A 54918-nucleotide genomic window follows, 5' to 3' on the forward strand; every position below is an offset into this window, starting at 1 on the left:
ACGAGGGCTTGCACCCGGCACCCCGAGAGCACGCACCGGACGCCGCGGGGCCCGCCCTCCGGGCGGACGACGGGACTTTCGCAACAGGCCCTAGACGCTCCGCCGGCGAAGCCCTGATGGGCCGGCGGTCGTCCGCGGGCCCGTCGTGGCTGGTCGCTCCCCCAAGTTCTCGGCTTCGCTCGAACCCGGGGGGACCCCCATCGCGGCGGAGTCGCACATGTACACAGCCCCGCGCCCCTTCGGGGCGCCTTTCGTCCAAAGGAGATCGAGAGATGCTGGACATCGCCGAGGAGCTGAACCGGTGGGTCGCGGACGGACGTGACTTCGCCGTGGCCACGGTGGTGGCGGTCGGCGGCAGCGCCCCGCGCCGGCCCGGTGCCGCACTCGCGGTGGACGCCGACGGCACCGCCATCGGCTCGGTCTCCGGCGGCTGTGTGGAGGGCGCCGTGTACGAGCTGTGCCGGCAGGCGCTGGAGGACGGCGAAACCGTCCTGGAGCGCTTCGGGTACAGCGACGAGGATGCCTTCGCCGTCGGCCTGACCTGTGGCGGCGTCATCGACATCCTCGTCACCCCGGTACGGGCGGACGACCCCGCCCGGCCGGTGGTCGCGGCCGCGCTGGCCGCCGCCGCGCGTGGGGAGGCGGCGGCGGTCGCGCGGATGGTCACCGGACCGGCCCAACTGCTCGGCCACGCCCTGCTGGTCGGCCCCGACGGCACCTACGAGGGCGGCTTCGGCGCCCACCCCGAGCTGGACCGCACGGTCGCCGCCGAGGCGGGCGCCTTCCTGGACGCGGGCCGCACCGGCACCCTGGAGATCGGAGAGCAGGGCTCTCGCTGCGGAGCACCGGTCACGGTGCTGGTCGAGTCCTCGGTCCCGGCACCCCGGATGATCGTCTTCGGCGCGATCGACTTCGCCTCCGCGCTGGTCCGCGTCGGCAAGTTCCTCAACTACCACGTGACCGTGTGCGATGCCCGCCCCGTCTTCGCCACCAGGACCCGCTTCCCGGAGGCCGACGAGATCGTCGTCGAGTGGCCGCACACCTACCTGGAGCGGACACAGGTGGACGGCCGTACCGTCCTGTGCGTCCTCACCCACGACGCCAAGTTCGACATACCCCTGCTGCGGCTCGCCCTGCGCCTCCCAGTGGCGTACGTCGGCGCGATGGGCTCCCGCCGCACCCACCTGGACCGCAACCAGCGGCTGCGCGACGTCGGCGTCACCGAGCTGGAGCTGGCCCGCCTCAGGTCCCCCATCGGCCTGGACCTCGGCGCCCGTACGCCCGAGGAGACCGCCCTGTCGATCGCGGCCGAGATCGTCGCCAACCGCCGCGGCGGCAGCGGGATCTCCCTGACCGGCGCCCACACCCCGATTCACCACGACGCGACATCGGCCCCTGGGCGGCGGATCGGGTCGGTGGCGTAGGGGGTGTCGTCTGGATCAGGCCGGCGTCGCGGGGTCTGGCACGCACTCCCCCAGAGGGGGTGCCCGCAGCGGCGTTGTCGTCAGTCCCCGACGTCCCCCAGCCTTCGGCCGGGGGTGCCCCCACCGCGTCGCCCGCCGCGGCAGCGGCTGATTGTCCACGCCTCCTCCGCCTTGCAGCTGCACGCACCAGACCCCGCTCGGCTCGGTCAAGAGGCACTGTTCCTCACTGCCGGCATGATCCAGACGGCACCCCCTAGCTCCCCCTCTACGGCCATACCTGTGCGGTCCGGAGGGCCCGGTCCGTTCCCCCGATCGGGGCGCCAGGGGACGACGGAAGCGCCTTCCCGGCCGCCGTACAGCGTCAAATGACGCATTCGGCGGGGCAGTTCCGTTCTGATGCGTTCGCGGTGCACGCCGTGCCCCCTCATGGCACGAGCGGGCCGGCTCACTCCTCCGCCCAGCGCCGTAACCCCGCCAGATCGAGTACGACGGTGCGCCCCCGCCCGGTGGCGACCAGGCCCTCCTGCTGCATCGCCCGCAGACAGTGCACCACCGACTCCCTGGACGCCCCGGTGGCGGCGGCCAGTTCACGCTGGCTGACCTGGACGGAGACGGCACCCGGCAGGGTTTCCGGCGTGGCCGAGCCGTACTGCACGGCGAGCTTCACCAGCAGCCCCGCGACCCGGGCCCGGGTGGTGCGGGCGCCGTGTTCGGCGCGCAGCCCGTGGGAGTCCCGTAACCGGCCCACGACACACTGCGCAGCACCGCCAGGGACAGCGCCGAGTCCCGCTCCAGGAGCCGCAGGAAGGTGTCCGCGGCGACCACCACGCCCTCCGAACGGCGCATCGCGGTGACCGTCGCGCCCGCGGGCCGCCGTCGGCGCAGGCGAGCTCGCCGAGGTTCGCCGGGGCCGCGCAGGGCGAGGAGGCTGGTGTAGCCGTTGGCCGAGTCGACCGTCGCCTTCACCAGGCCGGCCGTCAGCAGGACGACGAAGTCGGCCGCCTCGCCCTCCCGCATCAGCACCTCGCCGCGGACCCATCCGCGCGGGTGCCCGGCCTCCCGCAACAGCTTGACTTCCGCTGGCGAGAAGAACGCCACCTCCGAGCCTCCCGGCCGCATCGACCCACGGTGACCTCGGCGCCGGAGGACCACTGTCCATCGTGCGGCCGGGATCTGCCAAGGGAGACGGCCCGGGCGGCGACTAGGGTTTCCTGAGCAGCGCGTTGACCGTCCGCCCGAACACCGCCCGGGCCGCCTTGCCCAGCAGCGGGTCGAAGCCCGACGGCAGACCCCGTACGCGCAGTTCCTCGTGCCAGATCACCCGGGTACGGCCGCCGGGCCCGGGGTGTACCTCCAGTTCGGCCCAGCCGAGCACGACCCGGCCGTGCTTGACCAGGCGGCACCGGCCGGAGCCGCCGTCCTCCGGGGGCTCCCAGACGGTGACCTCCATGGGGTCCTCGAAGGACAGCGGTCCCAGCCCGGAACGGGCCACGAAGACCGTGCCCTGGTGGGTCGGCGGATCGGTGAGCACGGTGATGCGGGTCAGCGGGACCACATCGGCGTGCGCGGACCACTCCGTGAGCCGGCGCCACGCCTCGTCGATCGGCAGCGGAGCCGTGCGTTGGAGGAGGAAGGTGACCACGGAACGATCGTAGGGAATCGGCCAGGCCCCGCGGGTCGCACACCGTCTGTTCACAAAATCGACAGAAAGGTCCAAGACGGGCCGGAACCGGCCCGGGGCCCGTACGAGGAGCTGCACCTGGTCTGGTGACAGGCCTTAGGGCCGGTACACCTTTCCGGGTTCGGCCCTGCCGGGTGCCAGCAGTTGCGGGACGGTCACGAAGACGTACCCGCGCTCCTTGAGCGCGTCGATGATCCCGGGCACGGCGGGCACGGTGCCACGGTAGATGTCGTGCAGCAGGATGATCCCGTCCCGGGACGCCTGGTCCTGCACCCGCTTCTCGATCAGCGCCGAGTCGGTGGTCAGGTAGTCCTTGGCGGTCACGCTCCACAGCACCTCGGACAGGCCCAGCTCACGGCAGATCCGGTGCACGTTCGCGTCGGTACGGCCCTGGGGCGGGCGCATCAGCGTGGGCTTCCGGCCGATGATCCTCTCGATCGCGTCGTCGGTCCGGGTGAGCTCCTCGCGTATCCGCCGGTCGGATATCTCCGTGAGGATCTTGTGGTCCCAGGTGTGGCTGGCGACCTCATGGCCCTCCGCCGCCATCCGCCGGACCAGCTCCGGGTACTTCTCGATGTGCCGCTTGCCCAGCAGAAGAAGGTCGCCGGGACGTGCTTCTCCTTGAGGATGTCGAGCAGCGGGCCGAGTTCTCGCTGGGCCCCGCGTCGAAGGTGAGCGCGATGCACTTGGACTCGCGACAGTCGACGGTCCCGAAGCGGGCCTGGCTCGTCTTCGTGGCATGGCCGCGGGCGTCGGCGGGCGAGGTCGTGTCGACCTGCGCGCAGCCCGAGAGGGCGAGGGCGAGCGAGACGGCGGAGGCGGTGAGCGCCGGTACGCGGAACCTGGGGGCCCGTCTTTCCCTCTTCTTGGTCGGAAGGTTGCTCCAAAGTGGCATGCCGGGACTAAACACACAGTGTATAGAATGTGTGTACGAATTCTCCCGGGTGGACTCGGTCTTCGACGCCTTCGGGTGTGAGCATGGAAGTAGGGGACCGACCCCGGCCGGAGAGGACGAACCGTGCGCTACCGGGACCGCGGCCAGGCCGGTCGCGAACTCGCGGCCGTACTGGCGAAGTTGCGCGACGAGGGCGGACTGCCGGACCCGATCGTGCTGGCGCTGCCGCGGGGCGGTGCGACCGTCGCGGTGGAGGTGGCGCGGGAGCTGCCGGCCCCGCTCGACGTGCTGGTCGTACGCAAGGTCGGAGCCCCGTACCACGAGGAGTTCGGCGTCGGCGCGATCGCCGGGGACGACCCGCCGCTCCTCGACCACGCGACCCTGGCCCGCCTGAGCATGAGCGAGGACTCCCTGGCCCGCGTGGTGGAACGGGAGCGGCGGGAAGTGCGCCGCCGCGAGCGCCGCTACCGGCAGGGGCGGCCGGCGCCCGAGCTGCGCGGCCGTACCGTGATCGTCGTCGACGACGGCCTGGCCACCGGCTGCACCGCGCGCGCCGCCCTGCGCCATGTACGGGGCCGGGGCCCTGCCCGAACCGTGCTGGCCGTCCCGGTCGGCGCGCCCGACTCCCTGGACGCGCTCGCCGCCGAGGCCGACCTCGTCGTCTGCCCGTACCGGCCGGCCCTGTTCAGTGCGGTCGGCCAGTGGTACGACGACTTCGGGCAGCTCACGGACGCCGACGTGCTGGACGCGCTGCGCGGCGCCTGACGGAGAGGGAACTCGCGTGCGCGCGCAGCCCAGGCGGGACGCCGCACCGCTGGATACGATTTGGGCAGGTTCAAGACGCTGCGGGGTGGTCGGGTGATGGCGACGCGCATCGCGGGTTACGAGGTCGAGGGCGAGATCGGGCGGGGCGGAATGGCCGTCGTCTACCGTGCGACGGATCTGCGCCTGGACCGCACCGTCGCCCTGAAGCTGCTCGCCCCGGAGATGGCCCGCAACGACACCTTCCGCCGTCGTTTCACCTACGAGTCGCGCGTGGCGGCCGCCCTCGACCACCCCCATATCGTGCCGATCTTCGAGGCCGGTGAGACGGACGGCGTGCTCTACATCGCGATGCGCTATGTGTCTGGCCCGGACCTGCGCGCGCTGCTGGACAAGGAGGGCGTGCTGTCGGTGGACGCGGCGCTGCGGATCGCCGCCCAGGTCGCCTCGGCGCTCGACGCGGCCCATGAGCACGATCTGGTGCACCGGGATGTGAAGCCCGGGAACGTCCTGGTGGCGCGGGGCACGGACAGCGACCACCCGGAGCACGTCTATCTCACGGACTTCGGGCTCACCAAGAAGTCGCTGTCGCTGACGGGATTCACGACGGTCGGCGAGTTCGTCGGCACGCTGGACTATGTGGCGCCGGAGCAGATCTCGGGCCGTCCGGTGGACGGCCGGTGCGATCTCTACAGTCTCGCCTGCGTGGTCTTCGAGATGCTCGCCGGCGGTCCGCCGTTCGTCCGGGACGAGGACATCGCGCTGCTGTGGGCGCATCAGTACGACCAGCCGCCCGCGCTGAGCGAGGTGCGGTCCGGGCTGCCGCCGGGATTCGACGAGGTGTTCGCCAAGGCGCTGGCCAAGGTCCCCGAGGACCGTTACGGCTCCTGCCTGGAGTTCGTGGGCGCGCTGCGACTGGCTTCGTACGGCGCCGTGCCGGGGGAGCCGGCTTCGCCGGACCCGCCCGGAGACAGGACCCCCACGGTCCGCCGGGACACCGGACGCACCCCGCCCCCGCCCGACTGGGCCCGCCCGATGTTCCACTCCTAGCTCCCGCCGGAACCCTCAGCCCTCCGTGAGGAACTGCTCCGCCCAGACGGTCTTGCCGGTGTTGGCGTGGCGGGTGCCCCAGCGCTGGCTGAGCTGGCCGACGAGAAGCAGGCCGCGGCCGCCCTCGTCGTAGGTGTGGGCCCGTCGCATGTGCGGGGCCGTGCCGCTGGAGTCGAAGACCTCGCAGGTGAGTGTGTGGTCATGTCGGGCATGTGAAGGACCTCCCCATGAGCTTCGCCGTTGTCACCCGGCACACCGAGACCGCCGCCGTCGCGCTGGCCCCGCGTGAGCGCGAGACGCTGAAGCACATCGCCGCGGGCTGTACATACCTGCAGGCGGCCCGGCAGATGGGGCTCTCGCGGCACACCGTCGACGCCTACCTGCGCCGTATCCGCGCCAAGCTCGATCAACACCGCGGCCGAGCTGACCCGGCAGGCCATCTTCCTGGGCCTGTGAGATCCGCCCAGCCGTGACAGCGTGGGAACAACGGCTGAGCACGGTGTCCTGGAGGCGGAGATGTCGGTGAACGGGCTCGGACTTGTGGTGCACGAGGGGCGTGCGGAGGCGGTGGACGCCGCCCGGGCCGTGCGGGCGTGGGCAACGGAGCACGAGGTGCGGTGCACGGACATCGACGTGTGGCACGACGGCGGACGGCACCACTCCGGGGAGGAGGTCGCGGCCGCGGGCGATCCCGACCTGATCGTCACCCTGGGCGGCGACGGCACCTTCCTGCGCGGCGCCCGGCTCGCCGCCCGCAACGACGCCCTTGTCCTCGGCGTCGACCTGGGCCGGGTCGGCTTCCTGACCGAGGTGGCGGCCTCCTCGGTGCGGGAGGCACTGGACGCGGTGCGCGAGGACCGGTTCACCGTCGACAGCCGGATGCTGCTCACCATGCGCGCCTCCCGCCGGCTGGAGGTGCCGTCCGACATGGAGGAGCTGATGCGCTACGGCCGCGGGCCGCTGCTGCCACCGCCCCAGGTGCGCACGGACTGCGAGGAGGACGTCGAGTGGGGTGTGCCCCTGCACATCACCGCGGTCAACGACGTCGTGGTGGAGAAGCTGTCCCGGGACCGTCAGGTCTCCATCGGCGTGTATGTCTCCGGGCGGCTGCTCGCCTCCTACTCCGCCGACGCGCTGCTGGTGGCGACGCCCACCGGCTCGACCGCCTACAGTTTCGCCGCCGGCGGTCCCGTCGTCTCGCCCTGCGCGGACGCGCTCGTCTTCACACCGGTCGCCGCGCACATGGCGTTCAACCGCTCGGTCGTCACGGCCCCCAACGAGGCCGTCGGCCTGCGCATCCTGGAACGCTCGGGACAGGCCGCGGTCAGCGTCGACGGACAGGTGCGGGGCGTACTGGAGCCGGGGGACTGGATCGGTGTGTACGCCGCCCCGAGCCGGCTGCGGGTGGTCCGGCTCGCACCGATGGACTTCTACGGCCGACTGCGCGAGCGCATGAACCTCACCGACGCACCGGCCGCGGTGGCCGACGGGACCCCCGCGCCCCTGTGGTCGTTGCGGACACCCCCGCCCGGTGACCTCTCCCACCTCTCCCTGCTGCCCGTCGGCGCGCTCAGCGAGGAGGCGGAAGGGCCGTGCGACGAGGCGGAGGACGGTGTCGCCCCGGCAGTCGGGCGCGGTTGACCACTGCGCCGGCCGGGCGCGCCGATGCCTCAGGCAGTACCCCGCCGGGCCTCGCTCGGCGTCATACCGACCCCGCGGGCCGAACCGCCGGCATGGCGAGCGCGACCGGCCCGCTCTTGCAGGAGTCGTGGCAGTCCTTCTCCAGGCTGCAGCACAGGGAGCAGATCGCACCCGAGTGGAACGGGCAGCCCGCCACGTCCGGCCGCTCGAACTCGGTCGCGCACACCGTGCAGGTCAGCGTGGCCGCCGACGGCAGCCCGTCCGCGCCCAGCAACGGCTCCGCCAGGTCGTCGACGCGGGCGATGTAGTACTTCCCCTTGGTGAGTACCGCGAACAGCGGCGAGAGCACCATCGCCAGGAACAGCGCGATGAACGGCGAGTACGCCTTGCCGTAGTCCCCGAAGGCGTCGAAGTAGGCGGCGATCGAGACCGCCGACGCGATCAGCATCGAGCCGAAGCCCACCGGGTTGAAGTTGTGCAGGTGGGCCCGTTTGAACTCGATGTACGACGGGCTCAGCTTCAGCGGCTTGTTGATGACCAGGTCGGCGACGACCGCGCCGATCCAGGCGATCGCCACATTGGAGTAGAAGCCGAGGACGGTGTTCAGGAAGCCGAAGACACCGCCCTCCATCAGGGCGAGAGCGATGCCGACGTTGAGGAAGATGTAGACGACGCGCCCCGGGTGACGGTGGGTCAGCCGGGAGAAGAAGTTCGACCAGGACAGCGAACCGGAGTACGCGTTGGTCGAGTTGATCTTTATCTGGGAGAGGATCACGAAGAACGTGGCCAGGCCGAGGGCGACGGGCGCCGCGAAGGTCCTGAAGCCGTGCACATACTGCTGGATCGGCTCGTTGGCCTTGGCCAGGCCCACACTGCCGGCGATGTAGAAGGCGAGGAAGGCGCCGCCGATCTGCTTCGCCGCGCCGAGCACCACCCAGCCCGGACCGGCCGAGAGCACGGCGGCCCACCACCTCCTGCCGTTCTCCGGCGTCTTGTCCGGCATGAACCGCAGATAGTCCACCTGCTCACCGATCTGCGCGATCAGCGACAGTGCCACACCCGCACCCGCACCGACCCCGAGCATGCTGATGCTCGACCCGGTGGGCGAGTTGCCCGCGAAGTGCGTGAACTCCGAGAACTTGCCGGGCGCTTGAATCGCGATCGACACGAACGGCGCGACCATCAGCACCAGCCACACCGGCTGCGTCCACACCTGCATCTTCGACAGCGCGGTCATGCCGTAGACGACCAGCGGCAGGATGATCAGCGAGCAGATGAGATACCCCACGGCGAGCGGGATGTGCAGGCCCAGTTCCAGGGCCTGCGCCATGATCGAGCCTTCCAGGGCGAAGAAGATGAAGGTGAAGCTGGCGTAGATGACCGAGGTGAGCGTCGAGCCGAGGTAGCCGAAGCCCGCGCCCCGGGTCAACAGGTCCATGTCGATGGAGTACTTGGCCGAGTAGTAGGAGATCGGGATGCCGGTGAGGAAGATGACCAGCGCCGCGGTCAGGATCGCCACCATCGCGCTGGAGAACCCGTTGGAGATGGCGATCGAGCCTCCGATGGCGAAGTCCGCCAGATAGGCGATACCGCCGAGGGCCGTGGTGGCCACCACATAGGGGGACCAGCGGCGGAAGGACTTCGGCGCGTAGCGCAGCGAGTAGTCCTCCAGCGTGTCGTTCTTCGCCCAGTCGTGGTACGTCCGTTTCCCGTCCGTGTGGCCTTCCGCCACGGCCGGCGGCGCCTCTTTGCCGACGATCTCCGTCACGACTCTGCCCTCTCTCGTCCCCGGTCGTTTGCACGGAAGAGTCGCGGCGCGCTGTTTCCCGAACGTTTCACCTGCTTTAAAAGACAAAGCTTGATACTTCCTGGGGGAAGTACCCGGCGTGGGCTCAGAGTTGGGTGACGATGTGGAAGTCGAAGGCGTCCGCCCGCGCCAGATACAGCCGTTGCGCCAGATGGTTGCCGTGCAGTCGTACGCCACCGCGCGGGCCCTCGTACGACACCGAGTCCCCGACCGCGCACATCGTCCGCACGTCCAGCGACCGGGCCCGCTCGGCCAGTGCCGCCAGCAGCCGTACCCCTTCGAAGCACGACTCGCCCAGGCTTCCCATGACGGGCGCGTGCACCCCGAACCGGGCCGCGTAGCGGGCGCTGAAGTCGAGGCTCTCGGCGGTCGCGAGGGTCTCGAAGAACCCGGCCGTCGCCCACAGCCCGTCGGTGGCCTCGGCGCCGGTGGCCAGCAGGATGTTCTCGTCCATGTGGGTGCTCAGCCGGAGACACCGCTGGTGCAGGCCGTACCCGGCGAACTCCCGGTTGAAGCGGGCCGCGTCCGCCCCGACCAGCAGCATCAGCACCGCGTCCGCCTCGCACCGCTCGACCCTGCGCAGCGCCGGCCCGAACTCGTCCCGAGCGGCACGAACACCTCGTCCCGCACCCGGCCGCCGCAGTCCCGCGCATACGCCCGTGCGGTACGGGCGGTCACCCGCGGCCAGACATAGTCGTTGCCCACCGTGCACCAGCGCCGCACCCCGGCCGCCTCAGCCAACAGCCGCATCGCGGGCAGCAGTTGGGCGGCATCGGTCTCACCGGTCAGGAAGACGCCGGGAGTCCGCTCGCCACCCTCGTACTGGGCGGTGTAGACATACGGCACCCGGCCGGCGATCCGGGGCAGCAGCGCCTGCCGTACCGCCGAGGTGTGCCAGCCCACCACCCCGTCCACGGCGCCGAGCGACACCAGGGCCTCGACCTCGGCCGCCACCCGCCGCGGCGGCGCCCCGCCGTCCACCGTGACCAGCCGGACCTCCCGGCCCAACACGCCACCCGCGGCGTTGAGTTCCTCCACCGCCAGCCGCGCGGCCGACTCGCACGACGGCCCGAAGACCCCCGCCGGTCCCTGCAGCGGCACCACCAGGGCGACGACCAGGGGCGTGCCCGAGGAGTCGCTCGGTGGCGCCGGGCGCATCAGGCCACCTCCGGGCGGGCATGGGGAGCGTGGGTTCCGGTCCCGGGCCCCGGCACCCTCGCAAAGGCTCGTATTCTGCGCGCACAGTAGACCTACCGGAAGGACCCCGGCAATGCCGCCCGTACCCTCCTCGCCGGACCTCGCTCACCTCCTCAGCCACGCCGGGCGACGCGTCGTCCAACGGCTGGCCGCCGTGCTGGCCGAGGAGGACTGCACCGTCGAGGAGTGGCGCGTCCTGTCGATCGTCGGGGACGGCCAGGGGCATCCGATGTCCGAGATCGCCGAGCACGCGCTGATGCCGGCGCCCAGCGTGACCAAGCTCGTCGACCGTATGGTCGCCGGCAACCTGGTGTACCGCCGCCCCGATCCGCACGACCGCCGCCGCGTCCTCCTTCACCTCACCTCGCGCGGCGACGACCTGCACCGGCGCGCCGCCCGCCGCGTCCGCACCGACCAGGCCCGGCTGCTCGACGAGATAGCCGACGGGGGAGCGCTCGCCCGCCTGCTGCCCCGGCTCACGGCGGCGGCCGACGCCCGGCCGGCAGGCGTGCCGAGCGCGACCCGGTCCGCCTGACGCCCGCTGGCCGGTCCTCAGTCCCCGCGGACGGGTATCGCCGCGGCGGCGCAGAGCACCGAGACCGGAGGGGCGGTCACCAGCCGGTCACCAGCAGATGGTTCAGCAGCAGCGCGAGCAGCGCCTGTGCCGTGAGCCAGAGGCGCGGCCGGGGCAGGAACGCACAGGCCGGGAGCAGCCACATCGCGAACGGCAGCCAGATGCGCTCCGTCTCCGCCTTGCTCATCCCGGACACGTCGGCGACCAGCAACGCGAGCAGCGCGAGCGCCACCAGGAAGGCGAGCCGGGTCGGTGCGGCGCCTGCCGTACGGCGGTGCACCAGCGTGGCACCCGCCCGCCGCAGCCCCGCCGCCGTCGCCAGGCCGGTGACGAACACCGTGCAGGCCAGATTCGCCCACACCCAGTAGCCGTACGGGCGGATGCCGCCGATGCCCTGGTAGTAGCGGGTGACCAGCAGCCGGTATCCCTCCCACCAGTCGAACCCGGCGAGCGTGAACACGACCGGGACGACCGCCGTCCCCGCCGCCAGCAGGGCCAGGACCACCGGCCGCGCCCGGACCCGGCGCCGGCCGAGCACCAGCACCGCCGCCCCGATCACCGCGAAGAGCGTCAGGCCGTACGACAGATAGCAGGTCAGGCCGTACAGCAGCCCGGCACCCGCCGCCCACCATACGTTTCGCCCGGTCACCGCCAAGGCCAGCAGCGCCACCGCCCAGGCGGCGACCGCCGCGAAATACCCGTCGGCGGACGTGCCCACCCACACCGCGGCCGGGGCCAGCACGAGGAAGGGCGCGGCCCGCCGGGCGAGCCGTTCGTCGGTGAGCGCCCGCACCGCGATCAGCACGGCGACACAGGCCGTGGAGCCGACGGTGATGCACCAGGCGCCCGCCCAGCCGCCGCCGTGCAGCCCGATCCGGTCCAGGAGGACGAAGGTCAGCGTGGCCGCCGGCGGATGCCCGGCGATGTGCGCGGGCCAGGGGGCGGGGGTGCCGCTGACGATGTGGTGGGTGAAGTCGCGCAGGGTCGCCGGGATGTCGTGGAAGCGGCCGATGACCGTCAGGTACTCGTTGGGGGTGGTGAGCTTGCCGGCCACGCCCCGCTGCCAGCCGTCGACCAGCGCCAGCGACCACGTCCAGGCCAGACAGGCGCCCCAGGCAGCGCCGAGCAGCCCGCGCCAGGGCAGCCGTACGGCCAGGTTCGGCCCGTACGCCACCACGGCGGCCGCGACCAGGACGGCGGCCGGGGTGCCCGGGCCCACATGCGGGTCCCAGTCGGCGAACAGGGGCGGCCAGTGCACGAAAAGGGTGCGGTAGGTGTCCTGGATGTGCCGGCCGACCAGTACGGCGGCGAGCACCAGCAGGACGGCGGCGAGGACGGCGTACAGATCGGCGAGGCGATCACGGTGGGGAGCGCGGGTCACACCGGAACGCTAGGTCCGCGACCGCGCGAAAGCGGGGATCAGGGAGCTCACGTCAGACTTTCGTCATGGGTTGCGACCCCTTTCACGGGGTTCCCCCGGCCTACGGTCGGACCATGCGACACGACGACCCACGGCTTCCCTCCTCACCCGGCTTCTGGCGCAGCCCGCTGCGCGGCACCTGGTTCACCTCGGTGCTCGGCCTGGTGCTGCTCGCCGGCATCACCGTGCTGTTCGTGACGGGACTGGTGTCGTACGCCGCGTACAACCCGGACCTGGCCCCGGTGAACGACCAGACCCCGGACAAGGGCGTCCTCGGCTTCTACCTGTTCGCCTGGCCCACGAACCCGTACTGGCTGTACCGGTTCACCCAGGGCCTGCACGTCACACTCGGCGTCGTCCTGATCCCGGTGCTGCTCGCCAAGCTGTGGTCGGTGGTGCCGAAGCTGTTCACGCTGCCCCCGGCCCGCTCGCTCGCGCACGCGCTGGAGCGGATCTCCCTGCTGCTGCTGGTCGGCGGGGGCCTGTTCGAGTTCACGACCGGTCTCCTCAACGTCCAGCTCGACTATGTCTTCCCCGGCTCCTTCTACCCCCTGCACTTCTACGGGGCCTGGGTGTTCTTCGCCGCGTTCGTGGCGCACGCGGCGCTGAAGACGCCGACGGCGGTCCGGGCGGTCCGCCGACGGCGCCAGGACGAAGGCGAGTCGGCGTCCACCCGGCCGGACGTGCCGACCGTGTCCCGGCGCGGGGCGCTGTGGTTCGTCGGAGGCGCGTCCCTGCTGCTGCTCGTCACCACCGCGGGGCAGAGCATCGGCGGCGCGCTGCGCCGCACCGCCCTGCTCGCACCGCACGGCGGAGCCGACCCCGGCAGCGGCCCGAACGGCTTCCAGATCAACAAGACGGCCGCGTACGCCGGGATCGACGCCAAGGAGACCGGGGCCGGGGCATGGCGGCTCGTCGTCACCGGACGCGACGGCCGCACGGTCCGCCTCAGCCGGGCCGAACTGCTCCGACTTCCCCTGCACAGCTCGGAGTTGCCCATCGCCTGCGTCGAGGGCTGGTCGACCGCGGACCAGTGGTGGCGCGGGGTGCGACTGCGCGACCTCGCCGCGCTCGTCGGCTACGACGGCGACCCGCCGGACGTGCTCGTCGAGTCGATCCAGCTACACGGCGCCTTCCGCCGCGCGGCCCTGCGCGCCAATCAGGTCGCCGACCCGCGCTCCCTGCTCGCCCTGCAGGTGAACGGCGAGGACCTGTCCCCCGACCACGGTTACCCGGCGCGCGTGATCGTGCCCGCCGCGCCCGGTGTGCTCAACACCAAGTGGGTGGCCCGGATGACCTTCGGAGACCTGTGATGCGCTCGCCCCTGCCCGTCGGCGACCGGATGAGGCGGCTGCGCCTTCCGGTCGGCAGCCCCCTCCAACTCCTCCTGTTGGCCTGCTCGTTCGCGCTCGCCGCCTATGCCGGCGTACGGCTGCTGTCCGGCGACTGGCTCGGCGTGGCCCTGTGGGTGGTGGGGGCGGCCCTGCTGCACGACCTCGTACTGCTGCCGCTGTACGCGCTGGCCGACCGGGCGGTGGTACGCGGGCTGGGCGCCGCCGGGCGCGGGGAGTGGGCGCTGTACGTGCGCGTCCCGGCCGCGCTCTCCGCGCTGCTCCTGCTGGTGTGGTTCCCGCTGATCAGCGGGATGGTGGCCGGGCACTACCGGTCGGCCACCGGCCTGTCCGCGGACGGCTTCCTGGCCCGCTGGCTGCTGATCACCGCCGTGCTCTTCGGCGGCTCGGCACTCCTGCTGGCGGGCCGGCTGCGCAGGGCTACGAAGCGGCGCCCGCCGGCCGCCCACTGACCGGCCCGCTCCCAGCCCCACGCGTACCGCAGCAGGGCCGGGGTGCCCAGCCGCGCCCAGAGGAAGGGGGCGCCGACCGCCTCGTGGGCGTCGGTGAGGTGGACGTGGGCGCGTTCGTCGACGTCCACCGGAGCGGTCTCGGCGATCAACAGGCCGCCGGGAGCGAGGAGTTGGGCCACCCGCTCGAGCAGGTCACGCGGGTCGCCGCCGATGCCGACGTTGCCGTCCATGAGCAGGACGGTGCCCCAGCGGCCCTCGCCCGGCAGCGGCTCGAACACCGAGCGCCGCAGGGCCTGGCCGCCGAGGTGCACGGTGTGGTCGACGGCGGCCGCGCTGACGTCGATTCCGAGGACGGTACGGCCCCGGGCGGCGAGTTCGGCGACGAGCCGCCCCGGGCCGCAGCCGACGTCGAGGACGGCGCCCTCGCAGCGGTCCAGGACCGCCCGGTCGACCGGGTCGGCCCGTCCGCACCAGCGCTCGACCTCCAGAGGCAGCAGCCACCCGTCGGTGCGGCGCAGGAACAGCGGGCCGCGACCGGCGCGCAGGGCGGCGGCGTAGGGGTCGGCGCCGGTCCAGGCCACCGGCGGCGAGGTGGTCATCGGCGGCCCGTCCCACTGTGCGCCGTGCACCGGGCCAGGCGGGCCGCGAAGCGGCCGTGCGGGGCGAGGGCGGCGACAGCGGCCGCGTCCGCCGCGGTGTCCACGTCCCGCAGCCGCGGCAGGTCCCGCACCCGCAGTCCCGCGGCGACGAGCCGGCGCCGCTGGACGGCGCCGGTCTCCGGCGTGGACATCGGCACCCCGCGCAGCAGCTGGGGGTCGGGGTCGGCCAGCGCCAGCGCCCAGAACCCGCCGTCCTCGGCGGGGCCGAAGTACGCGTCGCAGTCCGCGAAGTCCACGGTGAGCAGGGCCGGGGTGACCTGGGGGGTATCCATGCCGATGAGCAGGGTGGGGCCGGCGCAGCCGGCGAACGCGTGTGCGAGACGTTCGTCCAGCCCGCCGGCGCACTGCGGTACGACGTCGAAGCCGGCCGGCAGCCAGGGGCCGGGGCTGCCGTCGAGGGCGAGGACACGGCGGGTGGCGGGGGTGTCGGCGACTGTCCGCAGGGTGTCGGCGAGGGAGGCCTCGGCGAGGGCGGCGGCCTGCTTGGGGGAGAAGGGCGGGGTGAGCCGCGTCTTGACCCGGCCGGGCCTGGGCTCCTTGGCGATGACGAGGAGGGTGGTCATGGGGGTTCCTTGGCTGGTGGCGCGGGGTGGAGGCAGTTGGGGGAGCGCCCGTCGGGGGCGCGGGCCGTATCGGTGTCCGGCTCCGTCGCGTGGGCGCGTTCAGCCCCCGCCGGCCCGCAGCCGAGGTGGCTCGTTCAGTACCCGGCTCATGTCCCGCACCGCATGCCAGGTGCCGCGCCAGGTGCCGGTCACCTTGGAGGATCCGGTGCGCGGTAGATAAGCCACATCGTGTTCGGCGATCCGCCAGCCCGCGTCAGCGGCGCGCACGACCATCTGCAGCGGGTATCCGCTGCGCCGGTCGTCCAGGTCCAGCGCGAGCAGCGCCTCGCGGCGCGCCGCGCGCAGCGGCCCCAGGTCGTGCAGCCGCAGCCCCGTCCGGCGCCGCAGCATCCGCGCCAGCGCCAGGTTCCCGGCACGGGCATGTGCCGGCCAGGCCCCCCGGCCCTGCGGCCGCCGCCGGCCCAGCACCAACTCCGCCTCGCCGTCGCGGACCTCCCGCACGAACGGCACGAGGAGCCCCGGATCCAGGGAGGCGTCGCAGTCGCAGAAGCAGACGATGTCGGCGGTCGCGGCGGTCAGCCCCGCATGGCACGCCGCGCCGAAGCCGCGCCGCGCCTCGTGGACGACGGTCGCACCGAGCGCCCGGGCGATGTCCGCCGAGCCGTCCGTGGAGCCGTTGTCCACCACGAGGGCCCGCCAGCCCGCCGGGATCCGGCCGAGCACCCAGGGCAGGGCCTCGGCCTCGTTCAGGCAAGGGAGGACGACGTCCACGTCCGTCGTCGGGGAGGATGGTGAGGTGGTCACGGTTGCCACCCTACGAACGCGAACCGGACATAACGGGCGTCGGCTCCTTACGAAACGCGGACGTCGGCGCCGGGCGCCCGCCTGGCCGGTTTCTTACGAAACACGGACGTCGCGCTCCGTGGCCACCTCGGGGGCGACACCCCCGACAGCCCGGTGCGAGGGTGGAGGCATGCATCAGCCGTACGAGCTCACCGAGGACCGGGCCACCTCAGCCGCGATCCGGGTCCTGGTCGTCGACGACGATCCGACCGTCGCCGAGGTCGTCACCGGGTATCTCGACCGCGCCGGGTACCTGGTCGACCACGCCGACGACGGCCCCACCGCCCTGACCCGCGCCGCCACCCACTGGCCGGACCTGGTGGTGCTCGACCTGATGCTGCCCGGCATGGACGGACTGGAGGTCTGCCGGCGGCTGCGCGGCCGCGCCCCGGTCCCGGTCATCATGCTCACCGCGCGCGGCGACGAGGACGACCGGATCCTGGGCCTGGAGGTCGGCGCCGACGACTACGTCACCAAGCCCTTCAGCCCCCGGGAACTGGTCCTGCGGGTGGAGTCGGTGCTGCGCCGCGCCCGCCCCGAGCCCGCCGCGCACTCCTTCTCCACCGCCGGACTCACCCTCGCCCCGGGCGCCCGCCGCGCCACCAAGAACGGCACCGAACTCGCCCTCACCCTGCGCGAGTTCGACCTCCTCGCCTTCTTCCTGCGGCACCCGGGGCGGGCGTTCAGCAGGGAGGACCTGATGCACGAGGTGTGGGGCTGGGACTTCGGTGACCTGTCCACCGTCACGGTCCATGTCCGCCGGCTGCGTGCCAAGGTCGAGGACGACCCGGCCCGGCCCCGTCTGATCCAGACGGTGTGGGGCGTCGGCTACCGCTTCGACCCCGAGGCCGAGGCCGCCGAGGAGGTGGGCTGACATGCGCGACAGCCTGCTGATCGCCCTGTACGCCCTGGCCGGCGCCGCCGGCACCGGGCTCGTCGGAGCGGCCGTGCTGCGCCTGCTGCGGCGCCGCTCGCTGACCGTGTCCATCGCCGTGGTCGCCGCCGTCGGCGTGGTCGCGATGCTCGCGGGCACCCTGGCCGTCGCCTGGGCGATGTTCCTGTCCTCGCACGACCTGTCGGTGGTGACGACGGTGGTCGCGATGGCGGCCGTGGTCTCGCTCGCGAGCGCGCTGATCCTGGGCCGCTGGGTCGGTGCCCGCAGCCGTGAACTCGTACTCGCCGCACGCTCGTTCGGCGAGCAGGGCGACTTCGCCGCGCCCGCGACCCCGGCCACCGCCGAACTGGCCGAGGTGAGCCGCGAGCTGGCGGCCACCAGCGCGAGGCTCGCCGAATCCCGGGAGCGGGAACGCGCCTTGGAGACCTCGCGCCGGGAACTGGTCGCCTGGATCTCGCACGACCTGCGTACCCCGCTCGCCGGTCTGCGCGCCATGTCGGAGGCGCTGGAGGACGGTGTCGCCACCGACCCGGACCGCTATCTGAAGCAGATCCGCACCGAGGTCGAGCGCCTCAACGACATGGTCGGCGACCTCTTCGAACTCTCCCGCATCCACGCCGGGACGCTCGCGCTGAGCCCGAGCCGGATGTCGCTGTACGACCTCGTCGGCGACGCCCTCGCGGGCGCCGACCCGCTGGCGCGTGAGCACGGCGTACGGCTGGTCGGCGACCGGGTGGAGCCGGTCCCCGTCGAGGTGGACGGCAAGGAGATGAGCCGGGTGCTGGGCAACCTGCTGGTGAATGCCATCCGCCGGACCCCGCCCGACGGCACGGTCGCGGTCGCCGCCGAGCGCGGTCCCGAGGGGGTCGTCCTGTCCGTCACGGACGGCTGCGGCGGTATCCCCGAGGAGGACCTGCCCCGCGTCTTCGACACCGGCTGGCGCGGCAGCCACGCCCGGACTCCCCCTGCCGGCGCGGGACTCGGGCTCGCCATCGTGCGCGGGATCGTGGAGGCCCACCAGGGGCGGGCTACCGTCCACAACATCCCCGGCGGCTGCCGCTTCGAGGTCATGCTGCCGACGGCGCCGTAGCTCACTCCACGCGCGCGAACTCCCGCATCCCCTCGGCGAACCCGACCTCGGCCTTCCAGCCCAGTTCGGTCCGCAGCCGCGTGGAGTCGGCCGTGATGTGCCGTACGTCCCCGAGCCGGAACTCCCCGGTGACCACCGGCATCGGCCCGCCGTGGGCGTCGGCCAGCGCGCGGGCCATCTCGCCGACGGTGTGCGGCTCGCCGCTGCCGGTGTTGTACGCGGTCAGCGCGCCCGGCTCCGGCCGCGCCTCCAGGGCCACCACGTTGGCGGCGGCGACATCCCGGACGTGCACGAAGTCCCGGCGCTGCCGCCCGTCCTCGAACACCCGGGGCGCCTCACCCCGGGCGAGCGCCGAACGGAAGAAGGAGGCCACGCCGGCGTAGGGGGTGTCACGGGGCATCCGCGGCCCGTACACGTTGTGGTAGCGCAGCGACACCGCCGACCCGCCCGTCGACCGCGCCCAGGCGGCGGCCAGATGCTCCTGGGCCAGCTTGGTCGTGGCGTACACATTGCGCGGATCGACCGGCGCGTCCTCGGCGACCAGCCCCGGCGCCAACTCGGCGCCGCACACCGGGCAGTTCGGCTCGAACCGCCCGGCCTCCAGATCGTCGACCGCGCGTGGCCCGGGCCGTACTACTCCGTGGCGCGGGCACTCGTACCGGCCCTCCCCGTACACGACCATCGACCCGGCAAGCACGAGGTGCCCCACCCCGGCCTCGGCCATCGCGGAGAGCAGCACGGCGGTGCCGAGGTCGTTGCGGGAAACGTACTCCGCCGCGTCCCCGAACCCCACCCCAAGCCCGACCATCGCGGCCTGATGGCAGACGGCGTCCACGCCCGTGAGCGCCCGCCCGACCGCCGCCGGATTGCGCACATCGGCGCCCGGATCGTCGCGCACGTCGAACACGACCGCCTCGTGCCCGCGCGCCGTCAGCGCCTCGACGACATGGGACCCGATGAACCCGGCGCCGCCGGTGACCAGTACACGCATACGGCCACGCTAGGCCCGCGCGGGCGCCGGACCACGCGAGCGCGCCCGCACGTCACGACTCCGTAAGAGGTGCCGCCGAAGCCGACGGCGCGGTCAGGCGCGCAGCGGCAGGGGGCTGACGGCCGCTCCGTCGAGCGACGGCCCCTCCGCGCCGCCCCGGGTCTCGACGCCGGCCCACCAGTCGGGGCCGTCCTCCAGGTAGCGCAGCAGGATGCCCTCGCGCAGCGCCCACGGACAGATGGCGACGGTCCGCACTCCGCCCAGTTTCATCGCGGTGTGCCCGACGATCGCCCCCGCCAGGCTCTGCCGGGCCCTGGGCGCGGAGATGCCGGGCAGCCCGGAGCGTTCGGACGCCGGCAGGGCGGCCAGCCGGTCGATCGCGCGGCGCAGGTCGCTGCGGCGCAGCACCCGTTCGGCGAACGGGCCGTGCCGTCCCGGCGCGGCCCCGCACAGCCGGGCCAGCTGCTGGAACGTGCGGGAGGTGGCGACGACGGTGTGCGGATGCTCCCAGCGGATGCGCGCGGCGGCATCGCGCAGCCGATGGCGCACCTCGCGGCGCAGGGCCTGCAGTTCCCAGTCGGAGGGCGGGCCGTCGTGGTCCAGGAACTCGTCGGTCAGCCGGCGCGCGCCGAGTGGCAGGGAGATCGCGAACTCGGGCAACCGGCCCCGCCCGAAGGCTACTTCGAGGGAGCCGCCTCCGATGTCGAAGAGGGCCAGCGGCCCCGCCCGCCAGCCCATCCAGCGCCGTACCCCGAGGAAGGTGAGCTCGGCCTCCACCTCGCCCGGCAGCACACAGAGTCGTAGCCCCGTCTCCTGGGCGACGGCCCGCAGGACGGCCGCGCGGTCGGGCGCGTTGCGTACGACGGCGGTGGCGAACGCCAGCGGCTCAGGTGCCCCCCACCGCCGGGCGGCCTCGCCGGCCCTGTGGAGCGCCCCGACCAGCCGCTGGGTGGCCCGCTCCCCGAAGTGGCCGTCCGGCCCGACCTGCTCGGACAACCGCAGCTTCCACTTGGCGGTGTGCACCGGCAGCGGCACCCCGCCGGCCGCGTCGGTCACCATCAGCCGGACCGTGTGCGCCCCCGCGTCCACCAAACTCACTCTCATCCGCCCCAACTTACCCGTAGCGACCGGCTAGGTGCGGCCCGTGCGCGGCGTCACCGCCCTCTCCACCAGGCACCCGACAGCCGGCCCCGGCATCCGCGACGCCGGTCCGGCCGGTGGCCCGCGGACGGCGGCATCAGCGACCGTATCGCGGGCACTCGGCCGCTGACACTGCCCAGGGAGGTGCCGTCATCGTGGCAGAAGCTGCTGAACCCTCGAAGGACGTTCGACTCTCGCCGTACGAACGCCTGGCCCTGTCGCGAATCGAGGCGGAGCTGCGAGCCGACCGCCCCTTCGCGCGCCGGATGGGCACCGGGCGCGGCCGGATCTGGCTGCGGCTGGCCGTCGCCCTGCTGACGGCCGCCTCGCTGTTCCTGGCGGTCATGGGGATACGCACCCCGGACCCCGTGGTGCTGTGGTGCTTCGCCGTGGTGTGGCCGCTGACGCTGATCCAGGGCGTACGACTGCTGTGCCGCGAGAGCCGCCCCGGCCGACGGGCCTGAGCAGCGGCGACCCGCACGGGTTCCGCCGTGAGCACGTGTCCTGCAAGGCGGGACGACGTGTCCTGACGGTCCAGCCGTCGATATGTGCGCGTGCGACACGACCACGGCGAAGCCGTCCCTCCGAGTAGATCGTCAGGGGCAGATCGTCACGGCGATGGACCGGGCCCCGCGGCTACGGACGGCCGGCCGGCCGGGTTCTGGCGACGGCGGCCGTGAGCTGCTTCCGCACGGAATCCGGCAGGGGCGCGCCCCGTACCGCCGTCACCACGTCCTGGGCCAGGCGGTGCAGCTTGGTGTTGGTGTTCTGGGAGGCCGAGACCAGCACCTCCCAGGCCTCGTCGGCGTCCAGACCGAAGGACGCCATGAGGATGCCACGGGCGAGGTCGATGTCCGGCCGGGTCCGCAGCGCACGCCGGAGCTGGACGACCTCGGTCTGGAGGAGCCGCTCGTCGTCGTCCTCGTAAGGACTGGTGTGATCGCGCGCCGGCGAGAAGAGCGCGTACGTGTCCGTGAAGGACAGCAGGCGTTCCACGGCGGGGCTCGCGGCCGTGACGACGATGGACTTGCCCGCCGCGACGGCCTGACCCCGAAGCGCCAGCAGGATGTTGAGCGCGGCACAGTCCGCGAACGCCAGCCCGCCCAGGTCGAGGTCCACGCCCTCGTCCGACCTGGCGAGGGCCTCGCGCAGGGCGCGCCGCAGGTCCTCACTGTCGTCGAAACAGAACTCCCCGGTCACGGTGACCGTCACCCGGTCGCCGTCCGGTCCCGTCCACACCCGCAGAGCGTCGACGGACGATGGCGGGCAGAGGACACCGCCCGGACTCGTCGACAGCTCTTCCAAGGGCGGTTCCGGCATGGTCGCCTCCTCCCCAAGTCTTCTTCAGCGTCGTACGTTCCCCGTGACACGTCAAGGCATACGCGAATTTTCTTTCGTGTTTTTGAATGTGCGAACGCGTAGCCGTACGATTTGGACATGATGGGAGTCGATGAAGTTCCCGAGCCGCATACGGGGTGGACGTTTGTGACCAATCACGCACGGGTCCTGGCCAGCATCGCCGACAACCACAACGCGCGGATCCGCGACATCGCCGCGCGCTGCAGACTCACCGAACGCGCCGTCCAGAAGATCATCTCGGATCTGGAGCAGGACGGTTACCTCTCCCACACCCGCAACGGCCGCGTCAACCAGTACCGGATCGACCCGAGCAAGGTCCTGCGTCACCCGGCCGAGGCCGGTCTGACCGTGGCCTCCCTGCTGTCGATGCTGGTCCAGGCCGAGGCCGAGCGCCACGGCACCGCCGCACAGCGCCGGACCGACTCCTGACGGGCGTCAGCCCGCAGGAGGGCGGGTCAGGCCTCAGTAGCCGCCGAGGAGGGCGCGCACCCGGCGCAGGGTGTCCGGCCCCGCGGAGCTGTACCAGCGTGACGGGTCGGCGGGGCGCCGGCCCCACAGCAGCAGGACGCGTACGGCCGCGTCGCTCTCGATCGTCGCGGGGCCCTCCGGCGCGGCGAGCCGGATGCCGGCGCCCTCCGGGTCGGCGGGCACCACGATGTCGTCCATGCCCGGCGTGCGCAGCCGGCCCTCTACCCGCCCGCCGGGCCCCAGATCCAGACCGGCGCGGCCCCTTTCCAGCAACGGCCGGCCGACCTGCACCACGCTGTTCTCCGTCATCCAGGGCTCGCTGAGCGCCCGCACCGCGGTCCGGTCGTCGCCGGTCAGGTCCCAGCGGTGCAGGATCAGTTCCTCCCGCATGTGCTCCGCGAAGAACGGGACCTTCACCGACCGTCCGGTCCACCGCACCTCCGTGTCAGGGGACAGGTCCTGCGCGGCGGCCGCGGCGACCTCGGTGAGCTTCTCGCAGCGGCTCAGGAACGCCGCCCAGAGTTCGGTGTCGGACATCCGGCGGTAGGGGGTCTCACGCTCGAAGCCCCTGGTCTCAGCGGGCGAGCCGTCGAAGAATGCCTGCAGTACCCGGGCCAGTTCCTCGGCGTTGCCCGTCTGGTGGGCCAGGACGTCCCGCACCGTCCACGCCTCGCACCACGTACCGTCGTCGGGCCGCCGCCCCTGCACCGCGTGAACGACTCATCGAGGGCTTCGCGGACGGTACGGGCGCCCGGCTCGGAGTGGACGGCTTGCTGCGCATCATCGACACGCTGCACGCACCCGATCCCGGCACCCACCTCGACCGCCTCATGGCCCGCACCCGCGCCCTCAACGCGGACCGCCACACCGACGACCTCGCCGTGCTGCGCCTGGACTGGAACACGGACGCGTCCGGAGGCCCGGCTCACTCCCCTTGAGCATCGGCCTTCGCGAGTTCCGCGTTGAACTGGGCGCCGATCAGAAGAGCCAGATTGGACAACCACAGCCAGACCAGGAAGACCACGACGCTTCCCAGCGAACCGTACAGACGGTGGTAGCTGCCGACATGGGAGGTGTAGACGGAGCATCCCAGCGAGACGGCCAGCAGGAGGACCACCGCCAGCACACCGCCCGGCGCCATCTTCCTCACCGGGCGGGACGGCTCGGGACCCGAACGGTACAGGACGAGCACCATGACGACGGCGACCACGACCACGAGCGGCCACCGGAGCGCGTCCCAGACGGCCTGCGGCCCGGTACCGAGATCCAGCGCCCGGCCCAGGAACATGGCCAGGCTGTCGGTGAGAAACAACGCCAGAACGGACGTGAGAAGCAGGAGGATCAGGACGAGGGCCGTGCCGATGATGCGTGGCGCGGTCCGCCAGAGCGGCCGTTCCGCGCTGACCCGGTGCATGGCGTGCAACGCCCGCCGGAAGACGCTCAGATAGCTGGACCCCGACCACAGCGCTCCCGCCCCGCCCAGGAAGATCAGGGTCCATGCCGCTGACGACTGCCCGGCCATCTGCCGCAGGGTGCTGCGCAGCAGGGCACGGGACGCGGCGGGCGCGGCCTGCGAGATGCGGTCGATGACCTCCGGCCTGGCCGTGGGGATGGTCAGACCCAGGATCGAGAGGATCACCAGCAGCACGGGGAACAGGGCCAGGACCGCGTAATACGTCAGCGCGGCGGCCCAGTCCGTGACGTTGTTGTTCCATACGGCCACCGGGGTCCGGCGCAGCGCCGCCCACCACCGGGCCATGCGCCCGCCCGCATTATCCATGAAAGGGATGCTCTCACCCCCTTGTTGCCCGGGGCGGGCAGGAGCCGGGCTCAGTGTCGCCGGGTGGCCCGGACATGGAGATGGTTCAGGGCATCGACCATCACGGTGTTGTGGTGCCAGAGAAGCCAGCGGCCCACCTGGCCGCCGAGCTGCTCCAGAGCGGACAACTGGGCCGGTGCGAGCTCGTGCAGCGGGTGTTCGTGGTGGGCGGAGATCATGCCGACCACGGCCCCCTTCGGGCTGACCAGGGGGACGCTGTGGCAGGCGCGGCTGCCCGCCTGCAGGATCGTCCGCCGGGAGTGCTCGTCGAAGGTGTCGGAGGCGCACACGTCCTTCACGGTGACCTGCCGGACCTCCTCGGCCGCCTGTGCGCACGAGGTGGTCCCGGCGTCGACGAAGGCGAAGTAGTCGGTGAAGCGCCGGTTCAGCCCGATGTGCCGCACCATGCGCAGCAGCCGGTTCTCCACCAGCTGCACATTGCCCATACGGGTAGCCGTGATGCGCAGTGTGCGCTGCAGCGCGGCGTCGAGGACCGACCCGTGGTCCTCCGGACGCTTTCCGTTCCCGTGCAGGGCGGGCACTGGGGGAGGGCCCATGCGCGGGCGGCGCGCGACCCATCTCGGGGCCGTCGCCTCAGGGACGGGAAGACGGACGGCGGCAGCGGCGAGGGTGTGCAGTTTGACGTTGAACCGCTGGGACGTGTCGCGCAGCAGCTCGAAGGACTCCTGGCGCGACGAGAGGTGATAGCAGGTCAGCAACAGTTCCTCGGCGCGGGCCACACCGGCATGCGCCAGCCGCCTGTTGCGCTCCTCCACGGCCCGCTGCTCCCCGGCCTCCTCCGTCAGCGGCTGAGCAGGGCTCTTCGGGTACTCGACCATAGGCAAACCTCCTAGTCCGGCACGGGAACGCCATGCCACCGGCGGACTGTGCCGGAACACCGTGCCAAGATGTCCTGGTCAGCTCGGTACGCGCCGGTCAGCCTCCCTGTACGCATGCCCGCTACGGGCTCCGGCAGACCCAGGCTCCAGCGGCCAGAGAGCCGCATGGCCGCATGGCCTGAGAACGCCCGCTCGGCCGAGGGTGCCGTGCGCCGCGATGAGTTTCGGCCGGGACGCGAGTCTGTTCTGGTGACCGTCGTAGGACACCGGTCGTACGGCACTGCCCGGCACCAGAGACCGCGGAGGACACCATGACCACCACCCCGGACGAACCGACCACCCCGCTGCCCGGGCGTCCGCCCGTCGTCGACCTGGCCACCTGGCAGGCCGTCCGTGACCAGCTCCTGGTCCGTGAGAAGGCCCACACCCGCGAGGGAGACGCCCTCGCCGCGGCCCGCCGCCGACTGCCGATGGTGGAGTTCGACGGGACGGTCGAGGTCGTCGGCCCCGACGGCCCGGTCCCGTTCCTGGACCTGTTCCAGGGCCGTGACGAGCTCGTGGTCTACAAGCACATGTGGTACGACGGCGCGCCGCACCAGGGACAGTGCGAGGGCTGCACCACCACGGCCTGGCACCTGGACGACGCCGTCTACCTCAACGCCCGCGGTGTGTCGTTCGCCGTCCTGACCACGGGCCCTTGGGACGAGGTGGCCTCCTACGTCGAGTTCATGGGCTACACCCAGCCCTGGTACTCGGTGCGTGACGTGGACGGCCCGGCCGGCGGCCCCATGGGTTACCTCGCCTGCTTCCTGCGCGACGGCGACCGCGTGTTCCTCACCTACTCCACGACGGGCCGTGGCAACGAGCGGGTCAACGGGTCCCTCGGTCTCCTCGACATGACGCCCTACGGCCGCGGCGAGGCATGGGAGGACAAACCCGAGGGCCGGCCGAAGGGGGACAGCCCGTGCTGGTCCTGGCGCTCGGACGCGGACGGGAACGCCACCTGGGGTCCGACCAGCCGCCCCGTGCCCCAGTGGACCCGCCCCGGCGCGACCCCCGTGGACACCCTCGGCCGGCACGGCCACCACCACTGACGCCACCACAGACGGGCCTGCGCCGGCGACGCCGGCGCAGGGTGTCACTCACGAAGCGGAGAAGAACGACTCGGTCCGGAGTACGGCCATCAGCGCCGGCTACGGGACTCCGCCGGGTCGGTGCCCCGCGGGGGCAAGGATCACGGGAGCGTGCCAAAGCACGGTCCCGTGACGCGTGTTCACCGTCCGACTGGACCCACAGATTTAACCGCACTCCCCTTGTTACGCCATTTCTACGCGCGTAACCTCAGCCGGTCGCATGGATCCCACCGGTCGAAAGCACGCCATGTGCCCTATCTCCGGCGGACGTTGAAGGAGTCACCCTCGTGCAGATTCACAGACCCAGCGCATCGCGTGTAGCCGGCGCCGCGTTCGTCGCCGCGGCGGCGACGGCTGCCGTCATCGTGGCACCGCTGCCCGCCGCGTCCGCCGCCCCGTCGGCGAGCGCGGTCATCTCGGAGGCGTACGGCGGCGGAGGCAACTCCGGGGCGACGCTCACGAATGACTTCGTGGAGCTGGCCAACCGCTCCACGGCGGCCTACTCGCTGGACGGATACAGCGTCCAGTACCTCCCGGCCTCCGCCTCCGCGAGCTCGCTGTGGCAGGTCACCCCGCTCACCGGCTCGCTCGCCCCCGGTGGCAACTACCTGGTCGCCGAGGGGGCCGGCGCCGGCGGCACCACCGCGCTGCCGACCGCCGACGCGACCGGCAATATCGCGATGTCCGGCACCAGCGGCACCGTGGCCCTGGTCAGGGGAACCACGGCGCTGACCTGCAAGACGGCCGCCGACTGCACCGGCGACGCCAATGTCGTGGACCTCCTCGGCTATGGCACCGCCGTCGTCCGCGAGGGCACCGCCGCGCCGACGACGAGCAACACCACCTCCGTGTCCCGGGCCGCCTCGCTCGCCGACACCGACAACAACTCGGCCGACTTCACGGCCGGTACGCCCACCCCGGCCAACAGCGCGGGCGACACCGCGAGCGGCGGCAGCGGCAGCGGCGGTTCGGGCGGCCCGACCGCGCCCGGCGCCTTCCGGATCCACGACGTCCAGGGCACCACCCGTATCTCGCCCCTCAAGGGCCAGAGCGTCGTGGGCGTCCCCGGCATCGTCACCGCCGTCCGCACCACCGGCAGCAAGGGCTACTGGATCCAGGACCCGAACCCGGACTCCAACCCCGCCACCAGCGAAGGCCTGTTCGTCTACACCGGCTCCGCCACGCCCACCGTCTCGGTCGGCGACTCGATCCTGGTCAGCGGCAAGGTGTCGGAGTACTACCAGGCCTCCGCCGCCCAGTCGGTCACCGAGCTGGGCAGCCCGGTCTCCACCACCCTCTCCACCGGCAACGCCCTCCCGGACGCGGTCGCCCTGAACGCCTCCACCATTCCGGACGCGTACACGCCCACGGCGGGCGGCGGCAGCATCGACGGCCTGCCCCTCCAGCCGACCGTCTACTCGCAGGACCTCTACGAGTCCGTCGAGGGCATGCGCGCCTCGGTCACCGAGGCCCGCGTGGTCGGCGCGACCAACACCTACGGCGAGATGTTCGTCACCGCCAAGCCGGACGAGAACCCCACCAAGCGCGGCGGCACCGTCTACGGCGGCTACGACCAGCAGAACACCGGCCGTATCGAGATCGTCTCGGCCGACGGCACCACGCCCGTCCTCAACGTCGGTGACGAACTGTCCGGCACCACCACAGGACCGGTCGACTACTCCTCCTACGGCGGCTACCTGCTCGCCCCCTCCTCCGCCACCACCGGCACGGCGGTCGACAACGGTCTCCAGCAGGAGGTGACGCGCAAGCAGAGGCACGACGAGCTGGCGCTCGCCACCTACAACGTCGAGAACCTCGACCCGACCGACAGCGACGACAAGTTCACCCGCCTCGCCAAGGGCGTCGTCACCAATCTGTCCTCGCCCGACATCGTCACCCTGGAGGAGATCCAGGACGACAACGGCGCCACCGACGACGGCACCGTCTCCGCCGAGGCGACCATGAAGAAGTTCACCGACGCCATCGTCGCCGCCGGCGGCCCGAAGTACTCCTGGCGCTACGTCAACCCGGTCAACGACGAGGACGGCGGCGAGCCCGGCGGCAACATCCGCCAGGTCTTCCTCTACAACACCGAGCGGGTCTCCTTCGTGGACCGCGCCGCCACGGGCGACGCCTCAACCACGGCCGTCTCGGTGGTCAAGGACCGCAAGGGCCAGGCTCACCTGTCCGCTTCTCCCGGCCGCATCGACCCGACCAGCGCCGCCTGGACGAACAGCCGCAAGCCCCTCGTCGGCGAGTTCGTCTTCAAGGGCCAGACGGTCTTCGTCATCGCCAACCACTTCATCTCCAAGGGCGGCGACGACCCGATCCACGGCCGCTACCAGGACCCCACCCGCTCCTCGGAGACCCAGCGCAAGCTCCAGGCCGAGGAGGAGAACGCCTTCGTCGAGTCGCTGCTCGCCGCCGACCCCAGGGCCCAGATCGTGGCCGCCGGCGACCTGAACGACTTCGAGTTCTCCGACGCGGTCAAGACCCTCACCAACGACGGTGCCGACCTCACGGACCTCATCAACACCCTCCCGGTGGGCCAGCGTTACAGCTACGTCTACGACGGCAACAGCCAGACCCTGGACCACATCCTGACCAGCCCCTCCATAACCCACTACGACTACGACGTCGTCCACATCAACTCCGAGTTCGCCGACCGGGCGAGCGACCACGACCCCCAGGTCGTCCGGATCGACGTGAAGGACTGCGGCAAGAAGGCCCACCAGCCGAAGCCGCACAAGAAGTAGCGGAAGCGGGCGTCACCGGGACCCGGTCCCACCGCTTCCCGCGACAGACGCACGCCGTCGCCCGCGCTGACACGGCCTGAAAGCCGTGTCAGCGCCGGCGGCTTTGTTCGGGCCTCATGCACTCGCATTCCTTCTGGGACGCGCTCGCGGCGACCACCGGTCCCTCTTCGGCGCAAGGTGCGTGAGGCGTGCCACACGTTTGCACGGAACCCGAGCCCCGTGAGTCCCTGCCCTCCTCCGCCGGCGCGGGCGCGATGACGCCGCGCAAGCTGGTGCCGCCGCCCGCGCTCTGCGGCTTCCTTCTGCTGCTGGCCCTGATCTACGACCACCAGGGCAACGTCGGCCAGGGCTCCACCCCGATCCTGGTCTTCGGCGCCTGGGAGCACGCCTTCTACCTCCGGTACAAGAACCAGAAGGTCGACTTCATCGACGCCATGTGGGCCGTCGTCAACTGGCAGGACGTGGCCATGCGTTACGCCGCCGCCAAGGAGCGCGGCGACAGCCTCGTGATCGTCTTCTCACCCTTCACGTCGGCAGGGCGGATAGAAGAAGGGCTCCGGCGAGCCGGATGCTCGCGGGAGCCCTTCCGGCTTACGGCCCGGTGTGCTGTCCTCCCACAAGCGGCACGACGTGACCTGGGAACATCGCCGTGTACGGTACGTCCGCCCGCCTCGGGCGGCCCGGTCAGCGACGCGGCTGCCCGCAGCGTCCGTTCGGGAGGGAACCCGCACGGCAGGACCAGCAGCACATGCGGGGGTGCGGCCCATACCGCCTCCCGGTTCATCGGCTTCGTGTACTCGCCGGGCTCGGCGAGGAGCGGGGTGCCCCCGGCCGTCGTGATCTGCGCGGGACCCATTGGCCGGCCGGCCACAGCGGGTCGAGCCACTCGATCGCCACCACCCGGTGGCGGTCCTGCCAACCGCCTTCCACGCGGCGGCCGAAGAGGCCCGCTACGGCGGCACCTGCCCGTTGTGGAGCGTGTACGAGTCGTCCGTCACGCCCGGCCGCATCCACGTGCAGATCGCCGAAATACCCGACCGCCTCTGGAGCGACCGCTGCTCATCGACCAGAACAGCAGCACCTTCGTGCCGTTTCCGGTGGAGAACGGCGGCCCCCGGCCGCTGTCCGGGGCCTGTTCTCATACCAGCGGGTGCGCCGACGCGAAGGATCCGTTGTGGTGGACGAGCGCCGTGGCCTCCTCGACCACCGCACCCGAGTCGACCTCGCCAACGACCAGCAGATGGTCACCGATGGTCTGACGGAGGGTGATATGGGCCGTGAGCCAGCCGGTGACGTCGTCGACGATGGGCAGACCGTCTTGCTGTGCCCGCCAGCGCACACCGGCGAACCGGTCGACCCCGCTGCGCGCGAACTGTCCCGCGAGGCCGGCGTTTCGGGTGCCGAGGACATGGACGGCGAAGCGGTCCGCGAGGCGTGCGGCGGGAGTGCTGGACGCTTCGAGGCCGATGCAGAACGACACCAGGGCCGGCCGCAGGGAGACGGAGGTGAAGGACGTGGCGGTGAAGCCGACAGGGCCCGGGAAGGTGATCACCGTGACTCCGGCGGCGTGCCGGCGCAGGGTGTCGCGGAGGATGTCCGCGCCGTCGGGGGCGGTGGCCGACAGCGACGGACTTCGACGGATCGGGGCGGTCATGCCCTTTCCTTTCGGTAGGCAGGGGGGAGTGGTGAGGGGGTGGCCGACCTGCCGGCCGTCACCAGGCGCTGGACTCCACCGAGATCGCGGGCAGCAGCCCGGTGCGCAGTGCCTCGAGGAAGGTCACGACCTCGGCTGCCACGGAGCGGTGCTGGAGGTCGTTGAGGACGTCGTGGTGGGCGTCGCGGACCACCGCCAGCCGGGAGCGGGACAGCGTCTTCGCGGTACCGGCCAGGGCGTCACGGTCCGCGAGGGGGTCCGCGTCGCCGACGAGGAGCAGGGCGGGGACGGCGAGGTCCGCGTGGTAGGCCGCGTCGAGCAGCGCACCGGGCAACGGGGCGTCGAGCGCGCCCCGTCGTGCCTCCGGGTCGTCGCTGAGCACACCTCGGTGGGTCGGGCAGGACGTGCGGACATCGAGTTCGTCGTCCCAGGTACCGGCGACAGCGGCGGTGCCTGCGGTACGACCCGGAAGGCCCGCCAGTACGACTGCCTCCGGCTGCACGGCGGTTGAGGTGCCGCCGAGACCCAGCAGCGCCGCGACCGCCGCCGCACCGGAGTCGACGCCCACCACGACGACCGGACCGGCCACTCCGCCTTCGGGGGCCGCCGTGCCCTTCACGGCGGCGTAGAGCCGGTCGCCGAACCGGGCCAGCGAACCGTTCAGGTCGTCGGCGTCGATCTCGGGGCCGTCAACGACGCGGACACGGTAGGCGTCGGCCGCGAGCCGCTTGCCGAAACGGCCGTAGGTGGCACGGCTCTCTCCCCGCCCGGGCACCACGACGACCGTGCCGCGGGTACGGAGGCCCTCGGGGTCGTGGTAGTCGGTGTACTCGGTCATCTCAGGCTCCTGCGAGTTCGGGTGCGGGTGCGAGTTCGGGTTCTGATGCGGGCTTGGTCGCGGGCTTCCAGCCCAGGGCGGGGGCCACTTCGGCGGCGATCAGCTCCAGCGCCCGGATCGCTGCGTCGTGGTCGGGGACGGCGGGGTTGAACTGGGTGATGAGGTCGGTCGCCACGGGCAGGACCTTCTCTTGGCCGAGCGCGGCGACGATGTCGTCGGGATGGCCGTAGAAGGAGTGGAAGCGGCGCAACGCCTCGTCCACACCCAGGTCCTTCGGGAAAGCTCCGCTCCTCGCCATGCGATGTGCCGCCTGGCGGACGCCGTCGCCGATCTGCGCGAGCGCCGTGCGCCGGTCCTTGGCCGGGAACACGAACCTGGACAGCCCGATCCGGGGGCGGCGCGGCTGCTCCCAGCCGGCGAGGAAGGCATCCGCCCAGGGGCGTTGGACCTCGTCCGTGGCGGTGTCATAGCCGTAGGCCGCACGGTTGAGCAGCAGATTCGAACCCGCGCCCGCGGCATGCCGGGCGCCGGGCGCGCTGAAGACGCCCTGCCAGATCCGGTCGGTGAAGTCGCCGGCCGCCGGCTGGATGCGGAAGCCGGGCGTACGCACCTCTCCGCCGGCCAGTGCCTGGCGCAGGACCGCGAGGTGTTCGGTGGTCAGTTCCCGTTTGCGGGACACGTCCTGGCCGAACGCGGCGTACTCCGTCTCGCTCGCGCCGCTGCCCACACCGAGTTCGACACGGCCGCCGCTGAGGGTGTCCACGACGGCGATGTCCTCGGCGAGCCGGACCGGGTCCTCCAGCGGCAGGATCGTGATGGCCGTGCCCAGCCGGATCCGGGTGGTCCGCGCCGCCGCGTGGGCCAGGAAGGTCCACGGTGAGGAAAGGCCGCCACCGCCGAGGGAGACATGGTGCTGGGCCACCCAGCCGGTGTCGAAGCCGAGTTCGTCGGCCACGACGAAGAGCTCCTGGGCATTGCGGTAGGTCTGGGCCAGGTCGGTGCCCCGGCCCTGGACATGAGTGAGGAAGCCGAGTCTGAAGGGTGGAGAGGACTGGGTGGTGTCGGTCATGGGGTGGCTGCCCTTCGCGATGCGCGGTCAGTTGTTCACGAACTGGCGCTCGCGGGTGTGGCGGTTGACCGGGATCGGCAGCCCGAGGTTGCCGCGCAGGGTGTCGGCCTCGTACTCGGTGCGGAACAGCCCGCGCTTCTGGAGGATCGGGACGACGCCGTCCACGAAGAGCTCCAGTTCGTCGTTGGTGCGGAAGGCGAGGTTGATGCCGTCGAAGGTGCCGGCGTCGAACCACTCCTCGATGGTGTCGGCGACGGTCTTCGGCGCCCCGACGAACGGCGACTGGCGGAACTCGCTCACCAGATCGGCGACTTGACGCAGCGTGAGGTTCTCCGTCCTGGCGCGCTCGATGAGCTTGGCCGCGCCGGTGCGGCCGCCCTTCTCGGCGAGGTGCGCGACGTCCGGGAACGGGCCGTCCAGGTCGTGCACGCTGAAGTCGTACGCGCCGAAGGAACGGCCGAGCAGTGCGAGGTTGCGTTCGAAGTCGTTGTCCTCCTCGAAGATCTCCCGCTCCCGGAGCCGGGCCGCCTCGTCCGTGAGGCCGACGACCGGGCTGCCGTGGATGAAGATCTTGATGTGCTCGGGATCGCGGCCGTAGAACGCCGTGCGCTTCTTGATGTCGGCGTAGTACTCCTGTGCCTGCCGGAGCGAGCCGCCCGGCGCGTAGATGCCCTCGGCGACCTGCGCGGCCAGGTCGCGGCCTTCCTCGGAGACCCCGGCCTGGAAGATCACCGGCTGGCCCTGCGGCGAGCGGGAGAGGTTGAGCGGACCCGCGATCCTGAAGTGCTCGCCCTCGTGGTTGAGTTCGTGCAGCTTCGCGGCGTCGAGGAAGACGCCCCGCGCCACGTCCGCCGGGAACGCGTCGTCCTCGTAGGAGTCCCACAGACCCCGGGCCACCTGGACGAACTCCAGCGCACGGCCGTACCGGGTGGTGTAGTCGAGGTGCTCGTCAAAACCGTAGTTCCTGGAGGTGCCGGTGTCGAAGCTGGTCACCACGTTCCACCCCGCGCGGCCACCGCTGATGTGGTCCAGGGAGGCGAACCGACGGGCCAGGTTGAACGGCGAGTTGTACGTCGAACTCGCCGTGCCTACCAGGCCGATGTGCCGGGTGTGGGTGGCGACGGCCGACAACAGGGTGAGCGGTTCGAGACGGTTGAGATAGTGCGCCGGGTAGGTGGCGTTGATGAACTGGCTGTCGACGATGAACAGGGCGTCGAACAGGGCGTGTTCGGCCGCCTGGGCCTGCGCTATGTAGTAGTTGATGTCGATGCTGGCGTTCTTCGCGACCCGCGGGTCCTTCCAGAGACCGTGCTGGCCGGGGCCGCCGACGCCGTACGGGTGCAGGGCGAGGTGGATCGTGCGAGACATCGGTGAGTCCGTTCTGTGGGCGGGAGTTGAGTGGGTCAGGCGTGCAGCAGGGTTCGCAGGGCCTCGCGTTCGGCCCGGGCGGCCGAGGCCGTCCCGAGTGTGGGCGCGGAGCTGACGAGCAGGCGGGTGTAGACGTGCCGCGGGTCGGTGATGACGTCCCGGGCGGCGCCTACCTCGACCAGCTCGCCCTGGTAGAGCACCGCGATCCGGTCGGCGATCCCGGCGACGGAGCCGAGGTCGTGCGAGATGAAGACCAGGGCGGTGCCGGAGGCGCGGAGTTCCTTGAGGATCTGCAGGATCTGGACCCTGTTGGCGGAGTCCAGGGCGCTGACCGGCTCGTCGAGGATGACCAGCTTCGGCTCGGTGACCAGCGCCCGGGCCACCGCGACCCGTTGCCGCTGACCGCCCGACAGCTCCCCGGGCAGTCGGTCGAGCAGCTCCTCCGAGAGCCGGACGCGGGCGAGGAACGTACGGGCCCGGTCGACCGCCTCCTCGCGCGGCACACCCTGCACGAGCAGCGGCTCGATCAGCGACTCCTCGATGGTGAGGTCCGGGTCGAGGCTGCGCAGCGGGTCCTGGAAGACGTACTGGAGCACACCGCGCCGGCGCAGCCCGCGCCACTGGCGCCTGCCGTACGAGCCGACGTCCTCGCCGCCGACGACGATCCGGCCCGCTGAAGCGCCCACCAGTCCGAGAACGGCACGCGCCAAGGTGGACTTGCCCGACCCGGTCTCGCCGATGATCCCGACGGTCTCACCGGGCGCCACACTCAGCGAGACGTCGTGCAGGGCGCGGCGGCGCTGCCGGCGCACGCCGTAGTGCACGTCCAGGCCGGTGACTTGAAGGACGGGCGGGGTGGTCACGATGCCTCCTGAGGTGCGCGGAACTTCTCCAGGCCGTACTCTTCGTGCTCGGCGATGAGGAGCCGGGTGTACTCGTGCCGCGGGTGGTGCAGCACCTCCTGGGTCGGGCCGTGCTCCACGACCTCGCCCTCGCGCATGACGAGGACCTCGTCGCAGAGCTGCGCCACGACGGCCAGGTCGTGGGAGACCACGACCAGGGCCAGCCCGGCGCTCTCGCGCAGTTTGTCGAGCAGGTCGAGGATCTCGGCCTGGACCGTGACATCGAGGGCGGTCGTGGCCTCGTCGGCGATGAGGATCCTCGGGTCGGCGGCGATCGCGGCCGCGATCAGGACCCGTTGGAGCATGCCGCCGGACAGCTCGTGCGGGTACTGGCCGTAGACCAGCTCCGGGTCGCGCAGCTGTACCGCGAGGAGCAGTTCGATCGCGCGGTGCCGGGCCTCGCGCCGCTTCAGGCCCTTCTTGACCCGGACGACCTCGGCGATCTGCGCGCCCACCCGGATCGACGGATTGAGGTACGACGCGGGGTCCTGGAAGACCGCGCCGATCGTCGCGCCCCGCAGCTCCGTCCACTCCCGGGGTGTCAGCGTGGCGATGTCCGTGCCGGCGATGTGGATCGAGCCGGCGCTCACCTCGAAGTGCGGGGGCAGGATGCCCAGCGTGGCCCGGCAGGTGAGGGTCTTGCCGCTGCCGGACTCGCCGACGATGCCGACGGCTTTCCCCGGGGTGAGTTCGAAGCTCACTCCGTGCACGATCTCGCGGTCCCCGACCCGGTCGCTGATGCGGATGTCACGGACGGCGAGCACCGGGGCCGTACCGGCGGGCACCTGGGCCTTCTCGGGAGCGGGGCTCTGGGACAGGGTGGTCATCACGCACCTCCGGCGGGAACGGCATCGGACTCGCCCCGCTTGTCCCGCCTGTCCAGGCGGTTGGCGCGGGCCGTGCGGTTGTTGACGAAGGCCCGGCCCGCCTCGCCGGAGACATCGCGGATGGCATCGGCGAGCAGGTTGCTGGCCCAGACCGTGACCATGATCAGCAGGGCGGGGACGACCGGTGCCCACGGCTGGTAGTCGAGATAGCCGAGGTCGGAGGCGAGCAGTCCGCCCCACGTGGGCGCCGGCGGCTGTACGCCGATGCCGAGGAACGTCAGGCTCGACACGATGACGAATCCGGTGCCGAGGGTCTGGGCGAGCGCGACCGCGATCGGCGGGAGCACCTTGACCCAGACGTGCCGCCGTACGATCCAGCCGGTCGAGGCACCGGAGACGATCGCCGCCTCTACATACTGCGAGCGGGCGACGGACAGCGTGGCGGCCCGGCCCACCCGGTAGAACAGCGGGGAGACCAGCACCCCGGTGACGAGCATCGCCTGGCTGATGCCGTTGCCGAGCAGCGCGATCACGGCGACCGCGAACAGCAGGAACGGCAGGGCGACCAGAGTGTCGGCCAGCCGCAGGGTCAGCCACTCGAAGACCCGCCCGAGATACACCGACAGGATGCCGGGGATCGCGCCGACGACCAGGGCCACCAGGGCGACTTCGAGGGAGCCGAGCACACTGACGCGGGAGCCGTCGAGGAGCCGGCTGAAGACGTCACGGCCGAGATAGTCCGTGCCGAGCCAGTGGGCACCCGAGGCAGGCGCGAGCGTGTTGGCGCTGGTGGCCAGGGGATTCTGCGGAGCGAGCAACGGACCGAGGATCGCGAGGAGCGCGATCACGGTCAGGATCCCGAGGGCGATCCGGCCGGAGGTGAGGGAGAGGACGCGGCGCACCATGGTCAGACCCCCCGCTGGGATGCGGGCGTCACACGCGCCAGCACCAGGTTGACGATCAGGTTGAAGAGGACGACCAGGACGATCGACACCACCAGCACGCCTTGCACGGCCGGTACGTCACCGGCCTGCGCGGAGTCGTTGGCGAATCGGCCGAAGCCCTGGAGCCCGAAGATCCATTCGGTCACGACGGAGGCGCCGACCAGGGCGGGGAACTTCAGGCCGAGGGTGGCGAGCGCCGGCCCGATGCCGTTGCGCAGCACATGGGTGAGGAAGATCCGCCGTGGGCTCAGCCCACGTACGACCGCGCCCGTCACATAGTTCTCGCGGTACGCAGCGACCAGACTGCTGCGCAGCTGGCGGGCCACGTCGGCGACGACGTCGAAGCTCAGCGCGATCGCCGGGAGCGTGATGTGCGCCAGCCATGGGCCGAACCCCTGCGCCGCCGGGATGTATCCGGCGGAGGGGAACACATGGAGACCGACCGCGAAGACCGCGACGAGCACGATGCCGACGACGAACGCCGGCATCACCGAGATCACGGTGACCAGCCCGGTGATCGCCCGGTCGACCCAGGTGGTGCGCCGCAGCGCCGCCACCGTCCCGAGGACGAACCCGAGGAGTACGCCGATGATCAGGGCGAACGTCGCGATGGAGAGGCTCACGCCGAGGCCCAGGCCGATGAGGGTGGAGATGTCGGCGCCGTTGGTCCAGCTGGTGCCGAGCTGACCGTGCAGCACGCCGGTGAACCAGTCCCAGTACTGCACCAGGAAGGGCCGGTCCAGCCCCCACTGGGACTCGACCCGGTGGACCGCCGCGGGGGTCGCCTCCTCGCCCAGCTGGATCCGCGCCGGGCTGAGTCCGCTCAGCGACCGTAGCGCGAACGTCACGAACGTCGCGACCACGAAGACGGGCACGATGATCGCGATCGACCGGGCGAGGGTGACCAGGACCCGGCCCAGCGTGTGCCGCGCCCTGGCCACGGCGACCCCGCGACGGCGGGCAGGCCCGGCCGATACCGCGGTCGTCGTCATGGGGTTGCCCCCTCTCTGCTAGTGGAGCTGGTGGACGGGTGTCAGTTGCCGCCGGAGATGGTCACGCCGGTCCAGTCGATGTGGGCCGGGTTCTTCGGCAGGCCGGAGATCGACTTGCTCTTGGCGATGAGGTTCGGCGCCGAGTAGGTGAAGATCAGCGCCTTGCTCTGCAACCCGGCCCGGGTGGCCGCCTGGAGGACCTTGGCGTAGTCCGGCGAGTCCAGCGGGGTCTCCCGCACCTTGGCGACGGCCGCCTCGAAGCCGGCGGGCTCGTAGGGCGAGCTGAGGTTCAGCGGGCCGTTGGGGCCGAAGTGCGCGGTGAGGGTCTGCAGGGCGGAGTCCCGGCCGGTGGTCCCGTACAGCGAGAACGTCAGGTCCTTGGCGAAGAACGGGGTGGCCCAGTTCTTGTCGATCTTGATGGTGACGGTGACGCCGACCTTGGCCAGCTGCGACTGGACCAGCTCCGCCTCGGGGTCCTCGGCCGGGATGACCAGGTCGAGCTTGATGTCACCGGCCTGGTAACCCGCCTCCGCCAGCAACTTCTTCGACTTCGCGGGGTCGTAGGGGTAGTCGTTCGCCGACTTCGGGTCGTAGGCCACATACCCCTTCGGGAACGGCTGGTTGGTCACCGAGCCGTAGCCGAAGCCCAGCTTGTCCACGAACTCCTGACGGTTGATCGCGTAGCGGACGGCGTCCACGACCTTGTCGTTGTTGAACGGCGCCTTGTTGACGTTGAGGCTGATGTTGTTGGCGTTGAAGCCCGGCTGGGGGAAGACGTCCAGCCCGGCCTTCTTGGCGGCGGCCGCCTGGCTCGGGGCGAGGTCGGCGAAGTTGTAGACGCCGGTGCGCAGACCGGAGACGACCGTGGAGGCGTCGGGGGCCGAGGTCAGCTCGACGTTGTCGATGTGGATGTTCTTGGCGTCCCAGTAGTCCGGGTTCTTCTTCAGGACCGCCTTGGTGCCGGGGACCAGCTGGGTGACGATGAACGGCCCGGCGCCGACCGGGTTCTGGTCCAGCTTGGTGGGGTTCGCCGCGGCCTTGGGGCTGGCGATCTGCAGGACCCGCTCACCGAGCAACTGGGGTATCTGGTAGTCGACCTGAGTGAGGTGGAGGGTTGCGTCCAGTCCCTTGGCGTCGACCGACTTGATGGAGGTCAGATCGCCGAAGAGCGCCGAGTTCTTCTGCTTCTGCGCCCGCTCGACGGCCGCCTTGACGGCGGCGCCGTCGACCGGCTGGCCGTCGCTGAACTTCAGGTTGGGCCGCAGATGGAAGGTGATCTCGTCACCCTTCTTGTTGTACTCCCAGCTCTTGGCGAGATCCGGCACGGCCTTGCCGGTCTCGTCGGTGCGAGTCAAAGAGGCGTAGGCAAGGGCGAGTTCACGGAACTGGGCGCCACTGCCGCCGACCACCGGGTCCCAGTGGGCCGGGAAGTAGGAGGAGGTCCACTTGAGTGTGGCGCCGCTCCCGGCGGACGCGGTGCCGGAGCCGCACGCGGTGAGGGCGGGGGCGACCAGGGCGACGAGGGCGGCGCCGACGGCTGCGGTTCGCGGCGGTACGAGGTCGATTCTGCGGCGGCGGGCGGTGTGGTGTGCGGGCATCTCGTTCTTCCTGTGGTTGGCCCGGGCGGGTCGGGTCGGAAGGGGCAGGGAGCAGGGCGGAAGGCCGGCTGCACATCCGCGCGGACCGTCGACCGGTACCGAACGGGCATGCCGGGGCGAGCGCCGTCACACGCTCGAAGCGTGCGGCGCTCAGGGCAAGGAGAGCCGGCGGGCTCGGGGGAGCGGACCGGGAGGCGGCGAAGGAGGTGAAGGGGAGCGCATGGGCGCGGAGGGCGGGACGCGGCCGGGCCGGACGGCGGGCGGCCGGCGCCACGCACGGAGGTGCGGAGGTCAGGCGGCTGCGGGCCGGAGGCGGCGGACGGCTGAGAGCCGGGGGCGGCGGAAGGTCAGCGACAGAGTGCGCTGCAGGTGCGCCGCAGGTCCACGTAGCGGCACACCACACCGGGGTGCGTCGTGAGCATGCTGCACATCCTGGGGGCAGCCACGACCGGCTGTCAATGGACACCAATAGGTGTCTCATTCGGCGGGACGGTCTCCGTCCGCAGATCAGAGGCCCGTGGGGGTGAGGAAGGGGCTCAGTGGATGGTGATCCGGTCTGCCGACGCCTCGTCAGGATGCAGCCACACAGGGCCGTTTCCGGTGTCAACCCGGACGGCGTGCGGCGGCGGCCAGGCGCCCGCCGTCAGCAGCAGCCGCTCCGGTTCCGTCATGCTCCGGTAACACTCCAGCGCATCCATCGGGGAAAGGAGCGCGGGGGTCGTCAACAGCCCAGGACAGAAATCGTCGATGACGGCGGCGTACTCCTCGAAGGGCCGCCAGCCGGGCACCACCCGGTAGCCCCCGGGGGCACGCACCAGGAGGGTCGGCAGCGCGTACCGGTACCCACCGTCGGCGGTCTCCTTGGCCGCGCCCGGATGCGGTGAGCCGCTCGATACGGAGCGCACTTCGGGGACGGGACGGCGGGCCTCGGCACGGTTGGCTCGCACCTGCTCCAACACCGCCTCCGATAGGGCGTCGGCGGCCAGCCGTTCCAGGTCCAGGCCCGGCGTTCCCCGGACCGCGGCCAGCGCCAGCTCGGTGGTGTCCGCCGGTTCGCCGAGTACGAAGACGGTCTCCCGCAGCCGCCGCAGCGCTCTCCCGGCCGCGTCGTCGCCCTGCAGTTCGGCGGCCTTGGCGACCAGTGAGGCAGGCCATGAACTGGCCGGCATGCGGCTGAGCCGTACCGCCCGAGGAGCCCCGCTGTGCGAACTGACCCCCTCGACGTAACGCGCGTACCAGGCGGTCTCGGCGGCTGTATCGGGCGCCGGGTCGTCGTCGTGATCGAAGAGGATCGAGTACGCCCGCCGCCACCGGACCCGGCCGGACAGCGCCGCCCGCAGCCTGCGGAAGACCGGCTCCGAACCCCAGGCCCAGGGACACAGCGGGTCGGTGTACTCCACCACCTCCACCTCCGCCTCCATCACCTCGACCGGCGCCGGCGGTTCGGCGGCGCCCGTCACGCGGCGCCTGTCCGGGCCAGCCTCTCCGCCGGCTCCTCGGGAAGCAGTGACCTCAGGGTCACCCCGCCCAGGACCGCCGCCGCACCCGCCTCGACCTCACGCCACACTCCGGGCAGTCCGGTGGCGGGGCCGGGGTAGTCGAGCCCGGCCAGTGACTCGCCGCGCAGAGTGATCAACTCGCCGTCCACGGCTCGCGCGATGTCCAGCAGGGTGATCTCGTCGGCGGGCCTGCCCAGCCAGTAACCGCCCTCACAGCCGCGCTGGCTGCGTACCAGGCCCGCTCTGCGCAGCTCACCCACCACGGACTTCAGAAACCGGAACGGGATCTCCTGCGACGACGCGATCGCCTCACAGGTCAGCGGACGAGCAGGCTCACGGGCGAGCTCCAGCAGCGCCCGCATGCCGTAGTCCGCCTTCGCGGAAATATGCATGCGCACATCATGCCTGAGAAGCCTGGGCGGCGAGCCTCCCCGACCAGCCACGGCATCTACATTGCGGCAACATTGCCGCAGGTGAAGGGCAATGGACACCTCTTGACATCCTTTTCGGGAGCGCCTTAGCGTCCATTCCATGAGCGAGCCGTTGACGACAGCCGGTGAAGGCTTTCACCCTCACCTCCACGACGATCCGGACCGCTTGGTGGCGCCGCTGAGCACCCGCCTGCACCACATCCGCGCCGACTCCCTGGACGGCGACACCGCCCAGACGGGGGGTATGCGCAGGTTCGCGGCCGTCAGCGGGAAGACGGTCGGTTCCGAGAAGCTGTGGATGGGCCAGACCCATGTGGCACCCTCCACTTCGTCCTCCGACCACCACCACGGCGAGTCCGAGACCGCCATCTACGTGGTGAGCGGGCACCCCGAGTTCGTCTTCCTGGACGACTCGGGCCCGGAACCGCAGGAGGTACGGCTGCGTACCTCGCCCGGCGACTACATCTTCGTCCCACCCTTCGTGCCGCACCGGGAGGAGAACCCCGATCCCGACGACGAGGCGGTGGTCGTGATCGCCCGCAGCACCCAGGAGGCGATCGTGGTCAACCTCCCCGGTCTGTACGCGCTTCCGGCCGACCAGGGGTGACCGACCGACCCGGACCTGACGCGGTGCTCAGGCCCCGCCCCGCTCCCGCGGGATCTTCTGACCGGCCTCGATCGCCACGGGCAGTCGGTTCTCCGTCGGCGGCAGGGGGCAGGTGGCCAGGTCCGTGTATGCGCACGGCAGGTTGACCGCACGATTGAAGTCCAGGACGACCGTTCCGTCGGCTGCGGGCGCGTCCAGGCTGAGGACCCGGTTGGCGGCGTAGGTGGTGACCCCGGAGGTCGCGTCGGTGAACAGCACCATGAGCCGGCCCGGGCCGTGCCCCGGGAACGCGGTGAGGGACAGGGGCCGGCCGTCCAGTTCGAACTCGACGCGGCCCGGGGCGTCGTACACGTGCTCAAGGCCCTCGACCGCGGCGCCCACGGTGGTCGGTCGCGGCTCGACGAAGGGGACATGACGGCCCGTCACGGCCCAGCGCGGGTCCGGTGCGTAGGCGGGCGTTCCGGTGAAGGCGGTGCGCAGCGGCGCATCCGGGTGCCGGGGCCGCACGATGTCGTTCCCGCCGCGCTTGGCCACCTCGATCACGGCGTCCTTCCAGACCGCGTTGACGCCACCGCGTTCGGGGAGCACACCGAAGTGGTGCTCGCCGCGCACGGGTGTTCCCGCCACGACCAGTTCCTCGCCGTCCGCCAGGGCCACGGCGACCCCGTCGGCGTCGGTCCACCACGAGCCCGGGGCGTCCGGGAAGCGCTGCGGCCGTTGGTCGAGCCAGTGCAGGCCGGTGATCGCGAGGAACCCGTGCGGATCGGCGAGCCGTTCCTCCTGTGCGCGATACCAGTCCAGCCAGGCCTCGGTGAAGGCCTGTAGCTCGGTCGAGGTGACCTCGGTGGTCATGAGAACTCCTTCGTCTTGCGCCGGTGTGTGGAACTTGTGTCGGTGCGCCGTCTGCTGTCGGTGTTCGCTCACGCGGCCAGTTCGCCGAGGAGCGCCCAGGTGCGCCTGCGGTCCTCCTCTCCCGCGATGTCCGTGCCGGAGAAGACCACCTCTGTCGCGCCGGCGTCCCGGTAGCGCCGTACCTCGGCCGCGACCGTCTTCTCGTCGCCGATCACGGCCACGTCGGACGCCCGCCGGCCGCCGGAGAGCTCAATGACCCGGGCGTAGGACGGAAACTGCTCGTAGAAGGCCAACTGCTCGGTGACTTTCGCGCGTACGGCGTCGACGTCGTCCGTGACCACGCCGTACACCAGGGCCACGACCCGGGGCGCCGGACGGCCGGCGGCCTGTGCGGCGGTGTTGAGAGCCGGGACGATGTGTTGCTCCAGCGCGCGCGGCCCCGCCAGATACGGCAGGATCCCGTCAGCCAGTTCCCCGCTGACCCGCAGGGCTTGCGGCCCCATCGCGGCGACCAGCAGGGGCACTCCGTACTCGGCGCCGGGCACCCGCGCGGACAGCGGCGGGGCGGCGGTCAGCAGCTCACCGTGGAAGTCGGCTGTGCCGGTCTGCGTCAACTGCCTCAGGGCAGTGAGAAATTCACGTAGCCGGGCGATGGGCCGTTCGAAGGGCAGCCCGAAGCCGCTCTCCGTCAGGAGCTTGGTGCCCAGGGCCAACCCGAGGTGGTAGCGGCCGTGGGTGGCCGCCTGAGCGGTCTGGGCCTGGCTGGAGACGAGCAGCGGATGTCGGCCGAAGACGGGGATGGCGGAGGTGCCCACATGGAGTCCGGGTACCGCGCGCCCGACGATCGCCGCGAGCTGGGGTGAGTCCGCGCCGAAGGTCTGCCCGAACCAGGCCGAACGCAGCCCGGCCGCCGCGGCCTCGCGAGCCAGCAGCACCGTGGCGTCGACCTGGTTCTCCGCGTCGGACGCGTTGAGCGTCACTCCTACAGTCATGTCAGTGGAAACCGCCCACGGCCGATCCGGCATTCCGGCTCCTGTGTGACAGCTTCTTGTCAGTCATGTGGAGGCAGACACGGCCGGAGGACCTTCAGAGGACTTCGCTGAGCTTTCAAGGCGACAGGGCATGACCCGGGCGGCGGGCCCGCGGAACCGTCTCGCCGGCCGACCGCGGTTTCGCCCTGCGGCAGGGTCGGACGAGGGGATCATCGAACAACCGGCTTCTGCTCGGCTGCCCCCGTGTCCGCGTCGGTCCGGCGACTGCCCGGTGTCCACAGGACGGCGCCGGCGGCCAGGCCCAGGGAGGCGAGGAGCCACCAGACCCGGTGGAAGGAGTCGACGGCGGTGGCCGCGGTGGGGGTGCCGAGGACGGCGACGAAGAGGCTGATGCCGAGTACCGCGCCGAGTTGGCGCAGGCTCGCGTTGATCGCCGAGCCGAGTGCGAACCGTCCCGGCGGCAGCGCCTGGACGGCGGCTCCGGACTGGGCGGGCAGGGTGAGTCCGACACCGAGTCCGGTAAGCAGCGCCGCGGGCAGCCAGTGGGTGACCCAGTGCGGGGTGGGGCCGGTGAAGAGCGCGGTGGCGGTGAGGCCGGCGGTCCAGAAGAGGGCGCCGGAGGTGAGGACACGGCGTGCCCCGTAGGTGTGGGAGAGACGGCTGGCGGTGCGTGCCACGGCTGTGACCACCAGCGGGCTCGGCGCGGTGGCGAGGGCGGCGCGCAGCACCGAGTAGTGCCAAACCGTCTGGAGGAAGATGATGTTGCTGAGCAGCATGCCGTAGAAGGCGGCGGCGAACACCAGCGTTGCCGCGTTGACCAGCCGGAACTGCCGGACCCGGAAGAGCGCGAAGTCCATCACGGGCTGCGCGGTGGCACGCTCGCGCAGGACGAACGCCGGGAGCAGCAGCGCGGCGAGCACGAAGGCGCCGATCACGCGCGGGTCGGCCCATCCCCAGTTCGGTCCCTCGATGATGCCCAGGCTCAGCGCGGCGGGCATCGCTGCGACCAGCAGTACGCCGAGGGGGTCGGGCAGGCCGTGGGCGTGCGGGTCGCGGGCCTCGCGCAGCAGGCGCAGCCCGAAGACGGCGATCACCGCGCAGATCGGCACGTTGACGAGGAAGATCCAGCGCCAGGAGGCGTACTGGGTCAGCAGCGCGCCCAGGGTGGGGCCGAGCGCGGCGGCCGCCGCACCCATGGAGCCCCAGGTGCCTATCGCGACCGGGCGCCGGGCCGCCGGGAACTCCGGGAGGATCAGGGACAGCGACGTCGGAGTCACCAGGGCGGCGAACGCCGCTTGCAGGGCCCGCCCGGCGATGAGCATTCCGGCGTTCGGCGCCAGCCCGCACAGGGCGCTCATCGCCGCGAAGCCGGTGATGCCGATGAGGAAGACCCGCTTGCGCCCGTAGCGGTCGGCGAGCCGGCCGGCCGGGATGAGGACGGCGGCGAAGACCAGACTGTAGGCGTTGAGCACCCACGCCAGATGGCCGGCCGTGGCGTGGAAACTGCGGCCGATGGTCTCGAAGGCGACATTGACGATCGTGGTGTCGAGGAACACCACGAACACGCCGAGACTGCTCAGCGCCAGCACCCGCATCGCGTGCCGTCGGGCGGCCGCGTCCTGGACCGGCTCCTGCGCCGCCGGTGGCCCGGCAGGCGCGGCGGTGGAGGCCCCCTCGGTTATGGCCATGTCTTTTCCTCGCACAGTGAGTTGGATTTTCCTACCGACCGATCGCGACGCTACGCCGGGTGAGTCGTGAAACACAACCAACCAGGGGTAACGTGAGCCCATGGACGTACAACCCCAGCAGACCGAGGAGTCCCAGGCGGGCGGGACCGGGGCCGTCGCAAGGCCGCTGACGTCAGTGATGGCGGGTGTGCCGGTGGGCGTGCGCCCCTGCTCGATCGCCGCCGCACTGCAGATCGTCGGCGAGCGGTGGTCGCTGCTCGCGTTGCGGGAGATGGCCTACGGCGTGCACCGCTTCGCGAAGATCGTCGGCTACACGGGCGCACCGCGCGACATCCTCGCCGACCGGCTGCGCAAGCTCGAAGCGGCCGGCGTCATCGAGCGGCGGCGGTACAGCGAGCATCCGCCACGCCACGAATACCACCTGACACAGGCGGGACGGGAACTCTTCCCCGTCATGGTCGGTCTGCTGCAGTGGGGCGACAAGTGGGCGGTGGACACCCCTGCCGTCGCCTTCCAGCACGAGTGCGGTCACCCACTGCGGATGGACTCCGAGTGCCGGCACTGCGACGGACAGATCACCCCGGAGTCCCTCTCCTTGCTGCCGCGCGACCCGCACTCCTGAAGTCGGCGGACCGGCTGCGGGCCGGGCCCGAGACATCCGCGAAGCCCTCGACCACGAACCGCTGCCGAAGAACATCGAGGGGACGAGGAACACGGATGCGATTCAAGACCGTGATCAGCTGTGGGGCGTCACCCCCTGTCCTGGGGTCGTCGGAACCGCCACCGGACGGCGGCCGCCGTCACTGGCCAGGTGAGTCAAAGATCTGGACATCGCCGAGCGGGATCACTGGGGCTCGTCGCTGCTCGACGACAAAGGCGCCCAGGTGTACCGGACGCACACGCCGTGGTCCTGGAGCCAGGCGGTCTCGCGGTGCCGGAGTTCGTGCGCCGACTCCGGGGCGATGGCGCTGGGCCAACGGACGAGTACCGCGGTGACGTGGCCTGTCTGTACCAGTTGTCTCACGCGCTGCCACCCTCTGCGCTGGGCCGGGTCGGGCTCACCGTACGTGTCGGTGACGACCTCGGCGATCGCCAGTCCGCGCTCCTGGGCGAACGCGCGGCCTTCTGTCTGCGCGCACTGCGTGGCTGTCCCGCGCGTGCCCCGGGCTCGGTCGGCGCATACGTACAGCACGACGGGAGAAGCGGTTTCACCGTGGGGGGTCATGGGTGCCTTCTGCAGGTGGATCGAGGAGAAGGGATTCATCGCCGCGCGAAGGGGACGTAGCGGGGCCGTGCGGTGCCGACTGCGGTCTCTATCGTTGGGCGGGGGAACAGGTCTGGTGCGCAGCAGGCCGGGCCTGGCCACGCCGCATCCGGGCTGTCGCTGCCGGTGCGGGCGCCACATTCGGCGCCCGCAGGTGCCCATGGCGTCAGGGGTGAGCCGTCAACTCCGCCCAGACGACCTTGCCTTCGGCCCGCGTCGAGCGTGCGGAGCCCCAGCGGTCCGCGAGTTGCTGGACGAGGAACAGGCCTCGCCCGCTCTCCTCGCCCGGGCCGGCGTGGTACTCGGGCGGGCGGACCGGGGTGGGGCCGTCGTCGTGGAGTTCGATACGCAGGCACCGTTCGTCGTCGGTCAGCGTGAGTCCACACAGGACATGACCGCTGTCGGTGTGAATTACGGCATTCGTGGTCAGCTCGGAGACCAGCAGCACCGCGTCGCACAATGCGTCGCCGGGCACCTTCCAGGCACGGAGCCGGTCGCGCACGGTGTCGCGGGCGGATCTCGCGCTGGTGCGCAGGGCGGGCAGGCCGAACCAGTACTCCCGACGAGGCACGGTCGTGACCGAGGCGGGGGTCAAGACCGGGGTTGAGGGCGTGGGCAGAGTCAAGGATGTCGCCTTCCAGTGCCTTCGGGGGGGCGGGCGCGGTGTGGGGATGCGGGCTGCACCTCGAACCGTGAGAGGCGTGTGCCGAGGCAGGAGCCCCGCGGTGGGGTGCCGACGGCGGCTTTAGCATCACGCCTCCCGTTTGGGCCGGATGCTGCGTCAGAGCTGTGACGTGACCGCTCACATGTCAACTATGCGCGTGATCGCGCTCACGCTGCAACCGACTCCCTGATAATTTCAGCAGTCGGATATCGCCCTGGCGTCGCCATCAAGACGCTGCCAGAATGGCGTTGTTGATGATCCTTCAGGAGGTTGGGCGTGAGTGAGGCCCGTTCCAGCACCAGTGCGCCGACAGTCCTGCGCATGATCCTCGGCCGCCGGCTGCAGGACATGAGGCTCGGCGCCGGTGTCTCGCTGGAGGACGCGGCAAAAGCACTGCGCGTGAAGACCCTGACGATCCGCCGGCTGGAAAAGGCCGAGGTCGCGCTGAAGCCTCTCTACGTGGAGAAGCTCCTGGAGACCTTCGGCGCGGACCGCCAGGAGATCGACGAGTTCGTCGACCTGGCCGAGCAGGCCAACGAGCCCGGCTGGTGGCACTCCTACCGCGACGCCGTCCCCAGCTGGTTCACCGCCTACGTCAGCCTGGAGACCGGCGCCAAGACCCTGCGCACCTATGAACCCCAGTACGTCACCGGCCTTCTGCAGACTCCCGACTACGCCCGCGCCGTGCTGCGCGGCGGGTTGCCGAACAGCAGCAACGAAGAGGAGCTCGCCCGCCGCGTGGAGCTGCGGCTGCGCCGCCAGAGCCTGCTGGAACGGGAGGACGCCCCCACGCTGTGGGTGGTCATGGAGGAAGCCGTCCTGCACCGGGCGGTGGGCAGCCCTGCCGTGATGCGGGAGCAGATCGAGCGGCTCCTGGACGTGTCCGAGCTCGCGCACATCAGCATCGACATCGTCCCGTTCGCCGCGGGTGCCCATGTCGGGGCGTGCGCCCCCTTCACCTATTTCCGGTTCGAGGAACCCGAGCTGCCGGACATCGTCTACAGCGAACTCCTGTCCGCCTCCGTCTATCTGGACCAGCGTGCGGACGTCGTCGCGCATCTCGAGGCGCATTCCCGAATGGCGCTGCTGACGTCGTCGGAGGACAGCAGGGCGCTCTTGAACCGCATGCGCAAGGAGTACTCATGACGATCACCGACGAGGGCGTGTACAACGGGATGCCGGCCCGCGATCTCGGGGAGCGCGGCTGGCAGCGCCCGTGGAGCGGGCCGAACGGCGGTCAGTGCGTGGAGGCGAAACAGCTCGCCGACGGCCGCGTGGCCGTACGGCAGTCGACCGACCCGGCCGGACCCGCGTTGATCTACGCGCCCGAGGAGATCGCCGCCTTCGTCCGCGGGGTCAAACAGGGCCTGGCCGATCATCTGGCCGCCGGATGAGACGACTGTGAGCGGGAGGGACGACACCGGTCCCGTTCCCGGCCTGCGGGCCGACAGACACACACACCAGTGAAGGGGAAAAGATGAGCACCAGTCAGGCCGGCCGGGACCTGGACACGAGCAGGGCGCACTCGGCCCGGATGTACGACTACTTCCTCGGTGGCAAGGACCACTTCGCGGTCGACAAGGAGGCGGCCCTGGTCGCCGCGAAGGCCCACCCCGGCCTCTTCGTGACCGCCCGCGAGAACCGGGCGTTCATGCACCGGGCCACCCGTGTCCTGGCGCAGGAGCACGGCATCCGCCAGTGGCTCGACATCGGCACCGGCATCCCGACCGAGCCCAACCTGCACCAGGTCGCCCAGTCCCTGGTGCCCGAGGCCCGCGTCGTCTACGCCGACAACGACCCCCTCGTTCTCAGGTACGCCGAACGCCTCATGCGCAGCACGACGCAGGGACGCACGACCTACATCGAGGCCGATGTCAAGGACCCCGATGCGCTGATGAGCGCCGTGCAGGCTTCGGAGGTCCTGGACTTCGACCAGCCCATCGCCCTCTCCCTCAACGCGCTCATGCACTTCATCACCGCCCCGCACGACCCGTACGACATCGTCCGCCGGCTGCTCGACTCACTGCCGGTCGGCAGCGCCCTCGCCATGAACCACTGCACGCCCGACTTCGACCCCGTCACCTGGAACAAGGTCGCGGAGGCCTACACCAACTCCGGGACTCCCGTGCAGTTCCGTTCACGCAAGGACGTCATCCGCTTCTTCGACGGGCTCGACCTGATCGAGCCCGGCCTCGTCTGCTGCCACCGCTGGCGGCCCGACGGACCCGCCGACGGGACGGAGCCCGCGGACGCTGAGATCAGCCTTTGGGCGGGCGTGGGCATCAAACGCTGACCGAGGTCAGGCCGACAGTCCGGTCGGCCGGGCCCCGCGTCCGCAGCGCAGTTGACCCGGACGGCCTCCGGGTCACCTGGTCCTGCCCAGGTCCTCCCCGGCCGCGTCGTACCGGTTGTGGTCCCACTGGTCGGCTCTCAGCCGCAGCTATTCCACCGGCGTCTCGGCCTCCAGCGGGTGAGGCGGCTCCAGCGGAACAGCGCCGCGGACGCCTGCTCCGCAGCGGCGGCCGGGGCCGACGGGACGAGCGCCCCGGCGGACGCACCGAGGGCCAGACCGGCTCCGCCGGCCGGCAGACGGCGTCGGGAGGGGCGGGACGAGGCTGCGGACGAGGGCGTGGCGAATGTGCTCGTGGCGGCTCCTGGGCAGTGGGCTCGGAAATCCGATGCCGCAGCCGCTGTCCAGTGCATGATCTCGGGGGCGATCCCGGTGCCGTCGAGAGCTTGCCGTGCACGGTCCCGACCGTCCCGGTGGCTGGAGCACCCCCGGCGGCAAGGTCGCCCCGGAGGACCACACCCGCACGCCCTGTTCGTCATCCGGCTCCGCGCCGAGCCGGAGGTCACGACCCCAGCCGGGATGCCCTTGGGGGAGGGGGCCGCCAAAGGCGGATGCCGCCCCGAGGCCGGCCGCGCAACCGGGCCGGGCGCGAAGGCCGGGATCGACGGTCCCGCATCCCGGCGCCCTCTCCCCGGCTGGTGCGACCGGTCGCGGCTGCATAGCGTGATCACATGACCACAGAAACGGCTCGGCCCGCTCTCGACGACCGGCGGTGGAAAGCGCTCGGGGTCTGTCTGACCGCGGGATTCATCTCGCTGCTCGACGTCTCGATCGTGAACGTGGCGCTGCCGTCCATGGAGCGCGGGCTCGGTGCCTCCGAAGCCACCCAGTCCTGGGTGGTGTCCGGGTACGCCCTCGCCTTCGGGCTCGCGCTGGCCCCGGCGGGACGACTGGGTGACCTGCGGGGCCGCCGCCAGGCGCTGTTGTTCGGCCTCGCCGTGTTCACGGCCGCGTCGGTGGCGTGCGGCCTCGCCACCGGCCCCACCTGGCTGGTGGTGTGCCGGCTCATCCAAGGTGCGGCCGCCGGTGTGGTAGCACCGCAGACCTCGGGGCTGATCCAGCAGATGTTCCAGGGTGCCGAGCGGGCCCGGGCGTTCGGCTTCCACGGCAGCGTCGTCGCCGTGTCCACCGCGGTGGGCCCGCTGGCGGGCGGACTGCTGATCCACGCGTTCGGCACGGCCGACGGGTGGCGCTGGGTGTTCTTCGTCAACGTGCCGATCGGGGTGGCCGCCCTCGTAGCGGGGAACCGGCTGCTGCCCCGTCTCCCGGTGCCGAACGAGAGACGGGAGAAGTTCGACCCGTTCGGCGTACTGCTGCTCGGTGCGGGCGTACTCGCCCTGCTGCTGCCCCTGGTGCAGGAGCAGCAGTGGCAGGGCCGGGCCAAGTGGCTGCTGATTCCGGTGGGCGCACTGCTGCTCGGGGCCTTCTGGGTGTGGGAGAGGACCCAGGGACGCCTGGGGAAGGCGCCGCTGGTCGACCTCGGGCTTTTCTCCCTGCGCTCCTTCACGCTCGGCGCTCTCATCAGCCTCATGTTCTTCGCCGGGCTGACCACCATCTTCTTCGTCCTGTCACTGTTCCTGCAGAACACGGCGGGATACAGCGCGCTCGCCGCGGGTGTGACGATCCTGCCGTTCGCGGCCGCATCGGCGGTCGGCGCGGCCATCGGGGGCCGGCTGGTGATGCGCTATGGCCGCAGCCTGGTCGTCATCGGCCTGAGCGGGGTGGCTCTCGGGCTGCTCGGTGTCGTCGTCGCCGTTCGGCTGGTGCCCGGGGACGGCGTGGGCTGGGCCATGGCGCTGCCGCTGGTCATCGGCGGAATCGGGTCCGGCCTCACGGTCTCACCCAACACGACCCTCACGCTGACGCTCGTACCGGTACGACGTGCCGGTGCGGCGGGCGGGGTGCTGCAGACTGGCCAGCGCATCGGCTCGGCCGCCGGTATCGCCGTGGTCGGCTCTGTCTATTTCGCGCATGTCGCCAACCACGGCCGCTCCACGACAGCCCTTCAGCTCGGGCTGCTCACCGCCATGGCGATCATCCTCGTCGCCCTGGTCCTGGCGGTGGCCGACCTGCGGGAGCGCCGGGCGCATCCCGGACGCGACGACCTCGCGGCGGCGGTGCCGCGGGGCCTCGGGGAGAGCGGGGCCGGCGAGAAGGCGGGTCGCGGGGCCTGACACCGGGCGCGGACCGGAGAAGTGCGCCGCCCAAGGGAGGGGCGCCCCGACCCCCAGGAAGCGCCCTGGCCGCAGGATGACGGAACGGAGAGGGGCGCCGGGCGTCAAACCTTCGACGTGCAAGGCCGCCGACGCGCTTCGAACAGGACCATCGAAATCTTCACCGCGGTCGAAATGGTCAAGGCCTGCATGAAGGGCATACCCATGAGCCACAGTGCCAGCATCATGGCGGTGAGGACCAGGAACACCGGCAGCAGCATGGTGTCCTTGACCGCGGAACGCAGAACACTCCCGAGGGTTCGGGGCTGATCCGCCGTATCGGTCGCGCTGACGCGGATCTCTTCTTCGTCTACCTGAGGCATTCCGTGTCCTTCCCGCGGACTGTGGTTTCCGCTAGCGAGCCTAGGTACGGCCGGATCGGGCTGCCACCGCTGCTACTCCGACCGCCGTTACGCGGCCGGTGATGTGAACCCGTACGCCCGACCGGAGGCATGCGGGCGAGTTGTCAGGCGGGCAGCCGCATATCCGGTCTTATTTTCCGGACATGAAGAGGAATCATGTTCGGTATGCCGCGTTCGTCGCCGTACTCCTCGGTGTGGGCGCTGGTGCCCTCCCGGCCGCCGCGTCACCGAGAACCCTGACGGTGCACCCGGGGGAGTCGATCCAGAAGGCGGTGAACGCGGCCCGTGCCGGTGACACGGTCCTGGTGCAGGCCGGCACGTACCGCGAGAGCGTCACCGTCAAGACCTCCGGGCTGACACTGCGCGGCGTCGGTCCCCGCACGGTGATTGTGCCTCCCGAGAAGAAGGCCGCCCCGAGCACCAAGGGAGCTATCGGCTGCGTGGAGGGCGGAAAGGGCATCTGCGTGGTCGGGCTCAGGAACAAGCCCGTCGCGAACGTGACTGTCTCCGACCTGAAGGTGACGGGCTTCTCCAGCGTCGGTCTGTGGTCCCTGGCCACCGACCGCCTGACCGTGCAGCGGGTCAGGGCCGAGAAGAACGGCAAGTGGGGCATCTCGCAGGAGCACTCCACACGTGGCGTGTTCAGAGACAACATCGCCCGCGGCAACGGTGACGCCGGCCTCTACCTCGCCAACACGACGATGTCGGAGAAGGGGGCCACGGACAGCCGGGGCCTGGTCGTGGAGGGCAACGCCCTGCAGGACAACCGGAACGGCCTGACGATCCTCCGCCTGCGCAACCTGACGGTCCAGCGGAACCACATGACCGGGAACTGCACCGGCTTGATCGTGATCGGTGACGAGAACAAGCCCCGTGCCGGCGCTCTCACCATCCAAGGCAACCAGGTGCTCCACAACAACAAGTACTGCGCCAAGACGGCCCGGCTGCCGTTCGTGCAGGGCTCGGGCATCGTGCTGGCCGGCGCGGAGAACGCGCTGCTGACGCACAACGTGGTCGCGGGCAACAGGGGCCGGTCCTCGCTGTCGGGCGGAATCGTGCTGTTCAAGAGCTTCGTCGGCGCGGTCAACGAGAAGAACCGCGTCGACGAGAACTGGATCATCGCCAACGCCCCTGCCGACCTGGTCAACCAGAACGCCACGAAGGGGAGCAATCTCTTCCGCGGCAACTTCTGCCAGGTCTCGATCCCGGCGGAACTGTGCTGAGGTGAAGCCGCGCGTCGGCCGTGCGGCTCGGTGAGACGAACCGCACGGCCGATGTCCGTCCGAGCGCCGAGCGAGCCGGGCAGCGATTCTCCGTGGCACTCACGCACGCGGTACGAGGACGACCCCCCGGGCGTGCTCAGGCCGGCGCGAGGGCGGGCAGGAGACGCAGGGCGTTCCCACGGTTGATGTGACCGCGCTCCTGGTCGCCGAGGGCGGGATCCCTGTCCAGAGCGGGAGTTGTCACATCGGCGACCACCCGGGTGGGGGTCGGCGGCCAGTCGCTTCCGTAGAGGATGCGGGAGGAACCCGCGGCGGCCAGCAGAGTGGGGGTGGCCGACGGGGACATGGGCGCGGCCGTGTCGTAGTAGAAGCGGTGCAGGTAGTCGCGGACGCGGCCGGGATCGACGGCCGGGACGAGCTGGCGCCCGAAGACCTCGATCCGGCTCGCGATGTAGGGGAGGTACCCGCCGCCGTGCGGGAGGATGAACGTGAGCCGCGGGAAACGGTCCAGAGTGCCGTTCATGATCAGGCTCAGTGCGGCGCGGGTCGTGTCCATGAGGAAGTCGCACACGAACGGCGGTACACCCTCGGGGGCGCCGGAGGTGTTCACCTGCATGGGGTGCGTGCTGATCACAGCGGCGCGTTCGTCGAGCTCCGCCATGATCGGGTCGAGCCCGGGGTCGCCCAGATACGTGCTGCCCGTGCTGGTGCGCGCACTGACGCCCACCGCGCCGAGCTGGTCCATCCCATGGGCGACGGACCAGCGGGAGAGCTCGGCGTCGTCGAGGAAGACGGGTGTGAAGAAGGCGAAGCGGCCGGAGTGCCGGACGGTCAGGTCGCCCGCGGCCTCGAGGGCGACACACGTGCTCTCCTTGCGTGTCGCCGCGTCCTGGAAGCGTCCCAGCATGGCGACGGTGAGGATGCTGGTGCGCGTGCCGGTCCGATCCATCAGGTCCAGGGCGGCGGCCTCGTCCCAACGGGTCCACGGTGGCAGCCTGTCACCGTCCGCGATCCCGTTCTTCTCGGCCCAACGCACCCATTCGGGGGCGGTGTAGTGGTGGTGGACGTCTATTCGTTCGTGCCGGGCGTCGTCGGCGCTCAGCGCGGTGCGCAGGCCTATGTCGCCCGGAGCCTGCAGGTCGGTGGTCTTGGCGGCTTGAGGCATGGAAGGGCTCCCTGTGGTGGAACGGTTCGAGGGCTCGGAGAGCGGGATCAGCGGCTGAGGAGGCCTTGCAGAACGTGCTTCAGCTCGTCCTCGGGGTTCGCGGGGAGGTCGCCGGAGCGCCAGGCGACCATTCCGTCGGGGCGCACCAGCACCGCGCCCTGCGGGGTGACGCCGTGCGTGGCGGCCCAGTCCTCGGCACCGGCGGCCAGGGCGGGTGAGGTGTCGAGGTCGAAGTCCGGGCCGGCGCCGGCGCGGTAGGACACCAGGGGAACGCCGAGCTTGGCCGCCGCGGCGTGGGCGGACGACGGCCACGGCCCGTCCGCAAGGCCGCAGAGGAGAACGAAGCACCGCTCGTACAGGTCGACGGTCGACTTGGTGTCCCCGTTGTGCACGACGGCCATGTGCGGGGCCCGGGTGCCGGGGTCCGCCTGCAGGCGAAGCGTCTGCGGGATGGTCGGCGCGTCGGTGTCGGCGCCGGACACGGCCGTGGAGACATAGCGGTAGCCGAGGGACACGGTCATCAGGTCCGTGCTCTGGCCCGAGCCCTGCGCGGCGGTGTAGCCGGGGTGCTGCTCGCGTGCGGCCTGCTCGATGGCACGGGCACTC

General features: G+C 71.4%; 53 protein-coding genes and 7 pseudogenes (1 of these 60 only partly in view). 23 read left to right on the forward strand and 37 right to left on the reverse strand.

Going from position 1 to position 54918, the window contains the following annotated elements:
- The first annotated feature begins 272 nt into the window (after positions 1–272).
- Entirely contained in the window at positions 273–1424 is a 1152-nt protein-coding gene (locus ABZ396_RS17840) for an XdhC family protein (protein ID WP_358926939.1), read from the forward strand.
- A 445-nt stretch (positions 1425–1869) separates the two neighbouring features.
- Here ABZ396_RS17840 and ABZ396_RS17845 read toward each other — a convergent pair whose 3' ends face one another.
- The 4 genes and pseudogenes from ABZ396_RS17845 to ABZ396_RS17860 all read right to left on the reverse strand — a co-directional run bounded on the left by ABZ396_RS17845 (position 1870) and on the right by ABZ396_RS17860 (position 4000).
- Positions 1870–2091 carry a helix-turn-helix domain-containing protein gene (locus ABZ396_RS17845; protein ID WP_358926938.1) on the reverse strand — a complete coding sequence of 74 codons (222 nt, stop codon included), beginning with the start codon at positions 2089–2091 and terminating at the stop codon, positions 1870–1872.
- Positions 2088–2522 (reverse strand): Crp/Fnr family transcriptional regulator, encoded by a 435-nt coding sequence (locus ABZ396_RS17850; protein ID WP_358926937.1) that lies wholly within the window; start codon positions 2520–2522, stop codon positions 2088–2090. Before ABZ396_RS17850 ends, ABZ396_RS17845 begins: the two co-directional genes overlap by 4 nt.
- Positions 2523–2625: 103 nt before the next feature.
- On the reverse strand, positions 2626–3066 hold the full coding sequence (locus tag ABZ396_RS17855) for an SRPBCC family protein (RefSeq protein ID WP_358926936.1): 441 nt from the start codon (positions 3064–3066) through the stop codon (positions 2626–2628).
- A 135-nt stretch (positions 3067–3201) separates the two neighbouring features.
- Positions 3202–4000: pseudogene (locus ABZ396_RS17860) on the reverse strand (polysaccharide deacetylase family protein).
- 123 nt (positions 4001–4123) lie between these two features.
- On the opposite strand from ABZ396_RS17860, the gene ABZ396_RS17865 reads away from it, so the two are divergent.
- Together ABZ396_RS17865 and ABZ396_RS17870 are read left to right on the forward strand one after the other, a co-directional pair.
- The gene (locus ABZ396_RS17865) at positions 4124–4765 is read left to right on the forward strand and encodes a phosphoribosyltransferase family protein (protein WP_358926935.1); all 642 of its coding nucleotides are present in this window, start codon (positions 4124–4126) and stop codon (positions 4763–4765) included.
- A 96-nt stretch (positions 4766–4861) separates the two neighbouring features.
- Entirely contained in the window at positions 4862–5812 is a 951-nt protein-coding gene (locus ABZ396_RS17870) for a serine/threonine-protein kinase (RefSeq protein ID WP_358926934.1), read from the forward strand.
- A gap of 15 nt (positions 5813–5827) precedes the next feature.
- On the opposite strand, the pseudogene ABZ396_RS17875 reads toward ABZ396_RS17870, so the two are convergent.
- Positions 5828–6016, reverse strand: a pseudogene (locus ABZ396_RS17875) (ATP-binding protein); the annotation flags it as partial.
- Positions 6017–6039: 23 nt separating this feature from the next.
- On the opposite strand from ABZ396_RS17875, the gene ABZ396_RS17880 reads away from it, so the two are divergent.
- Both ABZ396_RS17880 and ABZ396_RS17885 read left to right on the forward strand, forming a co-directional pair.
- The gene (locus tag ABZ396_RS17880; RefSeq protein ID WP_358926933.1) at positions 6040–6285 is read left to right on the forward strand and encodes a helix-turn-helix transcriptional regulator; all 246 of its coding nucleotides are present in this window, start codon (positions 6040–6042) and stop codon (positions 6283–6285) included.
- Positions 6286–6328: 43 nt separating this feature from the next.
- Positions 6329–7453 (forward strand): NAD(+)/NADH kinase, encoded by a 1125-nt coding sequence (locus ABZ396_RS17885; protein WP_358926940.1) that lies wholly within the window; start codon positions 6329–6331, stop codon positions 7451–7453.
- Positions 7454–7514: 61 nt separating this feature from the next.
- Here ABZ396_RS17885 and ABZ396_RS17890 read toward each other — a convergent pair whose 3' ends face one another.
- Together ABZ396_RS17890 and ABZ396_RS17895 are read right to left on the reverse strand one after the other, a co-directional pair.
- Positions 7515–9221 (reverse strand): hypothetical protein, encoded by a 1707-nt coding sequence (locus tag ABZ396_RS17890; RefSeq protein ID WP_358926932.1) that lies wholly within the window; start codon positions 9219–9221, stop codon positions 7515–7517.
- 124 nt (positions 9222–9345) lie between these two features.
- A pseudogene (locus ABZ396_RS17895) lies at positions 9346–10418 on the reverse strand (substrate-binding domain-containing protein).
- Between the two features lie 112 nt (positions 10419–10530).
- On the opposite strand from ABZ396_RS17895, the gene ABZ396_RS17900 reads away from it, so the two are divergent.
- On the forward strand, positions 10531–10992 hold the full coding sequence (locus ABZ396_RS17900; RefSeq protein ID WP_359184967.1) for a MarR family transcriptional regulator: 462 nt from the start codon (positions 10531–10533) through the stop codon (positions 10990–10992).
- Between the two features lie 76 nt (positions 10993–11068).
- On the opposite strand, the gene ABZ396_RS17905 is transcribed toward ABZ396_RS17900, so the two are convergent.
- Positions 11069–12412 carry a hypothetical protein gene (locus tag ABZ396_RS17905; RefSeq protein ID WP_358926930.1) on the reverse strand — a complete coding sequence of 448 codons (1344 nt, stop codon included), beginning with the start codon at positions 12410–12412 and terminating at the stop codon, positions 11069–11071.
- 113 nt (positions 12413–12525) lie between these two features.
- Here ABZ396_RS17905 and ABZ396_RS17910 point away from each other — a divergent pair, with 113 nt between their 5' ends.
- Positions 12526–13764 carry a molybdopterin-dependent oxidoreductase gene (locus tag ABZ396_RS17910; RefSeq protein ID WP_358926929.1) on the forward strand — a complete coding sequence of 413 codons (1239 nt, stop codon included), beginning with the start codon at positions 12526–12528 and terminating at the stop codon, positions 13762–13764.
- A gap of 346 nt (positions 13765–14110) precedes the next feature.
- On the opposite strand, the gene ABZ396_RS17915 is transcribed toward ABZ396_RS17910, so the two are convergent.
- The 3 genes from ABZ396_RS17915 to ABZ396_RS17925 all read right to left on the reverse strand — a co-directional run bounded on the left by ABZ396_RS17915 (position 14111) and on the right by ABZ396_RS17925 (position 16290).
- Positions 14111–14854: a methyltransferase domain-containing protein gene (locus ABZ396_RS17915; protein WP_359184970.1), complete on the reverse strand. Its 744-nt coding sequence runs from the start codon at positions 14852–14854 to the stop codon at positions 14111–14113.
- A complete protein-coding gene (locus ABZ396_RS17920; protein ID WP_359184972.1) occupies positions 14851–15477 on the reverse strand; it encodes a DUF2064 domain-containing protein in 627 nt (208 codons plus the stop codon). Before ABZ396_RS17920 ends, ABZ396_RS17915 begins: the two co-directional genes overlap by 4 nt.
- A 99-nt stretch (positions 15478–15576) precedes the next feature.
- Complete coding sequence (locus ABZ396_RS17925) at positions 15577–16290, reverse strand: glycosyltransferase family 2 protein (RefSeq protein WP_358923979.1); 714 nt, start codon at positions 16288–16290, stop codon at positions 15577–15579.
- Positions 16291–16450: 160 nt separating this feature from the next.
- Here ABZ396_RS17925 and ABZ396_RS17930 point away from each other — a divergent pair, with 160 nt between their 5' ends.
- Both ABZ396_RS17930 and ABZ396_RS17935 read left to right on the forward strand, forming a co-directional pair.
- Positions 16451–17194: a response regulator transcription factor gene (locus tag ABZ396_RS17930; RefSeq protein ID WP_358923981.1), complete on the forward strand. Its 744-nt coding sequence runs from the start codon at positions 16451–16453 to the stop codon at positions 17192–17194.
- Position 17195: 1 nt separating this feature from the next.
- Positions 17196–18305, forward strand: coding sequence for a HAMP domain-containing sensor histidine kinase (locus ABZ396_RS17935; RefSeq protein WP_358923983.1), 1110 nt, complete (start codon positions 17196–17198; stop codon positions 18303–18305).
- Between the two features lies 1 nt (position 18306).
- Here the strand turns inward: ABZ396_RS17935 and ABZ396_RS17940 are convergent, their stop codons facing one another.
- Both ABZ396_RS17940 and ABZ396_RS17945 read right to left on the reverse strand, forming a co-directional pair.
- On the reverse strand, positions 18307–19296 hold the full coding sequence (locus ABZ396_RS17940; protein WP_358923984.1) for an NAD-dependent epimerase/dehydratase family protein: 990 nt from the start codon (positions 19294–19296) through the stop codon (positions 18307–18309).
- A 93-nt stretch (positions 19297–19389) separates the two neighbouring features.
- Positions 19390–20400, reverse strand: a complete 1011-nt coding sequence (locus ABZ396_RS17945) for a Ppx/GppA family phosphatase (protein ID WP_358923986.1) — start codon at positions 20398–20400, stop codon at positions 19390–19392.
- A 191-nt stretch (positions 20401–20591) separates the two neighbouring features.
- On the opposite strand from ABZ396_RS17945, the gene ABZ396_RS17950 reads away from it, so the two are divergent.
- Positions 20592–20900 (forward strand): DUF3040 domain-containing protein, encoded by a 309-nt coding sequence (locus ABZ396_RS17950; protein ID WP_358923988.1) that lies wholly within the window; start codon positions 20592–20594, stop codon positions 20898–20900.
- Positions 20901–21072: 172 nt separating this feature from the next.
- Here ABZ396_RS17950 and ABZ396_RS17955 read toward each other — a convergent pair whose 3' ends face one another.
- The gene (locus ABZ396_RS17955; RefSeq protein WP_358923990.1) at positions 21073–21756 is read right to left on the reverse strand and encodes an ANTAR domain-containing protein; all 684 of its coding nucleotides are present in this window, start codon (positions 21754–21756) and stop codon (positions 21073–21075) included.
- Positions 21757–21873: 117 nt separating this feature from the next.
- Between ABZ396_RS17955 and ABZ396_RS17960 the strand changes: the two genes are divergently transcribed.
- Entirely contained in the window at positions 21874–22224 is a 351-nt protein-coding gene (locus ABZ396_RS17960; RefSeq protein ID WP_358923992.1) for a helix-turn-helix domain-containing protein, read from the forward strand.
- Positions 22225–22257: 33 nt separating this feature from the next.
- Here ABZ396_RS17960 and ABZ396_RS17965 read toward each other — a convergent pair whose 3' ends face one another.
- Positions 22258–22923 carry a maleylpyruvate isomerase N-terminal domain-containing protein gene (locus tag ABZ396_RS17965; RefSeq protein ID WP_358923994.1) on the reverse strand — a complete coding sequence of 222 codons (666 nt, stop codon included), beginning with the start codon at positions 22921–22923 and terminating at the stop codon, positions 22258–22260.
- A gap of 53 nt (positions 22924–22976) precedes the next feature.
- Between ABZ396_RS17965 and ABZ396_RS17970 the strand changes: the two are divergent.
- Positions 22977–23201: pseudogene (locus ABZ396_RS17970) on the forward strand (fused response regulator/phosphatase); the annotation flags it as partial.
- Here ABZ396_RS17970 and ABZ396_RS17975 read toward each other — a convergent pair.
- Both ABZ396_RS17975 and ABZ396_RS17980 read right to left on the reverse strand, forming a co-directional pair.
- The gene (locus tag ABZ396_RS17975; RefSeq protein ID WP_358923996.1) at positions 23189–24043 is read right to left on the reverse strand and encodes a YihY/virulence factor BrkB family protein; all 855 of its coding nucleotides are present in this window, start codon (positions 24041–24043) and stop codon (positions 23189–23191) included. The pseudogene ABZ396_RS17970 and the gene ABZ396_RS17975 sit on opposite strands and share 13 nt — an antisense overlap.
- 50 nt (positions 24044–24093) lie before the next feature.
- The gene (locus tag ABZ396_RS17980; protein ID WP_358923997.1) at positions 24094–24921 is read right to left on the reverse strand and encodes a GAF domain-containing protein; all 828 of its coding nucleotides are present in this window, start codon (positions 24919–24921) and stop codon (positions 24094–24096) included.
- Between the two features lie 311 nt (positions 24922–25232).
- Between ABZ396_RS17980 and ABZ396_RS17985 the strand changes: the two genes are divergently transcribed.
- The 4 genes and pseudogenes from ABZ396_RS17985 to ABZ396_RS18000 all read left to right on the forward strand — a co-directional run.
- Positions 25233–26015, forward strand: a complete 783-nt coding sequence (locus tag ABZ396_RS17985) for a DUF899 domain-containing protein (RefSeq protein ID WP_358923999.1) — start codon at positions 25233–25235, stop codon at positions 26013–26015.
- A 326-nt stretch (positions 26016–26341) separates the two neighbouring features.
- Positions 26342–28810 (forward strand): lamin tail domain-containing protein, encoded by a 2469-nt coding sequence (locus ABZ396_RS17990; protein WP_358924001.1) that lies wholly within the window; start codon positions 26342–26344, stop codon positions 28808–28810.
- 302 nt (positions 28811–29112) lie between these two features.
- Positions 29113–29334: pseudogene (locus tag ABZ396_RS17995) on the forward strand (Fe-Mn family superoxide dismutase); the annotation flags it as partial.
- A 421-nt stretch (positions 29335–29755) separates the two neighbouring features.
- Positions 29756–29848 (forward strand): annotated as a pseudogene (locus ABZ396_RS18000) (short-chain fatty acyl-CoA regulator family protein); the annotation flags it as partial.
- A 100-nt stretch (positions 29849–29948) separates the two neighbouring features.
- On the opposite strand, the gene ABZ396_RS18005 reads toward ABZ396_RS18000, so the two are convergent.
- The 11 genes from ABZ396_RS18005 to ABZ396_RS18055 form a co-directional block, all read right to left on the reverse strand.
- Positions 29949–30464 carry a flavin reductase family protein gene (locus ABZ396_RS18005; protein ID WP_358924003.1) on the reverse strand — a complete coding sequence of 172 codons (516 nt, stop codon included), beginning with the start codon at positions 30462–30464 and terminating at the stop codon, positions 29949–29951.
- Positions 30465–30522: 58 nt separating this feature from the next.
- Positions 30523–31302, reverse strand: coding sequence for an alpha/beta hydrolase (locus ABZ396_RS18010; protein ID WP_358924005.1), 780 nt, complete (start codon positions 31300–31302; stop codon positions 30523–30525).
- A 1-nt stretch (position 31303) separates the two neighbouring features.
- Positions 31304–32371 carry an LLM class flavin-dependent oxidoreductase gene (locus ABZ396_RS18015; protein WP_358924007.1) on the reverse strand — a complete coding sequence of 356 codons (1068 nt, stop codon included), beginning with the start codon at positions 32369–32371 and terminating at the stop codon, positions 31304–31306.
- Between the two features lie 27 nt (positions 32372–32398).
- Complete coding sequence (locus ABZ396_RS18020; RefSeq protein ID WP_358924009.1) at positions 32399–33739, reverse strand: LLM class flavin-dependent oxidoreductase; 1341 nt, start codon at positions 33737–33739, stop codon at positions 32399–32401.
- Positions 33740–33774: 35 nt separating this feature from the next.
- Positions 33775–34602, reverse strand: a complete 828-nt coding sequence (locus tag ABZ396_RS18025) for an ABC transporter ATP-binding protein (protein WP_358924011.1) — start codon at positions 34600–34602, stop codon at positions 33775–33777.
- The gene (locus ABZ396_RS18030) at positions 34599–35468 is read right to left on the reverse strand and encodes an ABC transporter ATP-binding protein (RefSeq protein WP_358924013.1); all 870 of its coding nucleotides are present in this window, start codon (positions 35466–35468) and stop codon (positions 34599–34601) included. Before ABZ396_RS18030 ends, ABZ396_RS18025 begins: the two co-directional genes overlap by 4 nt.
- Entirely contained in the window at positions 35468–36373 is a 906-nt protein-coding gene (locus ABZ396_RS18035; protein ID WP_358924015.1) for an ABC transporter permease, read from the reverse strand. The genes ABZ396_RS18030 and ABZ396_RS18035 overlap by 1 nt, the downstream gene beginning before the upstream one ends.
- A gap of 2 nt (positions 36374–36375) precedes the next feature.
- Complete coding sequence (locus tag ABZ396_RS18040; RefSeq protein ID WP_358924017.1) at positions 36376–37404, reverse strand: ABC transporter permease; 1029 nt, start codon at positions 37402–37404, stop codon at positions 36376–36378.
- Between the two features lie 41 nt (positions 37405–37445).
- On the reverse strand, positions 37446–39002 hold the full coding sequence (locus tag ABZ396_RS18045; RefSeq protein ID WP_358924019.1) for an ABC transporter substrate-binding protein: 1557 nt from the start codon (positions 39000–39002) through the stop codon (positions 37446–37448).
- A gap of 536 nt (positions 39003–39538) precedes the next feature.
- Positions 39539–40423 (reverse strand): DsbA family protein, encoded by an 885-nt coding sequence (locus ABZ396_RS18050; protein WP_358924072.1) that lies wholly within the window; start codon positions 40421–40423, stop codon positions 39539–39541.
- 35 nt (positions 40424–40458) lie between these two features.
- The gene (locus tag ABZ396_RS18055; RefSeq protein ID WP_358924021.1) at positions 40459–40893 is read right to left on the reverse strand and encodes an Rrf2 family transcriptional regulator; all 435 of its coding nucleotides are present in this window, start codon (positions 40891–40893) and stop codon (positions 40459–40461) included.
- Positions 40894–41032: 139 nt separating this feature from the next.
- Here ABZ396_RS18055 and ABZ396_RS18060 point away from each other — a divergent pair, with 139 nt between their 5' ends.
- Positions 41033–41539, forward strand: coding sequence for a cupin domain-containing protein (locus ABZ396_RS18060; RefSeq protein WP_358924023.1), 507 nt, complete (start codon positions 41033–41035; stop codon positions 41537–41539).
- Between the two features lie 27 nt (positions 41540–41566).
- On the opposite strand, the gene ABZ396_RS18065 is transcribed toward ABZ396_RS18060, so the two are convergent.
- The 3 genes from ABZ396_RS18065 to ABZ396_RS18075 form a co-directional block, all read right to left on the reverse strand.
- Positions 41567–42391 (reverse strand): DUF1684 domain-containing protein, encoded by an 825-nt coding sequence (locus ABZ396_RS18065; RefSeq protein WP_358924025.1) that lies wholly within the window; start codon positions 42389–42391, stop codon positions 41567–41569.
- Between the two features lie 68 nt (positions 42392–42459).
- Positions 42460–43383 (reverse strand): LLM class F420-dependent oxidoreductase, encoded by a 924-nt coding sequence (locus ABZ396_RS18070; RefSeq protein ID WP_358924027.1) that lies wholly within the window; start codon positions 43381–43383, stop codon positions 42460–42462.
- A 209-nt stretch (positions 43384–43592) separates the two neighbouring features.
- Positions 43593–45071 carry an MFS transporter gene (locus tag ABZ396_RS18075; RefSeq protein ID WP_358924029.1) on the reverse strand — a complete coding sequence of 493 codons (1479 nt, stop codon included), beginning with the start codon at positions 45069–45071 and terminating at the stop codon, positions 43593–43595.
- A 100-nt stretch (positions 45072–45171) separates the two neighbouring features.
- Here ABZ396_RS18075 and ABZ396_RS18080 point away from each other — a divergent pair, with 100 nt between their 5' ends.
- Positions 45172–45693, forward strand: a complete 522-nt coding sequence (locus ABZ396_RS18080) for a helix-turn-helix domain-containing protein (RefSeq protein ID WP_358924031.1) — start codon at positions 45172–45174, stop codon at positions 45691–45693.
- A 76-nt stretch (positions 45694–45769) separates the two neighbouring features.
- On the opposite strand, the pseudogene ABZ396_RS18085 reads toward ABZ396_RS18080, so the two are convergent.
- The 3 genes and pseudogenes from ABZ396_RS18085 to ABZ396_RS18095 all read right to left on the reverse strand — a co-directional run.
- Positions 45770–45885, reverse strand: a pseudogene (locus ABZ396_RS18085) (IS5/IS1182 family transposase); the annotation flags it as partial.
- A gap of 30 nt (positions 45886–45915) precedes the next feature.
- On the reverse strand, positions 45916–46296 hold the full coding sequence (locus ABZ396_RS18090) for a hypothetical protein (protein ID WP_358924032.1): 381 nt from the start codon (positions 46294–46296) through the stop codon (positions 45916–45918).
- Between the two features lie 205 nt (positions 46297–46501).
- Positions 46502–46906, reverse strand: coding sequence for an ATP-binding protein (locus tag ABZ396_RS18095; RefSeq protein ID WP_358924034.1), 405 nt, complete (start codon positions 46904–46906; stop codon positions 46502–46504).
- A gap of 369 nt (positions 46907–47275) precedes the next feature.
- Between ABZ396_RS18095 and ABZ396_RS18100 the strand changes: the two genes are divergently transcribed.
- The 4 genes from ABZ396_RS18100 (at position 47276) to ABZ396_RS18115 (ending at position 51523) form a co-directional block, all read left to right on the forward strand.
- Entirely contained in the window at positions 47276–48145 is an 870-nt protein-coding gene (locus ABZ396_RS18100) for a helix-turn-helix transcriptional regulator (protein ID WP_358924036.1), read from the forward strand.
- Positions 48142–48393 carry a DUF397 domain-containing protein gene (locus ABZ396_RS18105; protein WP_358924038.1) on the forward strand — a complete coding sequence of 84 codons (252 nt, stop codon included), beginning with the start codon at positions 48142–48144 and terminating at the stop codon, positions 48391–48393. The genes ABZ396_RS18100 and ABZ396_RS18105 overlap by 4 nt, the downstream gene beginning before the upstream one ends.
- 83 nt (positions 48394–48476) lie before the next feature.
- Positions 48477–49292, forward strand: a complete 816-nt coding sequence (locus tag ABZ396_RS18110) for an SAM-dependent methyltransferase (RefSeq protein ID WP_358924040.1) — start codon at positions 48477–48479, stop codon at positions 49290–49292.
- Positions 49293–50020: 728 nt separating this feature from the next.
- A complete protein-coding gene (locus ABZ396_RS18115; protein WP_358924042.1) occupies positions 50021–51523 on the forward strand; it encodes an MFS transporter in 1503 nt (500 codons plus the stop codon).
- A 104-nt stretch (positions 51524–51627) separates the two neighbouring features.
- Here ABZ396_RS18115 and ABZ396_RS18120 read toward each other — a convergent pair whose 3' ends face one another.
- Entirely contained in the window at positions 51628–51885 is a 258-nt protein-coding gene (locus tag ABZ396_RS18120; RefSeq protein ID WP_358924044.1) for a hypothetical protein, read from the reverse strand.
- Positions 51886–52067: 182 nt separating this feature from the next.
- Between ABZ396_RS18120 and ABZ396_RS18125 the strand changes: the two genes are divergently transcribed.
- Entirely contained in the window at positions 52068–53147 is a 1080-nt protein-coding gene (locus ABZ396_RS18125; protein ID WP_358924046.1) for a right-handed parallel beta-helix repeat-containing protein, read from the forward strand.
- A gap of 136 nt (positions 53148–53283) precedes the next feature.
- On the opposite strand, the gene ABZ396_RS18130 is transcribed toward ABZ396_RS18125, so the two are convergent.
- Both ABZ396_RS18130 and ABZ396_RS18135 read right to left on the reverse strand, forming a co-directional pair.
- Positions 53284–54312 (reverse strand): amidohydrolase family protein, encoded by a 1029-nt coding sequence (locus ABZ396_RS18130; RefSeq protein ID WP_358924048.1) that lies wholly within the window; start codon positions 54310–54312, stop codon positions 53284–53286.
- Between the two features lie 47 nt (positions 54313–54359).
- Positions 54360–54918: the 3' portion of an FAD-dependent monooxygenase gene (locus tag ABZ396_RS18135; RefSeq protein WP_358924073.1), read on the reverse strand. Its footprint extends 1061 nt past the window's final position; 559 of the gene's 1620 nt are visible here — the last part of the coding sequence; its start codon lies beyond the right edge, outside the window; it ends in the stop codon at positions 54360–54362.

Origin of the sequence: Streptomyces sp. NPDC005866 (assembly GCF_040629895.1) — a bacterium.
In the GTDB taxonomy this organism is placed as follows: Bacteria; Actinomycetota; Actinomycetes; order Streptomycetales; family Streptomycetaceae; genus Streptomyces.

Excerpts from the sequence above, each read along its gene's own strand:
- ABZ396_RS17840 (WP_358926939.1), top strand. The coding sequence starts at position 273 with ATGCTGGACATCGCCGAGGAGCTGAACCGGTGGGTCGCGGACGGACGT.
- ABZ396_RS17870 (WP_358926934.1), top strand. The coding sequence starts at position 4,862 with ATGGCGACGCGCATCGCGGGTTACGAGGTCGAGGGCGAGATCGGGCGG.
- ABZ396_RS17880 (WP_358926933.1), top strand. The coding sequence starts at position 6,040 with ATGAGCTTCGCCGTTGTCACCCGGCACACCGAGACCGCCGCCGTCGCG.
- ABZ396_RS17885 (WP_358926940.1), top strand. The coding sequence starts at position 6,329 with ATGTCGGTGAACGGGCTCGGACTTGTGGTGCACGAGGGGCGTGCGGAG.
- ABZ396_RS17900 (WP_359184967.1), top strand. The coding sequence starts at position 10,531 with ATGCCGCCCGTACCCTCCTCGCCGGACCTCGCTCACCTCCTCAGCCAC.
- ABZ396_RS17910 (WP_358926929.1), top strand. The coding sequence starts at position 12,526 with ATGCGACACGACGACCCACGGCTTCCCTCCTCACCCGGCTTCTGGCGC.
- ABZ396_RS17915 (WP_359184970.1), bottom strand. The coding sequence starts at position 14,854 with ATGACCACCTCGCCGCCGGTGGCCTGGACCGGCGCCGACCCCTACGCC.
- ABZ396_RS17920 (WP_359184972.1), bottom strand. The coding sequence starts at position 15,477 with ATGACCACCCTCCTCGTCATCGCCAAGGAGCCCAGGCCCGGCCGGGTC.
- ABZ396_RS17930 (WP_358923981.1), top strand. The coding sequence starts at position 16,451 with ATGCATCAGCCGTACGAGCTCACCGAGGACCGGGCCACCTCAGCCGCG.
- ABZ396_RS17935 (WP_358923983.1), top strand. The coding sequence starts at position 17,196 with ATGCGCGACAGCCTGCTGATCGCCCTGTACGCCCTGGCCGGCGCCGCC.
- ABZ396_RS17940 (WP_358923984.1), bottom strand. The coding sequence starts at position 19,296 with ATGCGTGTACTGGTCACCGGCGGCGCCGGGTTCATCGGGTCCCATGTC.
- ABZ396_RS17945 (WP_358923986.1), bottom strand. The coding sequence starts at position 20,400 with ATGAGAGTGAGTTTGGTGGACGCGGGGGCGCACACGGTCCGGCTGATG.
- ABZ396_RS17955 (WP_358923990.1), bottom strand. The coding sequence starts at position 21,756 with ATGCCGGAACCGCCCTTGGAAGAGCTGTCGACGAGTCCGGGCGGTGTC.
- ABZ396_RS17960 (WP_358923992.1), top strand. The coding sequence starts at position 21,874 with ATGATGGGAGTCGATGAAGTTCCCGAGCCGCATACGGGGTGGACGTTT.
- ABZ396_RS17975 (WP_358923996.1), bottom strand. The coding sequence starts at position 24,043 with ATGGATAATGCGGGCGGGCGCATGGCCCGGTGGTGGGCGGCGCTGCGC.
- ABZ396_RS17980 (WP_358923997.1), bottom strand. The coding sequence starts at position 24,921 with ATGGTCGAGTACCCGAAGAGCCCTGCTCAGCCGCTGACGGAGGAGGCC.
- ABZ396_RS17985 (WP_358923999.1), top strand. The coding sequence starts at position 25,233 with ATGACCACCACCCCGGACGAACCGACCACCCCGCTGCCCGGGCGTCCG.
- ABZ396_RS18005 (WP_358924003.1), bottom strand. The coding sequence starts at position 30,464 with ATGACCGCCCCGATCCGTCGAAGTCCGTCGCTGTCGGCCACCGCCCCC.
- ABZ396_RS18010 (WP_358924005.1), bottom strand. The coding sequence starts at position 31,302 with ATGACCGAGTACACCGACTACCACGACCCCGAGGGCCTCCGTACCCGC.
- ABZ396_RS18015 (WP_358924007.1), bottom strand. The coding sequence starts at position 32,371 with ATGACCGACACCACCCAGTCCTCTCCACCCTTCAGACTCGGCTTCCTC.
- ABZ396_RS18020 (WP_358924009.1), bottom strand. The coding sequence starts at position 33,739 with ATGTCTCGCACGATCCACCTCGCCCTGCACCCGTACGGCGTCGGCGGC.
- ABZ396_RS18030 (WP_358924013.1), bottom strand. The coding sequence starts at position 35,468 with ATGACCACCCTGTCCCAGAGCCCCGCTCCCGAGAAGGCCCAGGTGCCC.
- ABZ396_RS18035 (WP_358924015.1), bottom strand. The coding sequence starts at position 36,373 with ATGGTGCGCCGCGTCCTCTCCCTCACCTCCGGCCGGATCGCCCTCGGG.
- ABZ396_RS18040 (WP_358924017.1), bottom strand. The coding sequence starts at position 37,404 with ATGACGACGACCGCGGTATCGGCCGGGCCTGCCCGCCGTCGCGGGGTC.
- ABZ396_RS18045 (WP_358924019.1), bottom strand. The coding sequence starts at position 39,002 with ATGCCCGCACACCACACCGCCCGCCGCCGCAGAATCGACCTCGTACCG.
- ABZ396_RS18050 (WP_358924072.1), bottom strand. The coding sequence starts at position 40,423 with ATGGAGGCGGAGGTGGAGGTGGTGGAGTACACCGACCCGCTGTGTCCC.
- ABZ396_RS18055 (WP_358924021.1), bottom strand. The coding sequence starts at position 40,893 with ATGCATATTTCCGCGAAGGCGGACTACGGCATGCGGGCGCTGCTGGAG.
- ABZ396_RS18060 (WP_358924023.1), top strand. The coding sequence starts at position 41,033 with ATGAGCGAGCCGTTGACGACAGCCGGTGAAGGCTTTCACCCTCACCTC.
- ABZ396_RS18065 (WP_358924025.1), bottom strand. The coding sequence starts at position 42,391 with ATGACCACCGAGGTCACCTCGACCGAGCTACAGGCCTTCACCGAGGCC.
- ABZ396_RS18070 (WP_358924027.1), bottom strand. The coding sequence starts at position 43,383 with ATGACTGTAGGAGTGACGCTCAACGCGTCCGACGCGGAGAACCAGGTC.
- ABZ396_RS18075 (WP_358924029.1), bottom strand. The coding sequence starts at position 45,071 with ATGGCCATAACCGAGGGGGCCTCCACCGCCGCGCCTGCCGGGCCACCG.
- ABZ396_RS18080 (WP_358924031.1), top strand. The coding sequence starts at position 45,172 with ATGGACGTACAACCCCAGCAGACCGAGGAGTCCCAGGCGGGCGGGACC.
- ABZ396_RS18090 (WP_358924032.1), bottom strand. The coding sequence starts at position 46,296 with ATGACCCCCCACGGTGAAACCGCTTCTCCCGTCGTGCTGTACGTATGC.
- ABZ396_RS18105 (WP_358924038.1), top strand. The coding sequence starts at position 48,142 with ATGACGATCACCGACGAGGGCGTGTACAACGGGATGCCGGCCCGCGAT.
- ABZ396_RS18110 (WP_358924040.1), top strand. The coding sequence starts at position 48,477 with ATGAGCACCAGTCAGGCCGGCCGGGACCTGGACACGAGCAGGGCGCAC.
- ABZ396_RS18115 (WP_358924042.1), top strand. The coding sequence starts at position 50,021 with ATGACCACAGAAACGGCTCGGCCCGCTCTCGACGACCGGCGGTGGAAA.
- ABZ396_RS18120 (WP_358924044.1), bottom strand. The coding sequence starts at position 51,885 with ATGCCTCAGGTAGACGAAGAAGAGATCCGCGTCAGCGCGACCGATACG.
- ABZ396_RS18125 (WP_358924046.1), top strand. The coding sequence starts at position 52,068 with ATGAAGAGGAATCATGTTCGGTATGCCGCGTTCGTCGCCGTACTCCTC.
- ABZ396_RS18130 (WP_358924048.1), bottom strand. The coding sequence starts at position 54,312 with ATGCCTCAAGCCGCCAAGACCACCGACCTGCAGGCTCCGGGCGACATA.